This is a genomic window from Rhodococcus jostii NBRC 16295 (assembly GCF_001894825.1).
Taxonomy (GTDB): Bacteria; Actinomycetota; Actinomycetes; order Mycobacteriales; family Mycobacteriaceae; genus Rhodococcus_F; species Rhodococcus_F jostii.
Genome location: NZ_BCWY01000074.1, coordinates 1 through 45,740, shown reverse-complemented (window position 1 = coordinate 45,740; position 45,740 = coordinate 1). Strand labels below are relative to the sequence as shown.

Annotated in this window: 43 protein-coding genes and 3 pseudogenes; 11 read left to right on the top strand and 35 right to left on the bottom strand. The window is 68.9% G+C overall.

What is annotated here, in order from left to right; genetic code table 11:
- The 16 genes from RJ1_RS33715 to RJ1_RS33640 all read right to left on the bottom strand — a co-directional run.
- A partial coding sequence (locus tag RJ1_RS33715; RefSeq protein WP_501193856.1) for a primosomal protein N' family DNA-binding protein occupies positions 1-1,025 on the bottom strand: 1,025 nt, incomplete at its 3' end.
- Between the two features lie 46 nt (positions 1,026-1,071).
- Complete coding sequence (gene metK / locus RJ1_RS33710; RefSeq protein ID WP_073366796.1) at positions 1,072-2,286, bottom strand: methionine adenosyltransferase; 1,215 nt, start codon at positions 2,284-2,286, stop codon at positions 1,072-1,074.
- Between the two features lie 134 nt (positions 2,287-2,420).
- Complete coding sequence (gene coaBC, locus RJ1_RS33705) at positions 2,421-3,725, bottom strand: bifunctional phosphopantothenoylcysteine decarboxylase/phosphopantothenate--cysteine ligase CoaBC (protein ID WP_073366795.1); 1,305 nt, start codon at positions 3,723-3,725, stop codon at positions 2,421-2,423.
- Between the two features lie 14 nt (positions 3,726-3,739).
- Positions 3,740-4,045 (bottom strand): DNA-directed RNA polymerase subunit omega, encoded by a 306-nt coding sequence (rpoZ, locus tag RJ1_RS33700; RefSeq protein WP_005241734.1) that lies wholly within the window; start codon positions 4,043-4,045, stop codon positions 3,740-3,742.
- A gap of 41 nt (positions 4,046-4,086) precedes the next feature.
- Positions 4,087-4,710 carry a guanylate kinase gene (gmk, locus tag RJ1_RS33695; protein WP_073366794.1) on the bottom strand — a complete coding sequence of 208 codons (624 nt, stop codon included), beginning with the start codon at positions 4,708-4,710 and terminating at the stop codon, positions 4,087-4,089.
- Between the two features lie 8 nt (positions 4,711-4,718).
- Positions 4,719-5,039, bottom strand: coding sequence for an integration host factor, actinobacterial type (mihF, locus tag RJ1_RS33690; RefSeq protein WP_005262298.1), 321 nt, complete (start codon positions 5,037-5,039; stop codon positions 4,719-4,721).
- Between the two features lie 126 nt (positions 5,040-5,165).
- The gene (gene pyrF, locus RJ1_RS33685) at positions 5,166-6,005 is read right to left on the bottom strand and encodes an orotidine-5'-phosphate decarboxylase (RefSeq protein WP_174695053.1); all 840 of its coding nucleotides are present in this window, start codon (positions 6,003-6,005) and stop codon (positions 5,166-5,168) included.
- On the bottom strand, positions 6,002-9,328 hold the full coding sequence (gene carB, locus RJ1_RS33680; RefSeq protein WP_073366793.1) for a carbamoyl-phosphate synthase large subunit: 3,327 nt from the start codon (positions 9,326-9,328) through the stop codon (positions 6,002-6,004). Before carB ends, pyrF begins: the two co-directional genes overlap by 4 nt.
- Entirely contained in the window at positions 9,328-10,488 is a 1,161-nt protein-coding gene (gene carA / locus RJ1_RS33675) for a glutamine-hydrolyzing carbamoyl-phosphate synthase small subunit (RefSeq protein WP_073366792.1), read from the bottom strand. Before carA ends, carB begins: the two co-directional genes overlap by 1 nt.
- Positions 10,485-11,051: a PH-like domain-containing protein gene (locus tag RJ1_RS33670; RefSeq protein WP_073366791.1), complete on the bottom strand. Its 567-nt coding sequence runs from the start codon at positions 11,049-11,051 to the stop codon at positions 10,485-10,487. The genes carA and RJ1_RS33670 overlap by 4 nt, the downstream gene beginning before the upstream one ends.
- Positions 11,048-12,391: a dihydroorotase gene (locus RJ1_RS33665; protein WP_073366790.1), complete on the bottom strand. Its 1,344-nt coding sequence runs from the start codon at positions 12,389-12,391 to the stop codon at positions 11,048-11,050. The genes RJ1_RS33670 and RJ1_RS33665 overlap by 4 nt, the downstream gene beginning before the upstream one ends.
- Complete coding sequence (locus tag RJ1_RS33660; protein ID WP_073366789.1) at positions 12,388-13,332, bottom strand: aspartate carbamoyltransferase catalytic subunit; 945 nt, start codon at positions 13,330-13,332, stop codon at positions 12,388-12,390. Before RJ1_RS33660 ends, RJ1_RS33665 begins: the two co-directional genes overlap by 4 nt.
- Entirely contained in the window at positions 13,333-13,962 is a 630-nt protein-coding gene (gene pyrR / locus RJ1_RS33655; protein WP_073366788.1) for a bifunctional pyr operon transcriptional regulator/uracil phosphoribosyltransferase PyrR, read from the bottom strand.
- A 140-nt stretch (positions 13,963-14,102) separates the two neighbouring features.
- Positions 14,103-14,612: a transcription antitermination factor NusB gene (gene nusB / locus RJ1_RS33650; RefSeq protein WP_073366787.1), complete on the bottom strand. Its 510-nt coding sequence runs from the start codon at positions 14,610-14,612 to the stop codon at positions 14,103-14,105.
- A complete protein-coding gene (gene efp, locus RJ1_RS33645) occupies positions 14,613-15,176 on the bottom strand; it encodes an elongation factor P (protein WP_005241702.1) in 564 nt (187 codons plus the stop codon).
- Positions 15,177-15,210: 34 nt separating this feature from the next.
- Positions 15,211-16,314, bottom strand: coding sequence for an aminopeptidase P family protein (locus tag RJ1_RS33640; RefSeq protein ID WP_073366786.1), 1,104 nt, complete (start codon positions 16,312-16,314; stop codon positions 15,211-15,213).
- A gap of 135 nt (positions 16,315-16,449) precedes the next feature.
- On the opposite strand from RJ1_RS33640, the gene RJ1_RS33635 reads away from it, so the two are divergent.
- The gene (locus RJ1_RS33635; RefSeq protein ID WP_073366785.1) at positions 16,450-17,187 is read left to right on the top strand and encodes a B-4DMT family transporter; all 738 of its coding nucleotides are present in this window, start codon (positions 16,450-16,452) and stop codon (positions 17,185-17,187) included.
- An 87-nt stretch (positions 17,188-17,274) separates the two neighbouring features.
- Here RJ1_RS33635 and aroB read toward each other — a convergent pair whose 3' ends face one another.
- The 14 genes from aroB to aspS form a co-directional block, all read right to left on the bottom strand.
- Entirely contained in the window at positions 17,275-18,390 is a 1,116-nt protein-coding gene (gene aroB, locus RJ1_RS33630; RefSeq protein WP_073366799.1) for a 3-dehydroquinate synthase, read from the bottom strand.
- Positions 18,391-18,455: 65 nt separating this feature from the next.
- Positions 18,456-18,962: a shikimate kinase gene (locus RJ1_RS33625; protein WP_073366800.1), complete on the bottom strand. Its 507-nt coding sequence runs from the start codon at positions 18,960-18,962 to the stop codon at positions 18,456-18,458.
- A gap of 38 nt (positions 18,963-19,000) precedes the next feature.
- Positions 19,001-20,188, bottom strand: a complete 1,188-nt coding sequence (aroC, locus tag RJ1_RS33620; RefSeq protein WP_073366784.1) for a chorismate synthase — start codon at positions 20,186-20,188, stop codon at positions 19,001-19,003.
- A gap of 75 nt (positions 20,189-20,263) precedes the next feature.
- Positions 20,264-20,869 (bottom strand): prepilin peptidase, encoded by a 606-nt coding sequence (locus RJ1_RS33615; RefSeq protein ID WP_073366798.1) that lies wholly within the window; start codon positions 20,867-20,869, stop codon positions 20,264-20,266.
- 91 nt (positions 20,870-20,960) lie between these two features.
- Entirely contained in the window at positions 20,961-21,773 is an 813-nt protein-coding gene (locus RJ1_RS33610; protein WP_174695052.1) for a shikimate dehydrogenase, read from the bottom strand.
- A gap of 4 nt (positions 21,774-21,777) precedes the next feature.
- Entirely contained in the window at positions 21,778-23,478 is a 1,701-nt protein-coding gene (locus tag RJ1_RS33605) for an endolytic transglycosylase MltG (RefSeq protein ID WP_073366782.1), read from the bottom strand.
- Positions 23,475-24,011 carry a Holliday junction resolvase RuvX gene (gene ruvX, locus RJ1_RS33600; RefSeq protein WP_073366781.1) on the bottom strand — a complete coding sequence of 179 codons (537 nt, stop codon included), beginning with the start codon at positions 24,009-24,011 and terminating at the stop codon, positions 23,475-23,477. The genes RJ1_RS33605 and ruvX overlap by 4 nt, the downstream gene beginning before the upstream one ends.
- A 2-nt stretch (positions 24,012-24,013) precedes the next feature.
- A complete protein-coding gene (gene alaS, locus RJ1_RS33595) occupies positions 24,014-26,686 on the bottom strand; it encodes an alanine--tRNA ligase (RefSeq protein ID WP_073366780.1) in 2,673 nt (890 codons plus the stop codon).
- Positions 26,687-26,764: 78 nt separating this feature from the next.
- Positions 26,765-28,198, bottom strand: a complete 1,434-nt coding sequence (locus tag RJ1_RS33590) for a replication-associated recombination protein A (protein ID WP_073366779.1) — start codon at positions 28,196-28,198, stop codon at positions 26,765-26,767.
- 54 nt (positions 28,199-28,252) lie between these two features.
- Entirely contained in the window at positions 28,253-29,428 is a 1,176-nt protein-coding gene (locus RJ1_RS33585; protein WP_073366778.1) for a phosphotransferase family protein, read from the bottom strand.
- Positions 29,429-29,493: 65 nt separating this feature from the next.
- Positions 29,494-30,444 carry a transglutaminase family protein gene (locus RJ1_RS33580; RefSeq protein WP_073366777.1) on the bottom strand — a complete coding sequence of 317 codons (951 nt, stop codon included), beginning with the start codon at positions 30,442-30,444 and terminating at the stop codon, positions 29,494-29,496.
- Complete coding sequence (locus tag RJ1_RS33575) at positions 30,441-33,023, bottom strand: circularly permuted type 2 ATP-grasp protein (RefSeq protein ID WP_073366776.1); 2,583 nt, start codon at positions 33,021-33,023, stop codon at positions 30,441-30,443. The genes RJ1_RS33580 and RJ1_RS33575 overlap by 4 nt, the downstream gene beginning before the upstream one ends.
- The gene (locus tag RJ1_RS33570; RefSeq protein ID WP_073366775.1) at positions 33,020-33,991 is read right to left on the bottom strand and encodes a DUF389 domain-containing protein; all 972 of its coding nucleotides are present in this window, start codon (positions 33,989-33,991) and stop codon (positions 33,020-33,022) included. The genes RJ1_RS33575 and RJ1_RS33570 overlap by 4 nt, the downstream gene beginning before the upstream one ends.
- A gap of 71 nt (positions 33,992-34,062) precedes the next feature.
- Complete coding sequence (gene aspS, locus RJ1_RS33565; protein WP_073366774.1) at positions 34,063-35,871, bottom strand: aspartate--tRNA ligase; 1,809 nt, start codon at positions 35,869-35,871, stop codon at positions 34,063-34,065.
- Positions 35,872-36,014: 143 nt separating this feature from the next.
- Between aspS and ypfJ the strand changes: the two genes are divergently transcribed.
- The 3 genes from ypfJ to RJ1_RS33550 all read left to right on the top strand — a co-directional run bounded on the left by ypfJ (position 36,015) and on the right by RJ1_RS33550 (position 38,360).
- Positions 36,015-36,941: a KPN_02809 family neutral zinc metallopeptidase gene (ypfJ, locus tag RJ1_RS33560; protein WP_073366773.1), complete on the top strand. Its 927-nt coding sequence runs from the start codon at positions 36,015-36,017 to the stop codon at positions 36,939-36,941.
- Positions 36,942-37,005: 64 nt separating this feature from the next.
- Positions 37,006-37,632 carry an ArsR/SmtB family transcription factor gene (locus RJ1_RS33555; RefSeq protein WP_073366772.1) on the top strand — a complete coding sequence of 209 codons (627 nt, stop codon included), beginning with the start codon at positions 37,006-37,008 and terminating at the stop codon, positions 37,630-37,632.
- Between the two features lie 2 nt (positions 37,633-37,634).
- Positions 37,635-38,360: an SRPBCC family protein gene (locus RJ1_RS33550; protein WP_073366771.1), complete on the top strand. Its 726-nt coding sequence runs from the start codon at positions 37,635-37,637 to the stop codon at positions 38,358-38,360.
- Between the two features lie 5 nt (positions 38,361-38,365).
- Here RJ1_RS33550 and RJ1_RS33545 read toward each other — a convergent pair whose 3' ends face one another.
- Positions 38,366-38,833: a hypothetical protein gene (locus RJ1_RS33545; RefSeq protein WP_073366770.1), complete on the bottom strand. Its 468-nt coding sequence runs from the start codon at positions 38,831-38,833 to the stop codon at positions 38,366-38,368.
- A gap of 124 nt (positions 38,834-38,957) precedes the next feature.
- Between RJ1_RS33545 and RJ1_RS33540 the strand changes: the two genes are divergently transcribed.
- Positions 38,958-39,380 (top strand): PPOX class F420-dependent oxidoreductase, encoded by a 423-nt coding sequence (locus RJ1_RS33540; RefSeq protein ID WP_073366797.1) that lies wholly within the window; start codon positions 38,958-38,960, stop codon positions 39,378-39,380.
- Here the strand turns inward: RJ1_RS33540 and RJ1_RS33535 are convergent.
- Entirely contained in the window at positions 39,367-40,410 is a 1,044-nt protein-coding gene (locus RJ1_RS33535) for an Rv2578c family radical SAM protein (RefSeq protein ID WP_073366769.1), read from the bottom strand. The two genes, RJ1_RS33540 and RJ1_RS33535, sit on opposite strands and share 14 nt — an antisense overlap.
- A 108-nt stretch (positions 40,411-40,518) precedes the next feature.
- Between RJ1_RS33535 and RJ1_RS33530 the strand changes: the two genes are divergently transcribed.
- Positions 40,519-40,917 (top strand): RidA family protein, encoded by a 399-nt coding sequence (locus RJ1_RS33530; protein ID WP_073366768.1) that lies wholly within the window; start codon positions 40,519-40,521, stop codon positions 40,915-40,917.
- Positions 40,918-41,128: 211 nt separating this feature from the next.
- Here the strand turns inward: RJ1_RS33530 and RJ1_RS33525 are convergent, their stop codons facing one another.
- Entirely contained in the window at positions 41,129-41,596 is a 468-nt protein-coding gene (locus RJ1_RS33525; RefSeq protein WP_073366767.1) for an SRPBCC family protein, read from the bottom strand.
- Between the two features lie 134 nt (positions 41,597-41,730).
- Between RJ1_RS33525 and RJ1_RS46295 the strand changes: the two genes are divergently transcribed.
- The gene (locus tag RJ1_RS46295) at positions 41,731-41,940 is read left to right on the top strand and encodes a hypothetical protein (protein ID WP_240320043.1); all 210 of its coding nucleotides are present in this window, start codon (positions 41,731-41,733) and stop codon (positions 41,938-41,940) included.
- Here the strand turns inward: RJ1_RS46295 and RJ1_RS33520 are convergent.
- Positions 41,915-42,040: pseudogene (locus tag RJ1_RS33520) on the bottom strand (Fic family protein); the annotation flags it as partial. The gene RJ1_RS46295 and the pseudogene RJ1_RS33520 overlap by 26 nt on opposite strands.
- Positions 42,041-42,207: 167 nt before the next feature.
- Here RJ1_RS33520 and RJ1_RS33515 point away from each other — a divergent pair.
- Positions 42,208-43,716 carry a protein adenylyltransferase SelO gene (locus tag RJ1_RS33515; RefSeq protein ID WP_073366766.1) on the top strand — a complete coding sequence of 503 codons (1,509 nt, stop codon included), beginning with the start codon at positions 42,208-42,210 and terminating at the stop codon, positions 43,714-43,716.
- Positions 43,717-43,912: 196 nt separating this feature from the next.
- Here RJ1_RS33515 and RJ1_RS46960 read toward each other — a convergent pair whose 3' ends face one another.
- Complete coding sequence (locus RJ1_RS46960) at positions 43,913-44,077, bottom strand: hypothetical protein (RefSeq protein WP_162850311.1); 165 nt, start codon at positions 44,075-44,077, stop codon at positions 43,913-43,915.
- A 640-nt stretch (positions 44,078-44,717) separates the two neighbouring features.
- Between RJ1_RS46960 and RJ1_RS48145 the strand changes: the two genes are divergently transcribed.
- The 3 genes and pseudogenes from RJ1_RS48145 to RJ1_RS47345 form a co-directional block, all read left to right on the top strand.
- A complete protein-coding gene (locus tag RJ1_RS48145) occupies positions 44,718-44,948 on the top strand; it encodes a hypothetical protein (RefSeq protein ID WP_255284926.1) in 231 nt (76 codons plus the stop codon).
- A 66-nt stretch (positions 44,949-45,014) separates the two neighbouring features.
- A pseudogene (locus RJ1_RS46955) lies at positions 45,015-45,251 on the top strand (TA system antitoxin ParD family protein); the annotation flags it as partial.
- Positions 45,243-45,732, top strand: a pseudogene (locus RJ1_RS47345) (ATPase); the annotation flags it as partial. The pseudogenes RJ1_RS46955 and RJ1_RS47345, both read left to right, overlap by 9 nt.
- Between the last annotated feature and the right edge of the window lie 8 nt (positions 45,733-45,740).

The following is a 45,740-nucleotide window of genomic DNA, read 5'->3' as shown; positions in this document are numbered from 1 at the left end:
AGCGCGTGGTCGCTGTCCGCGAGTGCGGTGATCTTCGGGGCGGCGGAGCGCACCGCGTCCCGGGAGGCCACGAGGTCGTGCGCCCACCCGGAGTCGACGAGGGCCTGCGCCTCGGCGGTGCGGGCGTGTCCGGCCAGCACCACCGCGCACCCGCTGGCGTACGCGCGGAGCAGCGCCACCTCGCGGGCGTGCGGGTACGGCGCGCGGGGCTCGGAATGGTTGTCGTCCCCGTCGTCCCAGACCACGATCAGCCCGGTCCGCGGAGTCGGCGCGAACACCGAACTCCGGGTGCCGACGACGACCCTGGCCGTCCCCCGCAACGCGGCCAGCCACCGCCGGTAGCGCAGAGCGGGACCGAGACCGGCAGCCAGACCGACGACGGCATCCTTGCCGAGCAGCGCCTCCACCGCCGCGACCACACGGTCGAGATCACGCTGATCGGGGACGACGATGACGGTGCTCGCCCCGGTGGTGGCGACGAGTCCGGACAGTTCCGCCAGACGCGCCGGCCAGTCGTCGCCGGGGAGCGCCTGCCAGACCGCGCGCGGCGCACGCTGCTCCGACAGGGCGGTGAGAAAGGCGCCGCCGTGGACGTACCGGTCCCACGCGTCGGTCTCGATCGCCGAACCCGACACCGCGGGGGGTTCGGACGCGGCCTCGGACTCCGCCCTCGCGTGCCGGGGCGGGATCGCGAGCCGCAACACGTCGGCGCGGGTTCCTGCGTACCGGCCCGCGACAAGGTCGACCACCCGGGTGATCTCCTCGGTCAGCACCCGCTCGGGCGAGATCACCCGTTCGAGCCAGCCGAACCGGCCCTGATGCTCGCTCGTCGCGTTGCGGGCGACGACGAAGCCGTCGACAAGGCGACCCGCGAACCGGATGCGGACCCGGACCCCGGGATGCGCCTGATCTTCGAGTTCCTTGGGAACGAGGTAGTCGAATTCGCGGTCGAGGTGGGCGAGCGGAAGCAGCGGCAGCACCCGGGCGACCGGATCTTTTTCTGCCGCAACCTTTTCCGCGCTCACGCGCCGCCCCCGGCCAGGGCGGCGCCCGCCGCGCCGTGACGACCGATCAGAGGCCTGCGGCTGCCCGCAGCTTCTCCGCCCGGTCGATGCTCTCCCAGGGGAGTGCGATGTCGGTACGACCGAAGTGACCGTAGGCCGCGGTCTGCGCGTAGATCGGGCGCAGCAGGTCGAGGTCACGGATGATGGCGCCCGGGCGCAGGTCGAACGTTTCGGTGATTGCCTGCTGGATGCGGGCCGGATCCGTCTTCTCGGTACCGAAGGTCTCGACGAACAGACCCACCGGGGCCGCCTTGCCGATCGCGTACGCCACTTGCACCTCGATCCGGTCCGCCAGACCCGCCGCGACCGCGTTCTTGGCCACCCAGCGCATGGCGTAGGCCGCCGACCGGTCGACCTTCGAGGGGTCCTTGCCGGAGAACGCGCCGCCACCGTGGCGGGCCATGCCGCCGTAGGTGTCGACGATGATCTTGCGGCCCGTCAGGCCGGCGTCACCCATCGGGCCGCCGAGCACGAACTTGCCGGTCGGGTTGACGAGCAGCCGGATGTCCGAGACGTCGAGTTCCGGCATGTCGATCTCGGCGAGAACCGAACCGAGAACCTTCTCCCGCAGATCCGGGGTGAGCAGGTTGTCGAGGTCGATGTCGGCGGCGTGCTGCGTCGAGATGACCACGGTGTCGAGGCGGACCGCCTTGTCACCGTCGTACTCGATGGTGACCTGAGTCTTGCCGTCCGGGCGCAGGTACGGCAGGACCCCCGACTTGCGGACCTCGGTGAGTCGACGCGACAGGCGGTGCGCCAACGCGATCGGCAGGGGCATCAGTTCCGGGGTGTCGATGGTCGCGAACCCGAACATCAGGCCCTGGTCGCCGGCGCCCTGACGGTCGATCTCGTCGTCGCTCAGCTCGCCGGTGCGGACCTCGTGCGAGTGGTCGACACCCTGGGCGATCTCCGGGGACTGCGCCCCGATCGCCACGTTGACGCCGCAGGAGTTGCCGTCGAAGCCCTTGGCCGACGAGTCGTAGCCGATCTCGAGGACGGTGTCGCGCACGATCTTGGGGATGTCGGCGTACGCGGTGGTCGTCACCTCGCCGGCGACGTGGACCTGTCCGGTGGTCACCATTGTCTCGACGGCGACGCGGGCGCGCGGGTCGTCGGTGAGGAGCGCGTCGAGGATGGAGTCGCTGATCGCATCACAAATCTTGTCCGGGTGCCCCTCGGTCACAGACTCACTGGTGAATAGCCGACTACCGGACTGGCTCACAGAATTCCCTCTCGACAGTTGTCCCTGAACAGCACTTGAAAACAGCTTAGCTGCGTAATACCGCGAACGACCCTAGCGCCACCCCGGCGGGAGTGACACCCTTCGAATCACCGAAACTCTGCTGGAATAGTGCCTCAGAGAGTCCGGAACAGCTGGTCGACGGCGTCGAGCACGCGGCTCGCCATCAACGCCTTCGATCCGTGCTCGAGCGCGGACTCGGAGCCGTCGGATCCGAGCAGCCATCCGTCGTTGTGGTCGACCTCGAACGCCTTGCCCTCCCCCACCGCGTTGACGACGAGAAGGTCGCAGCCCTTGCGGGCGAGCTTGGCCCGCGCGTACGTGAGGACATCACCGTCGGCGTCTCCGGTCTCGGCCGCGAACCCGACGATCACGGTCGACGACGGGATCTGCCCGTCTCTCCGCGACTGGACCAGGCCCGCGAGGATGTCCTCGTTCTTGGTGAGTGCGATCGAGTCGGGCTCGCCCGCACCCTTCTTGATCTTGCTCGCCACCGTCGTCGACGGCCGGAAGTCGGCCACCGCCGCAGCCATGACCACCGCGTCGAATCCTGGCGCGTGCTTGGCGACCGCGACCCGCATGTCCTCCGCCGTGCGGACGTGCACCATGTCGACCGCGGCCGGGTCGGCGAGTCCGGCGGTGTAGCCGGAGACGAGGGTGACCTCGGCCCCGCGCTGCACGGCGAGCCGGGCGATCGCGTACCCCTGCTTGCCCGAACTGCGGTTCCCGAGGAACCGCACCGGGTCGAGTGGTTCCCGGGTGCCGCCCGCGGACACGAGGATCCGCCGGCCTTCCAGGTCACGGGGCAGCGCGTCCGGACGCTCGAGCAGCAGCGACGCCAGTCCGACGATCTCGTCGGGTTCGGGCAGCCGGCCTGCGCCGGTGTCCTTGCCGGTGAGGCGCCCGGAGGCGGGTTCGATGACGGTCACACCGCGTGCCCGCAGTGTGGCGACGTTGGAGACGGTGGCTGGGTGCTCCCACATCTCCGTGTGCATCGCGGGCGCGAACACCACGGGACATCGCGCGGTGAGCAGGGTCGCGGTGAGGAGGTCGTCCGCGCGCCCCGCCACGGCCCGCGCCATGAGGTCGGCGGTGGCGGGCGCGATGACCACGAGATCCGCTTCCTGCCCGAGGCGGACGTGCGGAACCTGCGGGACGTCGGCGAACACCCCGGTGTGCACCGGGTTGCCCGACAGCGCCTCGAAGGTCGCCTTGCCGACGAACTCGAGCGCGGACTCCGTCGGGATGACCCGGACGTGGTGCCCGGCCTCCGTGAAGGCGCGGACGACGGCGCAGCTCTTGTACGCGGCGATGCCGCCGCCCACTCCGACGACGATCCGCTTGCGCGCAGCCCCGGAAAGAGCCGATTCGGGTGAATCCGTCACGTGCCCGGACCCCGGGCCCGCTGCCAGCTCAGGCACCGCAGATCCTCCGCTCACTCGCCTTCGGTGTGCTCGAGAAGATCGGAGTGGATCTCACGCAGCGCGATCGACAGCGGCTTCTCCTGCAGGCCCGGCTCCACGAGGGGGCCGACGTACTCGAGGATCCCGTCACCGAGCTGGTTGTAGTAATCGTTGATCTGACGCGCACGCTTGGCCGCGTAGATCACCAGCGCATACTTCGACGACGTGCGAGCGAGAAGCTCGTCGATCGGAGGATTGGTGATGCCGAGCGGGGTGTCGTAAGCCGGCAGGGCGCCGTGGCTGGGTGTTGCGGACGCTACTGCGGGGGTGCTGCTCACTCGGTATCTCCTGAAATAGTTCTGGCTAGTTGATGTGAGAACTAGTGGGTCGACTCGGACTGTTCCGGTCGTCCAACCAACAAGGATACCAACTCGTCGCACGATCGGCTGACATCCTCGTTCACGATGACCTCGTCGAACTCGTCCTGCGCCTCCAGCTCGACCCGCGCGGTGGCGAGACGACGCTCCACGACCTCGGCGGATTCGGTGCCCCGGCCGGTCAATCTCTCGACCAGCACGTCCCAGCTCGGGGGCGCCATGAAGACGAGAAGCGCCTCCGGCATCGCGGCCCGGACGGCCCGCGCACCGGCGAGATCGACCTCGACCAGCACGGGTTTGCCCTGCTCGATCGCCTGGCGGACGGGTGCGGCCGGGGTCCCCGACAGCTGTAGCCCGCCGTGGATCTCGGCCCATTCGAGCAGCTCACCGGAATCGATCATCCGCTGGAACTCGTCGCGAGAGGTGAACCGGTAGTCCTTGCCGTCCACCTCGCCCGGGCGTGGGTCGCGCGTCGTCGCGGACACGCTGAAGACGAGCTCCGGCATCCGTTCACGCAGGAGTCGCACCACGGTGGACTTACCGACGGCCGAGGGGCCGGCCAGTACTACCAGCCGACCCCTCCGCACTGCGGTCTTGCGCTCTGACACTTGTGCGTCAGCTACCACTGTCGTGCTCAGGCCTCGAAGTCGAACCTGGCGAGCAGGGCCTTCCGCTGCCGATCGCCGAGGCCACGGAGGCGACGGGTCGGAGCGATCTCCAGCTCGGTCATGATCTCCTGCGCCTTGACCTTGCCCACCTTGGGCAGCGCCTCGAGCAGTGCCGACACCTTCATCTTGCCCAGGATCTCGTCGTCCTCGGCGTCCTTGAGAACCTGCTTGAGGTCGGTGCCACCACGCTTCAGGCGCTCCTTGAGCTCAGCCCTGGCCTTGCGGGCAGCAGCTGCCTTCTCCAAAGCAGCAGCGCGCTGCTCATCAGTCAACTGGGGAAGGGCCACGGTTCCTCCGTCTCGTCGTTGGCAAATAGTCCAAACCACTGGATAACCAGCAGCGATAGCGACCGTACTCACGCCCGGCGCCGATTGCGAACCCACCCCCAGAGGTCAGAGCCGGATTCGGGTGGGCTATGAGAGTGCGGACTCGATCTCGTCACGCACCTTCACGGCCGCCTCACGCAGGGCCGTCACCGACGGTCCCGCCCCGAGAACACCACGAGAACTGTTCGGTAACAACAGTTTTCGAGAATCGGGAAAAATGTCGGCGAGATCACCGGGAGTCGCGCCCTGGGCGCCGAGACCGGGCGCGAGAATTGCTCCGGAAAATTTCGACAAATCCAGGCCGTGTCCGCGTGTCGCACCCACCACCAGGCCCACCAGGCCGGGGTTGGCGTCGTTGCGCCGGACCGCCGCATCCACCACGGATTGGGCCACCGACACTCCCCCGGACGTCCGCGCCGCCTGCAGATCGCCGCCCTCCGGATTGGAAGTCCGGGCGAGCACGAAGAGCCCGCGGCCCTGCTCCGCCGCCAGCGACAGGGCCGGATCGAGGGCGCCGAATCCCAGATACGGCGACACGGTCAGCGCGTCGGACGACAGAGCCGAGCTCTCACCCAGCCAGGACTGCGCGTACGCCGCCATCGTCGACCCGATGTCCCCGCGCTTGGCATCGGCGACGACGAGCGTCCCTGCCTCTCTGAGGACCGTGATGGTGCGTTCGAGCACCGCGTACCCGGCGGAGCCGTACGCCTCGAAGAACGCCACCTGAGGCTTCACGACGGCCACCTCACCGACGAAGGCCTCCACACAGATCTCCGCGAACGCCTCGAGCCCCTCGGCGGAGACCGGCAACCCCCACGCCTCGAGCAACCCGGGGTGCGGGTCGATCCCGACGCACAACCGCCCACGGTGCTCGACCGCCGAGGTCAGCCGATCCACCCAGGAGTGGTGGTGATGGTGCCCGCTCACGACCGCAGCCTCGCGTGCAGCGCCTGGAGCGACTGGACGCCGATGTCGCCGCGGATCGCGGCCTCGATGCCCTGCACCGCGGCGGATGCCCCCTGCACGGTCGTGACGCACGGGATATTCGTGGCGACGGCGGCACTGCGGATCTCGTAGCCGTCGACGCGCGGACCGGAGTTGCCGTACGGGGTGTTGATCACCATGTCGACCTCGCCGTCCCGGATCGTCTCGACGATGGTGCGCTCGCCCTCCTCCAACTTCTCGCCGGAGTGCTTGTGCACCTCCTCGCAGGTGATGCCGTTGCGGCGCAGCACAGCCGCGGTGCCCTCGGTGGCCAGGATCCGGAAACCGAGGTCGGCGAGCCGCTTGACCGGGAAGATCAGCGACCGCTTGTCCTTGTTGGCGACCGAGACGAACACCGAACCCGACGTGGGCAGCGAGCCGTACGCGGCCGTCTGACTCTTCGCGAACGCGGTACCGAAGTCGGCGTCGATGCCCATGACCTCGCCGGTCGACTTCATCTCCGGGCTCAGCAGGGTGTCCACCCCGGTGCCGTCGGCGCGCCGGAAGCGGTTGAACGGCAGCACGGCCTCCTTGACGGCGACGGGCGCCTCCGCCGGAGTCTCGCCGCCGTCGCCCGTGGCCGGGAGCACCCCGCTCTTCCGGAGATCGGCGATGGACTCGCCGAGCATGACGCGGGCACACGCCTTCGCGAGCTGCACGGCCGTCGCCTTCGACACGAACGGCACGGTGCGGCTGGCGCGGGGGTTGGCCTCGAGGACGTACAGGATGTCGTCCTTGAGCGCGTACTGGACGTTGAGCAGGCCCTTCACGCCGATGCCCTTGGCCAGCGCCTCGGTGGAGCGGCGGACGTTCTCGAGGTCGGCGCGGCCGAGGGTGATCGGCGGCAGCGCACACGCCGAGTCGCCCGAGTGGATGCCGGCCTCCTCGATGTGTTCCATCACACCGCCGAGGTAGACCTCGGTGCCGTCGCAGAGTGCGTCGACGTCGATCTCGATGGCGTCCTCCAGGAACCGGTCGACCAGGACCGGCCGGTCGTCGGAGATCTCGGTGGCGCGGGAGATGTAGCTCTCCAGCGACGCCTCGTCGTACACGATCTCCATCCCGCGGCCACCGAGGACGTACGACGGCCGGACCAGCACCGGGTATCCGATGCCGGCCGCGATGTCGCGGGCCCCGGCGAAGGTGGTGGCTGTGCCGAACTTGGGCGCGGGCAGACCGGCCTCGACCAGCACCTTCCCGAATTCGCCGCGATCCTCGGCGAGGTCGATGGCCTCCGGGCTGGTGCCCACGATCGGCACGCCCGCGGCCTTGAGCCGCTTCGCCAGACCCAGCGGGGTCTGACCGCCGAGCTGCACGATCACCCCGGCGACGGTGCCCGAGATCGATTCCGCGCGGTACACCTCGAGCACGTCCTCGAACGTGAGCGGCTCGAAGTACAGGCGGTCCGCGGTGTCGTAGTCGGTGGAGACGGTCTCCGGGTTGCAGTTGACCATCACGGTCTCGTACCCGGCCTCCGACAGCGTCAGCGCGGCGTGGACGCAGGAGTAGTCGAACTCGATGCCCTGACCGATGCGGTTCGGTCCGGAACCGAGGATCAGGACCTTCGGGCGCTCGGTCTGCGGGGCGACCTCGGACTCGGCCTCGGGGTCGAGTTCGTACGTCGAGTAGTGGTACGGCGTCTTCGCCTCGAACTCGGCGGCACACGTGTCGACGGTCTTGTAGACGGGGTGGACGTTCCACTGCTCGCGCAGCGCCCGGACCGCGTCCTCGCCACCGATCTCGGGGCGCAGGGCCGCGATCTGCCGGTCCGACAGGCCGTGGTGCTTGGCGCGGCGCAGCACCCGCTCGGTCACCTCGGGCGCCTGCCGCAGCTCCTCGCCGAGCTCGTGGATCTGCAGGATCTGGTCGAGGAACCACGGGTCGATCTTCGTGGCGTCGAACAGCTGCTCGACGGTGGCGCCGAGGGCGAACGCCTTCTCGATGCCGTACACCCGGCCGTCGCGGGGAACACTGAGTTCCGCCAGCAGGCTGTCGAGATCGGTCGCCTCCACCTCGGGGCCCGTCCAGTAGCCGGCGCGCTTGGTCTCGAGCGACCGCAGCACCTTGCCGAACGCCTCGGTGAAGTTGCGGCCGATCGACATGGCCTCACCGACCGACTTCATCGTGGTGGTGAGGGTGTCGTCGGCACCGGGGAACTTCTCGAACGCGAAACGGGGCGCCTTGACTACGACGTAGTCAAGGGTCGGCTCGAAGCACGCCGGCGTTTCCTTGGTGATGTCGTTGACGATCTCGTCCAGGGTGTAGCCGATGGCGAGCTTCGCCGCGATCTTCGCGATCGGGAACCCGGTGGCCTTCGACGCGAGCGCACTGGACCGCGACACGCGCGGGTTCATCTCGATGACGACGAGGCGACCGTCGGCGGGGTCCATCGCGAACTGGATGTTGCAGCCGCCGGTGTCGACGCCGACCTCGCGGAGGATGTCGATCGAGAGGTCGCGCATCGCCTGGTACTCACGGTCGGTGAGCGTCATGGCGGGGGCGACGGTCACCGAGTCGCCGGTGTGCACGCCGACCGGGTCGACGTTCTCGATCGAGCACACGATCACGACGTTGTCGCGACCGTCGCGCATCAGCTCGAGCTCGTATTCCTTCCACCCGAGGATCGACTCCTCGATCAGGACGTTGGCGGTGGGCGACGCCGCGAGACCGCCGCCGGCGATCCGGGCGAGGTCCTCGTCGTTGTACGCCATGCCGGAGCCGAGGCCGCCCATCGTGAACGACGGGCGCACCACGACGGGGAAGCCGAGTTCGGCGACCGTGTCGCGGACCTCGTCCATCGTGTAGCAGACGCGGGAGCGCGCGGACTCGCCGCCGACCTTGGCGACGATGTCCTTGAACTTCTGCCGGTCCTCGCCGCGCTGGATGGCGTCGAAGTCGGCGCCGATCAGCTCGACGTCGTACTTCTCGAGGATGCCCTGCTCGTGCAGTGCCACCGCGGTGTTGAGGGCCGTCTGACCGCCGAGCGTCGCGAGGACGGCGTCGATGGGGTGACCCTTCTCGGCCTCGAGGGCGATGACCTTCTCGACGAACTCGGCCGTGATGGGCTCGACGTACGTGGCGTCCGCAAACTCGGGGTCGGTCATGATCGTGGCCGGGTTGGAGTTGACGAGGCTGACCCGCAGGCCCTCCTCGCGCAGCACCCGGCAGGCCTGGGTTCCGGAGTAGTCGAACTCGCAGGCCTGGCCGATGACGATCGGCCCGGAGCCGATCACCAGGATGTGGGAGAGATCTGAACGGCGTGGCATTACTTCTTGACTCCCTCGAGCAGGCTGGTGAAGCGGTCGAACAGGTAGGCGGCGTCGTGCGGGCCCGCCGCGGCCTCGGGGTGGTACTGCACCGAGAAGGCGGATCCGTCGAGCAGTCGGACCCCTTCCACGGCACCGTCGTTGGCGCACGTGTGGCTGATTACGGCCTTGCCGAACGGGGTGTCGAACTCCTGCCCGGCCTCACCCTCGAGCGCGAAGCCGTGGTTCTGCGCGGTGATCGCGATGCGGCCCGTCTCGTGTTCGATGACCGGGATGTTGATGCCCCGGTGACCGAATTTCATCTTGTAGGTGCCCAGTCCGAGAGCGCGTCCGAGGATCTGGTTGCCGAAGCAGATGCCGAACAGGGGCAGGCCCTGGCCGATGACTTCCTTCGTGAGGTGCACGGCACCGTCGGCGGTCGCCGGGTCGCCGGGACCGTTGGAGAGGAAGACGCCGTCGGCCTTCAGGTCGAGGATCTGCTCGAGCGTGGCGTTCGACGGGAGGACGTGCACCCGGATGCCGCGGTCGGCGAACATGCGCGGGGTGTTGGTCTTGATGCCGAGGTCGATCGCCGCGACCGTGAACCGGGCGTCTCCGCCGGTGGGTTCGACGACGTAACCGCTGGTGGTGCTGACCTCGCCGGCGAGGTCGGCGCCGAGCATCGACGGCTGACTCTTCACGCGGTCGAGCAGCACGTCGGTGTCGGCGAGCGCGTCACCGGAGAACACCCCGGCGCGCATGGACCCGCGGGTGCGCAGGTGGCGGACCAGGGCCCGGGTGTCGATGCCGGCGATCCCGACCACGCCCTGCTTCACGAGTTCGTCCTGCAGGGAGCCGGTGGCGCGCCAGCTGGAGGTGCGGCGCGCGGGGTCGCGGACGACGTATCCGGCCACCCAGATCTTGGCCTCGGCGCTGCTGCCGGTAGGTCCGACGGACTCGTCGTCCTCGTCGTTCCAGCCCGTGTTGCCGATCTGCGGCGCGGTGGCCACCACGATCTGGCGGTGGTAGCTGGGGTCGGTGAGCGTCTCCTGGTAGCCGGTCATACCGGTGCTGAAGACTGCCTCACCGAGCGTCTGCCCGACGGCACCGAACGTGGTGCCCCGGAATACCCGTCCGTCCTCGAGGACCAGTACTGCCGAGTCGGTGTCGTAGCCGCTCATGCGTTCTCTCCGTTCTGCTCGACCTCACCAGAGCTCGCCGCATTCGCTGAATCTTCACTGTCTTTGTTGCCGGCCGGCTCCCCCGCGCTCACCCAGGCGGGGTACACGGACTTGTCGTCGCTGCGGAAACCGGTGTCGATCTCGGTGCCGGTCGGCAGTTCCCACCGGATCACGAGGACACCGTCCTTGCTCATGACCTTGCCCGCGAGACCGCGCTCGGTGCGCACCGCACGGATCGCGTCCTGCGGAATCCAGATCGCCGACGCCCCGTCGCGTTCGAGCAGGATGCCGGACGCGTAGCGGGAGATCTCGCCCGTCGCCCGGAAACCGAGGTCGTCGACCGCAATTCGGTCCTGCCAGCTCGGGGCGAGGGTGCTGCCCACGTACAGTCCGGTGGCCGGGGCGATCGTCTGCTCACCGAGGTGCGCGGGGACGGCGGGAAGTTGCCCGACCCGGTCGGTCTGACGGCGGGCGCGACCGCGCCAGCCGATGTACATGAGGAAGATGGCCAGCGCCCAGAACGCGACGAGGCCGACTATCCACAGGATTCTCTCCACTGTCATCCCCTGCCGTTCCGCGCCGGGACGCGGGCCTGGCCGTCGCTCGCGGTGATCCGCCCGCGCAGGATCGTCGTGGTCACCCGCGCCGGGAGGGTCATCGACTCGTACGGCGTGTTGTGGGCGACGCTGGCGAGGTCGGGACCGTGGACCGTCCATTCGGCGTCCGGGTCGATCAGCACGAGGTTGGCGGGTTCGCCCACCTCGAGCGGGCGACCCTGATCGTCGAGTCCGACGATCTCCGCGGGACGCTCACTCATCACGCGGGCCACACCGCGCCAGTCGAGCAGGCCGGTGCGGACCATCGTCTGCGCGACGATCGACAGCGCGGTCTCTAGGCCGAGCATTCCGGGGCGGGCCGCCGCGAACTCGCAGCACTTGTCCTGCTCGGCGTGCGGCGCGTGATCCGTCGCGACGCAGTCGATGATCCCCTCGGCCAGTCCGGCGCGGAGCGCGGCGACATCGCTCGCCTCCCGCAGGGGCGGATTCACCTTGTTGACGGCGTCGTACGTCTCGAGCCGCGAGTCGTCGAGCAGCAGGTGGTGCGGGGTCACCTCGGCGGTGATCGAAATGCCTTGTCCGCGAGCCCACTTCATCAGCTCGACGGTGCCGGCGGTGGAGGCGTGACAGATGTGCACACGCGCCCCGGCGTCTCGGGCGAGCAGCGCGTCGCGGGCGACGATCGACTCCTCGGCGGCGCGCGGCCAGCCCGCGAGCCCGAGCCGGGCGGCGGTGGGACCTTCGTGCGCGACGGCACCGACGGTCAGTCGCGGCTCCTCCGCGTGCTGCGCGATGAGCACCCCGAGCGAGCTCGAGTACTCGAGGGCCCGGCGCATGATGAGCGGGTCGTAGACGCAGTGGCCGTCGTCCGAGAACATCCGGACCCGGCCGATCCCCGACGCCATCGTGGCCATCTCCGCGAGTTGCTTGCCCTCGAGCCCGACGGTGACGGCACCGACGGGGTGCACGTCGACGAGGCCGACCTCCTGCCCGCGCCGCCACACGTGATCGGTGACGACCACCGAGTCGGCGACGGGGCTGGTGTTGGCCATCGCGAACACCGCGGTGTACCCGCCGAGCGCGGCCGCCGCCGAACCGGAATCGATGGTCTCGGTGTCTTCGCGGCCGGGTTCCCGCAGGTGGGTGTGCAGGTCGACGAAACCGGGGAGCAGGATCTGCCCCGCCGCGTCGATGACCTCGGCGTCCGGCCCGCTGTCCTTCCCGGCGTCCGCGCCGATCGCGACGATGACGCCGTCACCGAGCAGCACGTCGGTGGGCTCGCCCTCGCCGTACAGCAGCACGTTCTTGATGAGCACTGTCTCTCCTGTCACTGCACTGTCACTCATCCCGCAACTTCCTCCGCTCCGACCAGCAGCCGGAACAGGACAGCCATCCGCATGTGCACTCCGTTGGTGACCTGTTGCAGCACGGCGGTTCTCGTCGAATCGGCCACCGCCGAGGCGATTTCCATGCCGCGCAGCATCGGGCCGGGGTGCAGCACCACCGCGTGGTCGGGAAGCAACGCGAGCCGCTTCTCCGACAGGCCGTAATTGATCGAGTACTCCCGCTGGGACGGGAAGAATCCGCCGTTCATCCGTTCCGCCTGCACACGCAGCATGAGGACGGCGTCGAGTCCGGGAAGTTCCGCGTCCAGCGAGTGCGCCACAGAGACCGGCCAGGACGAGACCCCCACCGGGAGCAGCGTGGGCGGCGCGACGAGAACGACCTCGGCGCCGAGCATCGACAGCAGCAGGGCATTCGAGCGCGCCACCCGGCTGTGCAGGATGTCGCCGACGATGGCGATCCGCTTGCCCTCGATGTCGCCGAGACGCTGACGCAGCGTGAGCGCGTCGAGCAGCGCCTGGGTGGGGTGCTCGTGGGTGCCGTCGCCGGCGTTGATGACGGCCGGTCCGCCGTCGTCCTGATGTCCGGTCCAACTCGCGATCTGGTGGGCGGCACCCGACGCGGGGTGGCGCACGATCAGCGCGTCGGCGCCGGCGGCGCGCAATGTCATCGCGGTGTCGCGGAGCGATTCCCCCTTGGACACCGACGAACTCGACGCGCTGACGTTGATCACGTCCGCGCTCATCCACTTCCCGGCGACCTCGAACGACACGCGGGTCCGGGTCGAGTTCTCGAAGAACACGGTCATGACCGTCCGGCCGCGCAGCGTCGGGAGCTTCCGCACCTCACGTCCGAGGAGGGCTTGTTCGAAGCGTTCGGCCTCGTCGAGAAGTTCGACAGCCGATTCCCGTGTCAGGTCTGCGATCGACAACAGGTGCTTCACTTAGCTCTTCCCCCCGGAGATCATGACCGCGTCGCGGCCGTCGTGTTCGCTCAGGAGCACCTTCACGTCCTCGGTGCGGGCGGTGGGCACGTTCTTGCCCACGTAGTCGGCCCGCAGCGGCAGTTCGCGGTGCCCGCGGTCGACGAGGACGGCCAGCTGAACGGCGCGCGGACGCCCCAGATCGCGGAGGGCGTCGAGTGCCGAGCGGACGGTGCGGCCGGAGAACAGCACGTCGTCGACGAGGACCACCAGCGTGTTGTCGACACCGCCGTCCGGCACCGAGGTGCGTTCGAGGGGACGGTGCGGTTTGGTGCGCAGATCGTCGCGGTACAGGGTGATGTCGAGGGAGCCGACCGGCGGACGCACCCCGGAGAATTCTTCGATCTTCCCGGCGAGGCGCGCTGCGAGCGTCGTGCCCCGGGTGGGGATTCCGATGAGGACGACACGCGGCGCTTCGCCGTCGGCGGCGTCGATCGCGGTCTTCTCGATGATCTGGTGCGCGATACGCGCAATGGTCCGTCCCACATCGGCTGCGGACAGCAGCTCCCGTGCGGGCTCGGCGGACGGGGACGACTCTGGTGTTGATTCCGCCGGTTCCCCGGGGGGGCGAGACCCTTCGGGCACGCGCATACAACGACCTCCTTCTCCGCCTCACTGGACGGATCGTTAAAGGATGCCTGACGCGGACAGCTTATCAGCGCGTCGACGACGCCAGGCCCGGACCCCTGACCTGCGGGCCCGCAGTCGCGGGCCCGCAGCGGGACACGAACTTACGGGCGGGCGTCGTTCGACTCGTCGGCGGCGGTCTCGGCGCGCCGTGACGTCGCGGCCGCAGCCGAGCGCACCTGCGGGGCCACCAGCACGACCTGACCGAGAATGCCGTTGACGAATCCCGGCGACTCGTCGGTGGAGAGCTGCTTGGCCAGCTCCACCGCCTCGTCCACCGCCACGACCGGAGGCACGTCGGTGGCGTGGAACAGCTCCCACACGGCGATGCGCAGGATGGCGCGGTCGACGGCGGGAAGCCGCTCGAGCGTCCAGTCCTGCAGGTGGGAGGAGATCACCTCGTCGAGGCGGTCCAGGTTCTCCGCGACCCCGGTCACCACGGTGACGGTGTACGGAGCGACCGGTGCCACGGAATCGTCCTTACCGGCCAATTCCGCGCGTTCGGTCGCGAGATCGACCGGATCGAGATCTCGAGCCTCGGCCTCGAAGAGGAAATCCACGGCGCGCTTGCGGGCCTTGTGCCGTGCGCCGAGTTTCTTATGCGTACCGGACACTCAGGAATTCACACGCCCGAGGTAGTTGCCGTCGCGGGAGTCGACCTTCAGCTTGTCACCGGTGTTGATGAACAGCGGAACGTTGATCTCGGCGCCGGTCTCGAGGGTCGCGGGCTTGGTGCCGCCGGTGGAGCGGTCGCCCTGCAGACCGGGGTCGGTGTGCTGGACCACCAGTTCGACGGTGACGGGCAGTTCCACGAACAGCGGAACGTCCTCGTGGGTCGCGACCTGCACGGCCATGTTCTCGAGCATGAAGCGGGCGCCGTCGCCGACGGTGGCCTCGCTGATCGAGATCTGGTCGTAGGTGTCGCCGTCCATGAAGATGTAGTCGGTGCCGTCGTGGTACAGGTACGTCATGTCGCGACGGTCGACCGTGGCGGTGTCCACCTTGACGCCGGCGTTGAATGTCTTGTCGACAACCTTGCCCGAGAGCACGTTCTTCAACTTGGTGCGCACGAACGCGGGACCCTTGCCGGGCTTCACGTGCTGGAACTCGGTAATCGTCCACAGCTGGCCTTCGATCTGCAGGACCAGGCCGTTCTTGAAATCACTAGTGGAAGCCACTTGCTTCGCGTCTCCTCGATAAGGTCGAAACCGTCTATACGACAGTCAGGTCTTTGGTGGTGAGTGTGAGCAGCTCCGGTCCCTGCTCACGAACCACGAGCGTGTCCTCGATCCGCACGCCTCCGCGCCCGGAGAAGTACACGCCCGGCTCGACGGTCACCGCCGCACCGTCCAGAAGTGTACCGGTGCCGAGCTTGCCGATTCCCGGAGCTTCGTGGATCTCCAGGCCGACGCCGTGTCCGAGCCCGTGCAGGAACAGTTCCCCGTAGCCCGCGTCCTCGATCACCCGGCGCGCGGCGCCGTCCACCGCGGACACTTCGGCACCGGGGCGCAGGGCGTCCCGGCCGGCCTCCTGCGACCGCGCGACCAGCTCGTATACGTCGCGTTGCCAGTCGGCGGCCCGCTCCAGGACATACGTTCTGGTCATGTCCGAGTGGTAACCACCCACCTCGGCGCCGAAGTCCAGCTTCACGAAGTCACCGCTGCTCAGCACCGCCTCGGTCGGGCGGTGATGCGGGATCGCCGAGTGGGTGCCCGCCGCCACGATGGTCTCGAACGAGATGCCGTCGGCTCCGTGCGCGAGCATCAGCGCCTCCAGTTCCCGGCCCACCTCCTTCTCGGTACGTCCGGGCCGGAGACCGCCACGCTCGATCAGCTCGGCGAGCGCCGCATCGGCCGCCGCGCACGCCGCACGCAGCAACTCGACCTCGTGGTCGTCCTTCACCATCCGCAGTTCCTCGACGAGCCCCGGAACGGGATCCAGGCGCGCGTCCGGCGCGAGCAGCGACCAGGCGGCGAACTCGTCGACGGTGACGACGTGACTTTCGAACGCCAGCGAAGACGGGCTCCCACGCCCGATCGTCTCGATCAGATGCGCGGCGCTGGCGCGGTCGATCTCGGCCCGCAGATCGGGAACCTGTTCCCCGACCTGCGTGAGGTAACGGCCGTCGGTGCAGATGACCGTGCGCTCCTCGGCGCCCTCGGCGTCGGCGGCGTGCACGAGCAGCGCGGCATTGGACCCGGTGAACCCGGTGAGGTACCGGATGTTCACCAGATTCGTCACCAGCAGTGCGTCGAGATCCCGGGCGGCGAGGGCCGCGCGCAACGCCGCGCGCCGCGAACCATGATCAGCAGGCATGCCGTCAAACGTACCGGCAAATCGCCACCCGGAGGGCACGGATCGACGGCCCCCGTCGACGGCGAGAACAGGTTCCAGAGAACGACCCTGTGGGTTAGACCACACGCCGTAAATCCGGCTGGTTACGCTGTGCCCATGAATGCGTGGGTGGTACGCGGCCTCGGCATGGCCCTGATACATGTTTTCGTTCGTGTGATCCTCGGTGTGTCGATCACACAGTGGCCCCTCCAGGGTTCCGCTCTGAGATGGCTCGCACTGCTGATCGTCGTGTTCGTGGCACTGGTCTGGGCGGGCATCGACGGCATCCGGGACCGTCGCCGGAACCCGGATCCGGAGGACGGCGCCGACCTGACGATGTTGTGGCTGAAGGCGGGCCTGCTCGGGGGAATCGTCGCGGGTGTCGGGAGCTGGCTCGCCAACCTCGTCCCGGACCTCAACGTCACGCAGAACTCGTTCTTCTTCGAGATCACGTCGGGGGCCGCCTTCACGGTCCTGCTCATCTTCGTTCCGGCCATGCTCGCCGTGTTCCTCGGCCGGTTCTTCGTCGGCCGCGATTCCAAGAAATCCGTGAAGGATCGCAGCGAACGGCAGCCGGCGGCGCACGGGGCGGGAGCGGCCGCCGGAGCCGCAGCGGGGGGAACCGCGGCCGCAGCGGTCGCCGACGATGAGGGCTACGGCCAGAACTACCCCGGCCAGGCCTACGAGCAGACCGGCTACGCCGGGTCCGACGCCGACACGGCCGTGTTCGAACCCGTGCACAACTACCGCGAGGACACGTCGGATCTCGATCACGCGGAGGGCGGGGACCCCGGCTGGCAGGATCCGGTCGACCTCGGCAAGCGCACGTCGGACGATCAGCGCCGCGGCGAGTAGCTCCCCGGTTTCACCACACCGACAGACGACGCGGCGGTGTGAGCGCATTCGCTCACACCGCCGCGTCCGTGCGTTCCGGTCGCTACCTCACAGCAGGATGGCCCCGCCGCCGCTGCCCGGCTTCTCCTCGCGGGCGACGGCGGAGTACGCGGCCACCAGCAGAGACGGGTCCGGGCCCTCGAGCCGTCCGGGCTTGGCGAGTCCGTCGAGCACGACGAACCGCAGAACACCGGCCCGGTTCTTCTTGTCGGTCTGCATGCCCTCGACCAGTTGGCCGAATGCGTCCGCGTCGTACGTGGTGGGCAGGCCCACCAGTTCCAGGATGGTGCGGTGCCGGTCCGCCGTCTCGTCGTCGAGTCGTCCCGCCAGGCGCCCCAGTTCGGCCGCGAACACGAGACCGACGGACACCGCCGCGCCGTGACGCCAGCGGTACCGCTCGCGCCGTTCGATGGCGTGCCCCAGGGTGTGCCCGTAGTTGAGGATCTCGCGGAGGTCGGACTCACGCAGATCCGCGGCGACGACCTTGGCCTTGACCTCCACCGACCGCCGGATCAGTTCGGGCAGAACCGTTCCCGTCGGATCCAGGGCCGCCTCGGGGTCGGCTTCGATGAGGTCGAGGATGACCGGGTCGGCGATGAAACCGGTCTTCACGACCTCCGCCATCCCGGCGACGATCTCGTTGCGGGGCACCGTCTCCAGCGTCGCCAGATCGATCAGCACGGCCGACGGCTCGTGGAACGACCCCACCAGGTTCTTGCCGGCCTCGGTGTTGATGCCCGTCTTGCCGCCGACCGCGGCGTCGACCATCGCGAGCAGCGTCGTGGGCACGTGGATCACGCGCACACCGCGCATCCACGTCGCCGCAACGAACCCGGCGAGGTCGGTGGCAGCGCCGCCGCCCAGGCTGACGACGGCGTCGCTGCGGGTCAGTCCGATCCGGCCCAGAACCTCCCAGCAGAACCCGGCCACCGCGAGGTCCTTCCCGTCCTCCGCGTCCGGGATCTCGATGCGGTGCGCATCGATGCCCTTCTCGGCGAGCGCCGCACGCACCGCCTCCGCCGTCTCGGCGAGCGGCGGCTGGTGGAAGATCGCCACCGTCCGCGTGCCGGTGAGTTCGTCCACCAGCTCGCCGAGCAATCCGCGCCCGATGATGACCGGGTAGGGGTTGGCCGTCTGCACCTGTACGCGTACCGGTTCGGTCACTGTCTGCTGCTCCGCTCCGTCTTGTCCGAGATTCTCGGATGTCTCTGTTACGCCGGGGCCGCCGATCATTCGGCGAGTTTCGCCACCAGCTGCTGCACCACCCGGGCGGGGCTCCGCCCGTCCGTGCGTATCCGGATGGACGCCACCTGCCGGTACAGCGGTCGGCGCTTGCGCATCAACTCGGTGTACTTCTGGCGGGGGTCGCCACCGGCGAGGAGCGGGCGCGCGGTGTTGGTCCCCGTGCGCTTGAGCCCCTCGGCGACGCTGATCTCGAGGTAGATCACCGTCTGGCCCTTCAACAACTCGCGGGTGCGCTCGGACAGGATGGATCCACCGCCCAGCGAGACGATGCCCTCGTGGCTCTCGATGGCCTTACGGACGATCTCTTCCTCCAGCGCCCGGAAGGCCGGTTCGCCCTCCTGGACGAAGATCTCGGCGATCGTGCGCCCCGCCTCTTCCTCGACCGCCACATCGGTGTCGAACAACGGAAGGTCCAGCGCCTGCGCGAGGCGCCGCCCGATCGTGGACTTACCCGCTCCCGGCGGCCCGACGAGCACGGCTTTCGGTGCCATCACCGGTCACCGCCCCGCTGCGCGGGCAGACGGGCTGGTCATCGCGCGAGCCGGGCGGCGACGCCGGACGCGTAGCGCTCGTAGTTGGCGGCGGTCTCCGCAACCGAATCGCCCCCGAACTTCTCCAGCGCCGCCTGGGCGACGACCAACGCCACCATCGCCTCGGCCACCACACCGGCGGCGGGCACGGCGCACACGTCGGAACGCTGGTGGATGGCCACGGCTTCCTCACCGGTCGACATGTCGACGGTGGCCAGCGCGCGCGGGACCGTCGAGATCGGCTTCATCGCGGCGCGAACGCGGAGCGCCTCACCGTTGGTCATGCCGCCCTCGAGGCCACCGGCGCGGTTGGTCGAGCGCAGAATTCCGTCCGGTCCCGGACGCATCTCGTCGTGCGCCTGGCTGCCACGCCGGCGCGCGGTCTCGAAACCGTCGCCGACCTCGACACCCTTGATCGCCTGGATTCCCATCAGGGCGGACGCGAGACGCGCGTCGAGGCGGTCGGCGCCGCTGATGAACGAGCCGAGACCGACGGGGAGGCCGTGGATGACCACCTCCACCACACCACCGAGGGTGTCGCCGTCCCGCTTCGCGGCCTCGATCTCGGCGATCATCGATTCCTCGGCGGCCTTGTCGAAGGCACGGACCGGGCTGGCGTCGATCGCGGCCAGGTCGGACGCGGTGGGCTCGGGTCCGACATACGGATCGGAGGCGCCGATGGAGATCACGTGCGACACGACCTCGACGCCGAACACCTGGCGGAGGAAACCCCGGGCGAACGTCGCGGCCGCGACACGGGCCGCGGTCTCGCGCGCACTCGCGCGTTCGAGCACCGGGCGGGCGTCGTCGAATCCGTACTTCAGCATGCCCGAGTAGTCGGCGTGTCCGGGGCGCGGGCGGGTGAGCGGCGCGTTCCGCGCCTGATCGGCGAGCAGGTCGGCGTCCACAGGGTCGGCGGACATGATGGTTTCCCACTTGGGCCACTCGGTGTTGCCGACCTCGACGGCGATCGGACCGCCCAGCGTGCGCCCGTGGCGCACACCACCGACGATGGTGACCTTGTCGGCCTCGAACTTCATCCGCGCACCGCGTCCGTAGCCGAGGCGACGACGCGCGAGTTGGGTCGAGATGTCCTCGGACGTCACTTCGACGCCCGCGACCATCCCCTCGAGCATCGCGACGAGGGCGGGACCATGGGATTCTCCGGCAGTTATCCAGCGCAGCACGCCCAATATCCTTCCATGTCGCCGCACTCGGTAGTGACGGTGGTCCTCCCAACCGGGTGGAGCGCGGGCACTCGTTCACGTGAGGTGCGCGGCGAACAGTGCGACCAGTGTCGCGGCGCACATCGACGGTCCGTGCGGGAGTGCCGGCGGCGCCCGCCGGACGACGAGGACGACGCAGCCCGCCAGCGCGGTCAGCACCGGCGCGAGCCCGGCCGCGCACACCCACGCCTCTCCCCCGGCCAGGCCGGTTGCCGCGCCGACTCCGAGCGCGAGTTTCACGTCACCCGCGCCGATCGAACCGGGCGCACCGAGGAACAGCGCGAGATACGCCGATGCCAGCAGGAGCCCGCCGAGCACGGCGGCGCCCGCGGAACCGGTCGCGGCGCCGAAACCGGCGATCACGAGGAACCCCGGCAGTGTGAGTAGATTCGGCAACTTCCGCACGCGCAGGTCGGTGGCGGCCAGGGAAACGCACCACCACCAGAACGCGGTCGCGCACGGCAGCAGCAACCACGGTGCGGTGTCCGCGACCCCACCGCGGACCGTGCCGGCCACGCCGAAAGCGCACACGGCCTCACACCAGCCCGGCCGGACCTTTCCCCCGTACCGACCGGCTGTCCGGCGCGCACCCCATCCCGCACCCGCACCCGCCACCACGCTCGTCGCGATCAGCCACCACATGACGACCAGCGTGCGCGAACCGGCCAGCACGTCGGGTGAGGTGACCTGGCGGAACGATGAGCCTGTGGACGGCGGCTCGGCCTGTGGACAACTAGCCCAGAGCGGCCGCCATCGCCTCCCGCGGCGCGGGGCGACCGGTAAACTGCTCCACTTGCCCGAACGCCTGATGCAGGAGCATCGAGAGGCCACCGACGACCGTGCCACCGGCAGCCTCGACGGCCACTGCCAGCGGCGTCGGCCACGGGTCGTAGATCGCGTCGAGCACGAACGGCGCCCGCCCGAGAACGTCCGCGTAGTCGCTGATCGCGGCGGACGGGACCGTGCTGACGAGCGCGGCGGACGCGGCGCAGCGGGCACCGAGTTCCGGACTGTCGAATCCGAGCAACCGGACGTCGAGACCCACCGACTCCGCGCAGTCCAGCGCGCCCGCGGCGCGACCCGCATCACGGGCCACCACGGTCACGGATTTCACGCCCATGTCGGCGAGCGCCACGAGCGCGGGCCGGGCCGTTCCCCCGGCCCCGACGACGACCGCGTCGGCGCCGGCGATGGTTCCGACACCGCCCGCGGTGAGCGCTCCGCTGACGCCGTCCACGTCGGTGCAGTCGGCACGCCACCCGCCCTCGATCCGGACGAGTGTGTTCGCCGAGCCGATCGCGACGGCCCGCTCGGTGCGCTCGTTCGCGAACGCGAGTGCCGCGATCTTGCCCGGCATCGTGACGGACAGCCCGACCCATTCCGGGCCGAGCCCGGACACCAGGCCGGGAAGCCGTTCGCCGTCGCACTCGATGCGGTCGTACGTCCACCCGGTCAGACCCAGCGCCCGGTACGCCGCGAGGTGCAGTTGCGGCGACCGCGAATGCGCGATCGGGCTGCCCAGCACCGCAGCCTTGCGTGCGGTCATCAACTCATCGTCCACTGTTGAGAATCCCATTGTTCAGAGCCTGATCGATGTTGGCCAGGTGTTCGTCGTAGCTCTTGGTGAACAGCGTCGTCCCCTTGGAATCGACTGTCACGAAGTAGATCCAATCACCCGGCGCCGGCTGTTCGACCGCCTGGAGCGCGCCGATGCTCGGCGACGAGATCGGGGTGGCCGGCAGACCGGGGCTGGCGTACGTGTTCCAGGGGGTCACCTGAGCGCGGTCGGCGTCGGTGGTGGCCAGTTCGGTGGTGTCGAGCGCGTAGTTGACCGTGGAGTCGAACTGCAGCGCCTGGTTGACGGCGAGCCGGTTGAGGATGACGCGAGCGACCTTCGAGAAGTCGTCCGGCATCGCCTCACGTTCCACCAGCGACGCCGCGATCAGCATCTTGTACGGCGGGAGACCGACCTGGTTGCCCGCGGTGAGGATTCCGGTCTTCTCGTAGCTCGCGGAACTCTCGGTGACCAGTCTTTGCAGAATCGCGACGGGACCGGCGGTCGGATCGAAATCCCAACTGCCCGCGGCGATCAGCCCTTCGAGCTGGCGATCCCGGTCCGGAACGCCCGCGACCGGGTCCTTCGCCCAGTCGGGCACACCGAGCGCGGACAGGTCGCCCGCGCCGGCGGCGTTGAGGTCGTCGTAACTGATGCACTTCTCCGAACCGGCGTCACCCAGGCAACTGGCCTCGGAGATCAGCGTGTAGATCCCCTTCTTCTTGGCGCCGGTCTGCACGTCGGTCGTGTCGTGGAGTTGCCGTCCCTCGGAGATGATCATCTGCCCGACCCGCGAAGTGGGGTCGACCAGTTCCTGGACCGCGTCCTCCGCCGGGATCTGGGTGGACAGACTGTAGAAGCCGGGCTGCACCGAGTTCATCGCGTTGCTCTGGACCGCGGCGTTGAAGAAGGCCGATCCGCTGGCGACGACGTCCCGGTCGGCCAGCGTGGACGCGATCTGCTCCGCGGTGTCGCCCGGATGGACCTGCACGACCACTTCGGGGCCGCCGGGGCCCGCGTAGTCCGCGGGGGCGTCGGTGCCGAAGAACATCTTGCCTCCGACGAACACCATGCCGACCAGCACGATCAGCACCGACGCGGCAGCGAGGACTCCGAACACCTTGCCGCGGCGAGCGCGTCCGCGGGCCTGTTTGCGGCGCCGCGCCTGGGTGCGGGCCTGGGTGCGCGTAGGCGGGATCTCCTCGGGGATCGCCGAGATTATCTGCGTCTCTGCTTCCGCGAACGCGACGCCGTGTTCGGGTTCGGGTTCGGGGTCGAAAGTCTGCTCGTACCCCTCGTCGGGGTAGGTGTGGGCCTCGTACGGCTCGTCGACATAGGCGTGATCGTCGTCGACGGGCTCGCGGTAGCCGCGGGCGTCGCCGTACGAGCGGGGACCGTAGCCGTCCTCGTACACGGGTTCGGGGTCGTATGGCTGCTCGTGAACCGGCTGCTCGTGAACCGGCCGCTCGTACACCGGCCGCTCGTACACCGGCTCCGCGTGGGCGATGTCGGGCTCGTCGACGTCACGGTCGTCGTGGATCACCGCGTGCCGGCCGGTGGTGACGACGTCGTCGTCGGGAGGCGGCGCGTAGTCGACCTGGTCGTCGTCCTCGTCGAGGTAGCGGTGCCGCCGCGGTTGTCGGGGGACGTAGTGGAAGTCGGGTCGTTCGCCTACCGGGCGCCGATGATTGCTCACTGGCCTGCCTCCGGTAGTTGCACGTCCCCACCTGAATCCCCTGCGTTCACCGACCTGCTCCGCTCGTCCAACCATCCCTGCAAGATCGCCACCGCCGCAGCCTGGTCGATCACCGGACGCTGGCCTCTCGCACTGACACCGCTCTCGCGAAGCGCCCGCGCGGCAGTCACGGTCGTCAGACGTTCGTCTGCCATCCGCACCGGGATCGGGTCGACCTTCCTTCGCAATCGCTTCGCGAACACAGTAGCGATCGAGGCGGCCTTCCCCCGTTCACCCCGCAAGGTCTGCGGCAGACCGACGATAACCTCCACCGCCTCGTATTCCTCGACAATGTCGGCAATGCGCCGGATATCCGGCGCGTCGGGCCCTCGTTCCTTGGACCGCGGCACCGTCTCCACGGGGGTGGCGAGGATCCCGTCGGGGTCGCTCGACGCGACCCCGATCCGGACACTGCCCACATCGATGCCGATGCGCCGACCGCGCCCAGGGTCGTCGACTCCCGGTCGATCCGGACCCTGTTCCGCGCGATCCACCGCTACTGGCTCCCCACCTTGTCCGCGACTTGTCCGCGGACAGCGTCGAGAGCGGCCGCGATTCCGTTGGTGTCCGATCCGGAACCCTGTGCCATGTCGGCCTTTCCGCCTCCGCGGCCGCCGATCTTCGGTCCGAATTCCTTGACGAGGTCGCCGGCCGACAGTCCCAGTTCCTGGGCTGACTTGCTCACCGCGACGACGAACGGAACCTTGCCGTCGACGTCACCGAGCAGCACCACCACCGCGGGCTGGGTGCCGAACCGGCCGCGGATGTCCGTGACGAGCCCGCGCAGGTCGTTGCCCCCGACCCCCGCCGGGGCGGAGTCCGCGACCAGCAGCACCGGCCCGAGCCGCTGCGCCTTGTCGACATATGTGCCCGCCGAGGCGAGAACCGCCTGCGCGCGGGTCTGCTCGAGTTCCTTCTCCGCCACCCGAAGTCGCTCCACCAGCGCCTCGACGCGGGCGGGCACCTCCTCCGAGGGCACCTTCAGCGACGACGACAGACCGGCGAGGAGCGCGCGTTCCTTGGCCAGGTAGCGGTACGAGTCGAGCCCGACGTAGGCCTCGACGCGGCGCACACCCGAACCGACCGACTGCTCGCCGAGCAGAGTGACGTTGCCGATCTGCGCGGAGCTGCCGACGTGAGTTCCACCACACAGCTCCATCGAGAACGGTCCGCCGATCTCGACGACCCGCACCTCGTCGCCGTAGTTCTCGCCGAACAACGCCATGGCGCCCATCGACTTCGCCTTGTCGAGGTCGGTGACGAACGTGTTCACCGAGTAGTCGGCGGCGACGGCCTGGTTGGCGACGACCTCGATGTCCTGCTTCTGCGCTTCCGTCAGCGCGCCCTGCCAGGAGAAGTCGAAACGCAGGTATCCCGGCTTGTTCAACGAGCCGGCCTGAACCGCGTTGGGACCCAGCACCTGTCGCAGCGCGGCATGCACCATGTGCGTGCCGGAGTGGCCCTGGGTGGCGCCCTTGCGCCACTCGGCGTCGACCTGCGCGAGCACGACATCGCCCTCGGTGATCTGGCCTTCCTGCACGGTCACCTTGTGGACCCACAGTTTCTTGGCGATCTTCTGGACGTCGTTGACCTTCACCCGCAGCCCCGGACCGGTGAGGGTGCCGAGGTCTGCGATCTGGCCGCCGGCCTCCGCGTACAGGGGGCTGCGGTCGAGGATCACCTCGACGTCCTGACCCGCTGTCGCGACGGGGACCCGTTGCCCCTGGGAGATCAGCGCGAGAACGTGCGCCTCGGAGACCAGTTCGTGGAATCCGGTGAACTCGGTGGGTCCGCGGTCGAGGAGTTCCTTGTAGACGGTGAGGTCGGCGTGGGCGTGCTTGCGCGCCTGCGCGTCGTCCTTCGCCCGCTGCCGCTGCTCCGCCATCAGCGTGCGGAAACCGTCCTCGTCGACGCTCAGTCCCGCTTCGGCCGCCATCTCCAGGGTGAGGTCGATGGGGAAGCCGTATGTGTCGTGGAGCGCGAACGCCTGGTCGCCGCCGATCGTCGACTTGCCGGACGCCTTCACCGATTCGGCGGCGCCTTCGAAGAGCTTGGACCCGGACGTCAGGGTCTTCAGGAACGCGGTCTCCTCGCCGACGGCGACCGTTTCGATGCGGCTGAAGTCGGTGTCGAGGACCGGGTACGACGGAGCCATCGTGTCGCGGACGACGGTGATGAACTCACGCATGCTGGGCTTGTCCGCACCGAGGAGCTTCGCGGACCGGACGATGCGCCGCAGCAGGCGGCGCAGCACGTAGCCGCGTCCGTCGTTGCCGGGGTTCACACCGTCCGCGATGAGCATCGCGGCGGTGCGCGCGTGGTCGGCGATCACCCGGAAGCGCACGTCGTCGTCGTGGACGGCGCCGTACTTGCGGCCCGACAGTTCCTCGGCCTTCGCGATGACCGGCCGCACGAGGTCGGTCTCGTACACGTTGTCGACGCCCTGGAGCAGGAACGCGACGCGCTCGACTCCCATGCCGGTGTCGATGTTCTGCTTGGGCAGCGGACCGAGGATCTCGAAGTTGTCCTTGCTGATGCCGAGCCCGCGCTCGTTCTGCATGAACACGAGGTTCCAGATCTCGATGTACCGGTCCTCGTCGGCCTCCGGGCCGCCCTCCTGGCCGTACTCGGGACCGCGGTCGTAGTAGATCTCCGAGCACGGGCCACACGGGCCGGGGATGCCCATGGACCAGTAGTTGTCGGCCATGCCGCGACGCTGGATCCGCGTCTCGGGAACGCCGACCTCGTCACGCCAGATGTCGCGGGCCTCGTCGTCGTCGAGGTAGACGGTGACCCAGATCCGCTCCGGGTCGAATCCGTAACCGCCGTCGTCGACGCTCGACGTCAGCAGCGCCCACGCATGCTTGATCGCGTCGCGCTTGAAGTAGTCGCCGAAGGAGAAGTTTCCGGCCATCTGGAAGAACGTGTTGTGCCGTGTGGTGATGCCCACATTCTCGATGTCGAGGGTGCGCACACACTTCTGGACGCTGGTGGCCCTCGGGTACGGCGGGGTCTGCTGGCCGAGGAAGTACGGCACGAACTGGACCATTCCGGCGTTGACGAACAGCAGGTTGGGATCGTCGAGAATCAGCGAGGCGCTGGGTACCTCGGTGTGGCCTGCCTTGACGAAATGGTCGAGGAAGCGCCGGCGAATCTCGTGGGTCTGCACGTCAGTGATCCTTATTGTCTGTCTCGAGGGCAACTACGGTCGCCGGGTGGCTGGGCACACCCGGCACTTCGGCAACATTCAGCTTAACCGGCCACCCTGACGGTTCGTGCCGCGGACGATGGCGCGCAGCTTGTCCACCCGCCCCGCGATGTCACGCTCACCGCCGTGGGTGGTGGGCTGGTAGTAGTCGACACCGACCAGCTCGTCCGGCGGATACTGCTGCGCCAGCACGCCGTCGGGGTGGTCGTGGGGATAGCGGTAGCCGACGGCGTTGCCGAGCTTCGCCGCTCCCGCATAGTGGCCGTCGCGCAGATGGGGCGGGACGAGTCCGGCGTTTCCGGCCGCGACGTCCGCCATCGCCGCGCCGAGAGCGGCGATGACGGCCCCCGACTTCGGCGCGGTGGCGAGGTGGATCGTGGCCTGGGCGAGCGCGAGGCGGGCCTCCGGCATGCCGATCAGCTGGACCGCCTGTGCGGCGGCCGTCGCGGTCTGCAACGCGGTGGGGTCGGCCATCCCGATGTCCTCGCTGGCGTGGACCACCAGCCGCCGCGCGATGAATCGCGGGTCCTCACCCGCGGTGAGCATCCGCGCCAGGTAGTGCACGGCCGCGTCGACGTCGGAACCGCGGATCGACTTGATGAAGGCGCTGATCACGTCGTAGTGCTGATCGCCGTCGCGGTCGTAGCGGACGGCCGCCTTGTCGACGCTCGCCTCGACCGTCGCGAGGTCCAGCAGGACGGGACGGTCGGCGTCATCGGCCTGGTCGAGTGCCGCCCCCGCCGCCGCCTCGAGCGCGGTCAGCGCCCGCCGGGCGTCGCCGGCTGCGAGCCGCACCAGGTGGTCCATCGCGTCGCCCGCGATCTCGATCTCCCCGGCGAGACCCCGCTCGTCGGTACGGGCACGGTCGAGGAGGTTCTCGATGTCGTCCGCCGTGAGTGACTGCAGTTGCAGGACGAGCGAGCGGGACAGCAGCGGGGACACCACGGAGAACGAGGGGTTCTCGGTGGTGGCGGCCACGAGCAGCACGATCCGGTTCTCCACCGCGGCGAGCAACGCGTCCTGCTGAGTCTTCGAGAAGCGGTGCACCTCGTCGATGAACAGCACCGTCTGCTCGCCGGCGAGAAGGCGGCGTCGGGCCATTTCGATGACGCCGCGCACCTCCTTCACCCCGGCGGACAGGGCGGACAGTGCCTCGAAGCGGCGGCCGGTGGCGCCGGAGATCAGCGACGCGAGCGTCGTCTTCCCGGTGCCGGGCGGACCGTACAGCAGCACGGACGCCGCCCCGGACCCCTCCACGAGGCGCCGCAGCGGCGCCCCGGGCCCGAGCAGATGCTGCTGCCCGACCACCTCGCCGAGGGTGCGGGGACGCATCCGCACGGCCAGGGGTGCGTGCGGATTGACCGACATGGGGGAAGGGATGGAGGGCGGTGCCGCTGCCTCGTCCGGCCGCGCCGTCTCGAACAGTCCTGCGGACTCGTCCTCGCCGACATCCGAACCGAAAAGATCGCTCACAAGTTCGACGCTACTGGAACCGGACCGTCCGACCCAGTCCGGCCGGACCGCGGGTCAGCCGACGGACAGTCCCCGGATCTTGTCGGCGATGGTCCGGGCGTGGTGGGCGACCACCGTGTTCCCTGCGTGATCCGCCGAACGGGCCAGTCGGTCCCACCGCTGAATCAGCGCCTCGGAGCGCGGCACGGACAGGTGATGCTCTCGGACCGCGGCGATGCGGGTGTGGTTCTCGGGCAGGAACAGGTAGGTGCTGAGCCACACCCAGATCAGCTGCGCCTCCACCATGCGGGCGGCGAGGACGTTGTCGTCGGCGAGGGCGGGCCACATACCGACGACCTCGGCCCGCCAGGCCTCGATCATTGCCTGCGTCCGGTCGTCGGACAGGTCGATGCTGCACAGGCAGCCCGGGAACGAGACCAGCGCATACGCGATGTCGAGCATGGCGTCGCGGAAACCGCCCCACTCGTAGTCGAGGAACCGCACGCCCTCGTCGTTGACGATGATGTTGTCCGGGCACAGGTCGGAGGGGCTGAACGCCCGGAACCGGCCGCTCTCGAACAGTTTGGCGGCGCGCGCGACCTGCTCGGTGAGCTCGGGTGAGACGTCGATGCCGAGGATCTCGGCGAGCAGACGCGGCACGGCGGGCACCGCCCGCTCCACCTGTTCGGCGACGGTGTCGTCGCAGTGCGCGACCTCGGCGCGGCGCAACAGCGCGGTGAAGTCTTCTTCGCGGCCCACGGTGGCCGCGTGCATGCGACCGAGCGCCTGGGCCATGGCCATGAGCGTGTTGGTGACCGTCTCGGCGTCGGAGTGCTCGAGCAGCGCGCTGATCGGGGTCGCGTCACCGAGGTCGCTGAGGACGAGGAGGCGGGCTTCGAGGTCGGACGCGAGCAGTTCGGCGCCGGGACGGCTGTCCGTCGCCAACGCGGTCGCGAACTGGTAGGACACAGCCTCGCGAAGGAAGGCGCTGCCGCTGTCCCCGGACAGGTCGTCGGGATCGACGGCCCGCGCTCCGGACACCCCGGACTCCTCACGGAGCTGCTTGATCACCAAGGTCCGCGGAAGGGAGAACGGATTCTCCGCCACGCGCACGCGGAGCACGATGGTGCGGCCACTGCCGCCGAGATCCACGGGATCCACCAGTGTCACGGGTGCGCCTGTGCGACGGGTCAGCAGCTTCTCGGCTGCGGCAACTACCTCTGAAACGGGGTCTGCCAGTGTTGCAGTCATCGCGGACCAACTTACCTGCTAGTGACACGGATCATCGAGTCCTCCTAGGGAAGCCCCGATGAATTTCAGCATTTCGGCTGATCCGGTGCGAGCACTTCCATCGGCGCGACGTCAACCGACACCGCAATGGTGCTGTTTCGTGCCTCTGTGTATATGACACCGCGCAGTGGAGGGACGTCCGCGTAGTCGCGGCCCCACGCGACCACGGTGTAACGCTCGTCGACCAGCTGGTCGTTGGTGGGGTCGAAGGCCAGCCACCGGTCCCCCGGCATCCACACGGCCGCCCACGCGTGGGTCGCGTCGACGCCGATCATCCGTTCCTTGCCGGGCGGCGGCTGCGTCGCCAGATAACCGGACACGTACCGGGCGGCGAGCCCCCTGGACCGCAGGCAGGCGATGGCGAGCCGCGCGAAGTCCTGGCACACGCCCGACCGCTTCTCGAGGACTTCCGCGACCCGGGTCGACACGGACGTCGACCCCGACTTGTACCGGAAGTCGCGGTGGATGCGGGTGGTGAGATCGACCACCGCGTCGACGAGGGGCCGTTCCGGCGGGAAACTCGGGGCCGCGTACTCGCGGACGGCGTCGCCGATCTCGGGGGGTTCGAGGTCCAGCACGAACTCCTGCGCCATCGCCCCCTCGGTTCCCACGGGGCGGGACAGCTCCCACGGCGAGTTCGCCGGCGCAGCGCCGAGCCTGCTCTTGTCCGGGCCGTACACCTCGACCTCGGATTCGGCAGCGACGACCAGTTCCTCGTGCGGTGTGCTCACCTGGAAGTACAGATTCCGGTTGCCGTACGCGTCGGAACCGGTGGAGCGGTCGGCGGGTGCCGGCGAGATGTCGACGACGGAACTCACGCACCGCTGTTCGTCGGTGTCGCGCGGCAGGAGATATCCGCGGCCGTACGACGAGGACACAGCCGCCGAGTACGTGTAGGTGGTGCGGTGGGTGATCGTGAATCGGCGCAGCACCGGACGCTCCGCTGCCTCGCCCGCCGGGGGCGGCACGTCCGTCATGCGGACACTCCGCCCTGCGAGGTGCTCCATGTGGTCCCGCTGCCCCACAGCGGCTGGGTGCCGCCGGGAAGGGACAGCTGCCCCTTCAGCATCACGTCGGACAACTCGCACAACAGGGCGCGCATGGTGGTCGTCAGCTCCCCCAGCTCCTTCCGGGACCCGGTGGCATCGACCGATTCGAGTTGAGCGGGGTCGACGCGCCTCACCGTATTGACCATGTCCTCGACGAGCCGCTCCGCCCGGGACGCACCCGAGGCATCCGGAAGCGCGGCGAGATTCGCACGCAGCGCCTCGAGCTGGAATGCCAGCGACCGAGGGTTCTTCACGTCGAACAGCAGCAACTCGGCGACGGCCGCCGGGCGGATGCTCCGATTGCGGCGACGGTAGACCACCGAACTCTCAGTGGCGACGAGGAGCGATTCGATCACGGCGCGTTCGGTCGCGGGATCCGTCCTCCGGCTCAGCGTCGACTCCACCAGCGCGATGAGGGTGGACGCCCGCTCGATCCGTTTGCCGATGTCCATGACGTGCCAGCCGGTGTCGCGGACGAGGGATTCCGCAGCGACACCCGACAGGGCGAGCATCCCACCGAGCACCGCGGACTGCGCCTCGAACAGCACCGACCCGTCGTCGACCGGGTCGGCGGCGACCTGGCCGAGTGTGCGTTCGACCGAACTGAGGACGGCCCAGATGTCGTTGGACAGTTGCCCGCGGACCGCCCGCGCGGCCTGCTCGACACCACGGACCGCGTGCGCGAGCGACCCGTCCCGGTCCGTGTCGACCGTCAGCGAACGGAACTCGGACCGCACCCGCAGTTGGTCGGCGACCGGGTCCGAGCCAGACTCGCGGCCCCGATCGAACCCGTCCGCGGGACAGTTGTCGGCGTCGGCGACCCGCAGGACCGTGTCGAGGAGGATCGGCAGGCTGCCGCCCCCGGCCAGCCACGGTCGCAGGCGATAGTCGCGGTACTTCTCCCCCACGGCGATCATCAGTCGTGCCGCGCCCTCGGCGCGTTCGGCGAACCGGCCCATCCAGAACAGTTCGGTCAGCGCGCGCGGCGACGTCATCAGGTCGGACGTCGTCGCCGCGTACGTGGGCAGCGCGTCCCCGTCCCGCTCCGCGCCGTCCCGCGGTTCGGTGGACGCGGTGCGCTGGGCCAGCCGGATCCAGACGTCCTTCGCCCCGGCGTGCCGCCGGTCCCCACGTTCGGCGCCCGGAACCAGGGACGTGCCGAGACCACCGGCCATCGGGGTGAACCCCACCCGCTGCGCGACGCTGAACAGCCGCATCCCGACCGGTGCGAGGACGATGTCGCCGGACCCGTCGGCGGCGGGCGCATACGACGGGTCCGGCACGATCTGCCCCACCCAGCGGTCGGGTTCGGCGCGCACCCGGTCCAGCACGGCCTCCCGGTCCGCGTCGCCGAGTTCCGCGGGCACGATCGGTGACCCACCGCGCACCTCCCGCAGCACCATCGTCGACGCGTGCGCCAGGATGTGGGACAGCTCGGACCGGTCGCCACCCCAGAAACTCGGCACCGACGGAAGGTGGAGGTCCTCGTCGAGGAGCCGTCGGCACAGGTCCGGAAGCAGCCGGGTGAGGGCGGGGTTCTCGAGGATCCCGCTGCCGAGCGTGTTGACGACGGTCACCGCACCCCGTCGCAGCACCTCGACGAGTCCGACCACACCGGATCGTGAGTCGGGGCGCAGGTCGAGTGGATCTGCGAGGTCGGCGTCGACACGTCGGACGATCACGTCGACGCGTTCCAGGTTGCCCAGCGAACGCATCCACACGTGGCCGTCGCGGACCACCAGGTCGGCGCTCTCGACGAGCGGGAAACCGAGGACCGTCGCGAGGTACGCCTGGTCGAACGCCGCCTCGGATCGGGTGCGGGGGCTGAGCACGACGACCAGGGGGTCCTCGGTGCCCGCGGGGGCGGCGTCGATCGCCGCGAGCCGCATCGACTGGGCGAACGACGACAGCGGGCGCGGACCCACCGTCTCGTAGATGCCGGGCATCGCCCGCGCGATGACGCGGCGGTCCGCCATCGCGTAACCGGCGCCGGCCGGTGACTGCGTGTGATCGCGCAGTGCGTGGAACGTTCCGTCGGCGCCGCGGCCGACGTCGAGTCCGTGCAGGAACAGTTGATGCCGCCCCGGCACCGTGATGCCGTGCGCCGCACGGACGTAACCCGGGTGCCCGAACACCGTGCGAGCCGGAACGGCGCCGCTCCGGACGAGCGTCATCGGACCGTACAGATCCGCGAGCACCGCGTCGAGGAGCCGTGAGCGCTGGACGAAGCCCGCCTCGAGTTGTTCCCACTCCCCGGCCGCGACCACCAGCGGGACCGCGTCGATCTCCCAGCGCGGCGGCGCGGTCGGGGCGTCCGACCCGTCGAGCGGGTTGTAGGTGATCCCGTGGTTGTCGACGAGGAGCCGGATGCGGGACTGCAGGCGGCGGACGGCGTCCGACCCGCCGTCGGCGAAGTCCTCGGCCAGTTCGGCCCACGGTTCCCGGACCGCGCCGTCCCGGCCGAAGAGTTCGTCGTATCCCGCGCCGTCGTGCGGCGGGACGCTCATCGGATTCTCCGCGGCGACAGGGAGCGCTCTTTTCGCGCCTGCTCGAGCAGGCGCCGCGGATCGCTGCCCCTGCGCAGCCGGAGCGCCAGCACGAGGACGCCGGCGACCACGATGCCGGTCATGTTCACCCCGAGTTGCAGCGCCGCCAGCGCCGCGACCCGCCATTCGCCGACGGTGACCGCGACGACGGCGAATCCGGCCGCAGGGACGGTGGTGACGGAAATGAACACCCCGACGAGGGCCGCCGACTTCGCGGACACGAGTGCGAGCATTCCGGCCCCGCCGGCGAGGAGCGCGACGACCAGGGAGAGCGGGCCGACCCTGTAGATGAAATCGACCTGGTCGAGGGCCTCGATGCTCTCGAACTCCATCCAGCCGATCCGCTCCATCAGCAGCGTCGCGATCAGCGTGGCCGCCATCGCGAAGGGGAAACCACAGAGCAATGCGATCAGTGACCGCCGGGCCAGACCGAGCTTGCGCCGCATCAGGGCGACGGCGAGCGCGGCGAGGGGACCGAACTCGGGTCCCACCACCATGGCCCCGACGACGGTGATCGGCGAGTCGGTCACCACACCCACCGAGGCGAGCAGGCAGGCGATGGTGAGGAACGCGAGGAACGTGCCGTTGAGCGTCGACTCCTCACGCGTCCGGCTGACCAGTTCCTCCCAGACGACGCTGTCCGCCGGGTCGCCCGGAGCCGCCTTCTCCGCTTCCCGGGCGGCCTTCGACAGCACCGTCTCGACGGGCTCCACCGTGATCGCTCCGGTGCGCTCGATTCCGAGGGCCTCGAGCGCGTCGATCACGTCGTTCGCCGACTCCCGGGCGACGTCGGCCTGGATCGCGTCGCCGGCCGGGTCGATCGCGGCTTCGCGGAGCACCACCACGTGGGTGGCGCCGGGTTCCGCAGCGAGCACACCGAGGACGTCCTCGGTGCGCTCGGCCGGACAGATCACTCTCAGGTGCAACATCGTGTCCCCCGGCTGTTCCGCGTCGTCCGCTCTTCGGGTACCTCCGGCACAGCGTGCCGAAGGGCCCCCGCCTACCTGGCCGCGGGTGCGTCCGACTTGGCCGCCGCGGCCTCGCCCTTCGGCTCCGGCTTGGCGTCGACACCGGATTCCTTGCGCTGCTGCGCGGTGATCGGAGCCGGCGCACTGGTCAGGGGATCGACGCCGCCACCCGACTTCGGGAACGCGATGACCTCGCGGATCGAATCGACACCGGCCAGCAGCGCGGTGATGCGGTCCCAGCCGAACGCGATTCCGCCGTGCGGCGGGGCACCGAAGGCGAAGGCGTCGAGGAGGAACCCGAACTTCTCCTCGGCTTCTTCGTGGGAGATGCCCATCACCTTGAACACTCGTTCCTGAATGTCCTTGCGGTGGATACGAATGCTGCCGCCGCCGATTTCGTTGCCGTTGCAGACGATGTCGTAGGCGTACGCGAGAGCGGACCCCGGGTCGGTGTCGAAGGTATCGATCGACTCCGGCTTCGGCGACGTGAACGCGTGGTGCACCGCCGTCCAGGCGCTGTACCCGAGTGCGACGTCGCCGCTCGCGGTGGCGTCCGCGGTCGGCTCGAACAGCGGCGCGTCGACGACCCACACGAACGCCCACGCGTCCGGGTCGATGAGGTTCTGCTTGCGGGCGATCTCGCCGCGCGCGGCGCCGAGCAGGGCCCGCGACGACTTGGTGGCACCGGCCGCGAAGAAGATGCAGTCGCCCGGCTTCGCGTCGACGTGCGCGGCGAGTCCCTCACGTTCGGTGTCGGTGAGGTTCTTGGCCACCGGTCCGCCGAGGGTGCCGTCCTCGCCGACGAGTACGTAGGCCAGGCCCTTGGATCCGCGCTGCTTCGCCCATTCCTGCCAGGCGTCGAGCTGCTTGCGCGGCTGGCTCGCACCACCGGGCATGACCACCGCGCCGACGTATTCCTGCTGGAAGACGCGGAACGTGGTGTCCTTGAAGAACTCGGCGCATTCGACCAGTTCGACACCGAACCGCAGGTCCGGCTTGTCGGAGCCGTAGCGGCGCATCGCCTCGGCGTACGTCATCCGCGCGATCGGCGTCTTGATCTCGTGCCCGACGAGCTTCCACAGCGAAGCCAGCACCTCCTCGGCGAGGAGGATCACGTCGTCCTGGTTCACGAAGCTCATCTCGATGTCGAGCTGGGTGAACTCGGGCTGGCGGTCCGCGCGGAAGTCCTCGTCGCGGTAGCAGCGCGCGATCTGGTAGTAGCGCTCGATGCCGCCGACCATGAGGAGCTGCTTGAACAGCTGCGGGCTCTGCGGCAGCGCGTAGAAGCTGCCCGGCTGCAGGCGCGCGGGCACCAGGAAGTCGCGGGCGCCTTCGGGCGTCGACCGTGTCAACGTGGGGGTCTCGACCTCGACGAACTCGTGGTGCGCGAGCACGGCGCGGGCCGCGGCGTTGACCTTCGACCGCAACCGGATGGCGTGACCGGGGCCCTCGCGGCGCAGGTCCAGGTAGCGGTACTTCAGGCGCGCTTCCTCACCGGCCTGGTCGTCCAGCTGGAACGGCAGCGGAGCGCTCTCGTTGAGGACCTCGAGCTCGGTGACGTTGACCTCGATGGCGCCGGTCGGGATCTCGAAGTTCTGGTTGCCCTCGGGACGGACCTCGACGACACCGGTGACTTTGACGCAGTACTCGGCGCGCAGGCGGTGGGCCTGCTCGGCGGCGGCGCCCTCCCGGAACACCACCTGGGACACGCCCGAGGCGTCACGTAGATCGATGAAGATCACCCCGCCGTGATCACGACGCCTGGCAACCCAACCGGTGAGGGTTACGGTCTGCTGGGCCTGCTCGGCTCGCAATGAACCGGCGAGATGTGTGCGCAGCACGGGATTCCTTTCGAAACATGGGGCAAGCTACTTCGTTGGCTGAGATCCTACGGAGACACCGTGCGTGAGCGGAAACGCATACCCGCTTCACGTGCGAGGCTCGATCGGCACGCACCGGAAAAGTGAAGAGAAAGCGACGACACATGACCTTCAACGAGGGCGCCCGCATGGACTCCGGCAGGGTGTCCGTCGGAGGCGGAGGCGGCGGGGGTGGCCTGGGCGGCAAGTTTGCCATGGGCGGCGGCGCGGGCGGTCTGATCGTGCTGGTTCTCGCACTGCTCCTCGGGGGTGATCCGGGTTCGTTGCTCGGCGGCCTGAGCGGCACCACGGATTCCTCCGCGCAGAGTTCCGCCGGCCTCGAGAATTGCCAGACCGGCGCCGACGCCAACCGCGACGTGAACTGTCGCGTGGTGTTCACGGCGGGCAGCCTCGACTCAGTGTGGGGACAGGAGCTCGCCGCCCAGACCGGCACCGCGTACGTCCCGCCGGAGGTCGTCCTGTTCTCCGGCTCGGTGAACACCGGCTGCGGCAACGCCACCAGCGACGTCGGCCCGTTCTACTGCCCGGCGGACTCGACGGCGTACTTCGACACGAGCTTCTTCCAGCTCCTCGTCGACCGTTTCGGGTCGAGCGGCGGGCCGCTCGCGCAGGAGTACGTCGTGGCGCACGAGTTCGGTCATCACATCCAGAACCAGCTCGGCAACATCGGGCGGGCGCAGGCCGATCCGCGGGGCGCCGATTCCGCGGCGGTGCGGACCGAACTGCAGGCCGATTGCTACGCGGGTGTGTGGGCCCACTACGCCGACACCCTCCCCGGCCCCGACGGCGGGCCGCCGTTCCTGAACACCCTCACCGACAGCGATATCAAGGACGCCCTCTCTGCCGCGTCGTCGGTCGGTGACGACCGGATCCAGGCGTCCGCGGGCGCGCGCGTGAATCCGGAGGGCTGGACGCACGGCTCTTCGGAGCAGCGGCAGAAGTGGTTCGCCACCGGCTACCGGACCGGTCAGGTCCAGGCCTGCGACACCTACTCCGCGCGCGATCTGAACAACCCTCCCGCGCTCCGCTGAGGCAGGCAGCACCGACAATTATTTTTGTCTTGACAGAACTTATTGTCGGTGCGAGTGTAGACCCATGCTGGACGTAGCAGTGATCGATCAAGCGGCCGCCGCCGAGATCTCCCTGGACCCGGTCCGGGCCAGGTTGCTGGCGGCGCTCGCCGAACCCGGCTCGGCGAGTTCGATCGCCACCCAGGTGGGATTGACACGCCAGAAGGCCAACTACCACCTGCGGGCGCTCGAGGAGCACGGGCTCGTCGAACTCGTCGAGGAACGCAGGAAGGGAAACGTCACCGAGCGGGTGTTCCAGGCCACCGCCGCGTCGTACGTCATCTCCCCCGCCGCGTTCGCCGCCCTCGCACCCGACCCCGACCGCGCACCGGACCAACTGTCGGCCCGCTGGCTGGTGGCACTGGCGGCCCGGCTGGTACGCGAGGTCGGTGAGCTGATCGCCGGAGCCACCGCGGCCCGTCAGCCCCTGGCGACGTTCGCGATCGACAGCGAGATCCGGTTCGCGTCGGCCGCCGACCGGTCGGCCTTCGCCGACGAACTCGGTGAGTCCGTGAAGAACCTGGTGGCCCGGTACCACGACGAGAACGCCGCGACCGGGCGCGGGCACCGCCTCGTCGTCGCACTGCACCCCAGCCTGAAAACACCGTCCCAGCAAGCGAAGTCACCCGACGCCCGTCACGAGGAGAGGTAGCCATGTCCAAGAATTTTGAGATCCGCCGCGAAGTCGTCCTCGACGCCACCCCGGAAGACGTGTTCGCCGCCGTCACCAGCGGCACCGGCGGGTGGATGTTCCCCACCGAACTCGATCCCGGAGTCGGCAGCGAGGGACCGGACGACCCGACCGTCGTCGCGTGGGAGCCGCCGCGGAAGTTCGCGGTTCGTCAGGAAGGCCCCGACGGCTGGTTCAACGCGCTCGAATACCTCATCGAGGCCCGCGACGGCGGCACCGCAGCCCTGCGTTACGTGCACAGCGGCATCTTCACCGACGACTGGGACGCCCAGTACGACGGCGCCGACAAGCACACCACGTTCTACCTCCACAGCCTCGGCCAGTACGTCCGGTACTTCCCCGGTCGCGCGGCCACCTACATCGCGGCGGACGGTCCGGCGGCCTCCTCCGATCCCGAGGCGATGTCCACACTCCGCACCGCGCTCGGCCTGTCCGGCACCTCGACCCCCGGCGACACCGTGTCGGTCGACGTGCCCGGGTTCGGAATCCTCGACGGCGTCGTCGACTACCTGACACCGTACTTCCTCGGCATCCGGACCGCCGACGCGCTGTTCCGCTTCTACGGCCGCAACGCGTTCGGCGGAACGGTCGACGCCGCGCACCACCTCTTCGCCGACGACGCCGACGCCGCCGACCAGGAGAAGTCGCAGGACGCGTGGAAGTCGTGGCTGGACAACGTCTTCGCCTGAACCCGTCACCCCCGGTTCAGGACGCCGTGAACTCGCCCCCCACCCGGAATGTGCGGGGTGCTCGCGGTGATCTCGACGCTGACCCGCCCCGCCCCCGGATCGAAGTACACGGCTGTCGGCGCGCCCGGCCCGTCCCATCCGCTCAGCGCCCATTGCGTCGTTCCGGAGGCGCCGGTGTCGAGATTGCGCCAGTGCAGCGTTCCGTCGACCATGCAGACCCGGGAGGTGCCCGCGAAATGCGTTGTCAACAGCACGTAGTTCGGGCCGTATGGCTCCGGGTAGTCGGACGACGCCTGTGCGTCGATCCGGCCTCCACAGATGCTGACATCGCCGGGGTACAGGCCGTGCCCGATCGTGAAGGTGGGTGTCAGCGCCGCCGCATCTGCGGCGGCAGCGGCCGGTGCCCCGATGAGTGCCGCAGCGGCAATCGAACCCACGACCGCCGAACGGACAACCAGACTTCTCACAGGCATGGTGCTCCTCGCTCGTGTGCGTCGAATCCCTCCCCGTTTGTCTCCGGGAATGCGGGCAGTGTTACTCGTCCGCATGGCTAGTGTCGACACAGAGACGTCGCCCGCCATCGAACAGGAGATTTTCGTGTCGTTCACCGATGAAGAGATCGCCTACCTGCGGTCGCAGCCGCTCGCGCGCGTCGCCACGGTCGACTCAGACGGGCAACCGGATGTGGTTCCGCTGGCGTTCGAGTTCGACGGAACGCACTTCTGGGTGGGCGGCACCGGCCCGTCCGTCGCCGGTACCCGCAAGTTCCGGAACATCCGGGCCGGGAACGACAAGGTGTCGCTGGTCGTCGACGACCTGGTCTCGTTCGAACCGTTCATCGCGCGGTCCATCCGCGTCGACGGTACGGCCGAGCAACCGGTGGAACGGGACGGAATGGTCGGACCCGGGATCTACGTGCGCATCACCCCGACCGTCTCGTGGAGTTGGAACATGGCGGGAGAACCGGCCGGCGCAGAGTGGTACGAGCCCAGACGGACCGTTCACCTCAGAACAGGGTGAGGGCCGGTCCGGGACGACCGGCGCCGACGAGTTCACGACGATCGGACTCGGCAGCCTCGGCCTGACCTGCTTCGCGATGCTTCGCCCCGCCGCCGAGGCCGTACTGGTCGACGAGGGGATCGACACGCTTCTTCAGCCACGACTTGTATTCGGGCGGAACGTAGGCCGCCCGCCCGTACAACTGCCGGTACTGCCGGACGAGCGCGGGATGCTCGGCGGCCAGCCAATTCATGAACCAGCCCTTGGTGCTGCCGCGCAGGTGCATGGGGAAGACGGTCACCCCCGAGGCGCCGGCGTCGGCGATCGACTCGAGCAGGCCGTCGAGATGCCGCACCGAATCGGTCAGGAAGGGAATGACCGGGGCCACCATCACATTGCAGGGCAGACCCGCGTCGGTGATCGCCCGGATCAGATCGAGGCGCGCCTTCGGCGTGGGTGTGCCCGGCTCGATCGACTTCTGCAGGTCGGGATCGTGGATCGCCAGCGACACTCCGATGCTCACCGGCACCTGCTGGGCGGCGAGCGTCAACAGGGGTAGGTCGCGTCGCAGCAGCGTGCCCTTGGTCAGGATCGAGAACGGTGTCGCGGACTCGGCCAGCGCGCGGATGATTCCGGGCATGAGACGGTACCGGCCCTCTGCCCGTTGATACGGATCGGTGTTGGTTCCGAGCGCCACGTGCTCGCGCTTCCACGACTTCCGCCCCAACTCCTTGCGCAGCACCGCCGCCACATTCGTCTTCACGACGATCTGACTGTCGAAATCCCGGCCCGCATCGAGGTCGAGGTATTCGTGCGTGGGTCGCGCGAAACAGTAGCGACACGAATGCGAGCATCCACGAAAAGCATTGACGGTGAACTGGAAAGGCAGCTGCGACTCCTCGGGCATCTTGTTCAGCGCGCTCTTGCAGAGCACCTCGTGGAAGGTGATGCCATCGAACTCGGGCGTCTGCACGCTGCGCACGAGGCCGGCACGTTCCAGCCCCGGCAACGCGCCGTCGTCGGCATCGACCGCTTGCCCATCCCACCTCATGACTACATGCGAACATTTGTTCTAACCCGTGTCAAGGCTTCGCCCCATTCGGGCTCGCGAGAGTCGAGCACGACCGCGCTAATGAGCGCCGGATCGGGGCTTGCGACAATGACCCTCATGTCGAACAGAAACAACGTCTCGTCCGGTTCCGAGTGGGAAGCCAAGATCGGCTATTCCCGCGCCGTGCGGATCGGACAACTCGTGTCCGTGTCGGGCACCACTGCGTCGGGTCCCGACGGACCCGTCGGTGGAGACGACCTCGGTGAACAGACCCGAGAGGCACTGCGCCGAATCGAAGCGGCACTCATCGAGGCCGGCGCGAGCACCGCTGATGTGATCCGCACCCGCATGTACCTCACCGACATGAGCCGGTGGGAAGAAGCCGGCATCGCGCACGGCGAGGTCTTCGGCGAAATCCGTCCCGCCACCACGATCCTCGAGGTCAGCGCGTTGATCGCCCCCGGCCTGCTCATCGAGATCGAGGCCGACGCCGTTATCGGCGACTGACCGACTCGGGGAGGCGGCACCTCATCCACGAGCACCCTGTCCGCCTCCCCGCACACCTGATGCCATCCAACGGTACGCATCTCGAATGTCTCCACCAGTCCCCCACCACTAGTTGATCCGCGCGCATCTGGTGGGATGCTCCCGATGACGGGTAGGGTGTTCGACCGCTTCCTCGACGAAGTGCCCGGGCCCGGGTCACCGCCGACCCGAGTCAGCCCGCCCCTTCGACGTACGACGCCAGGTTGGCCAGCGAGGAGGCGATCCCAGCCTCGTGAACCGCTTGGTCGATGCCGGGTGGCACGTCCGTGGCGGTGACGGTCACCTCGGTCCCGTCACCGGCGGCAGCAAGGTGCCAGGTCATCGTCATAGTGCCCGCGTACGACGGGTCGTCGGCCTCGAACACCGCCCGCTGCACCACGCGCTCCGGTGGCACCAGCTCGGCGAATCCGACATCGACGACATCCGTCGCATCCGAAGTCTTGCCGGGACTGTCGACAGGGTCGAGGTAGGTGAGGACCATCCGGAACCCGCCACCAGGCCGGGGATCCCACCGCTCGACCCGCCCGCGCATGCCGTCCGGCGGCAACCAGGCCTCGAGGGACTCTCGGTCGAGGAGGGCGCCGTAGACAGTCGCCGGTGGTGCCGCGATCACCCGGCTGGCGCGGTCGATCCTGTCCATCGCCCGATTCTAGCCAGTGCCGCGCCGGGCCCACTCAGTGCCGATGCGGTTGGTCGAGTTCTCGGCACCGGCGGCGGGCTTCATCAGCCAACCACGGTTAGACGCGGGCGATTTCGACGAGCACTCGTTTCTTGATGACCGCCTGGCAAGTCTGTGCTCGGGTTACCGTCCCGTTGGCGTCGGTGATGCTCGCCGACACCCGCCGCTACTTCGACCACCTGACCCGCTACCAACCGGGGGATACGTACGGATTCGTCGAGTACGTCGCCCGCTCCGTGATCGTCTCCAGCGAGGCGGTGCAGGACTCTGCCCACGTACTCCGATGCGTCCGTTACCGTCGGTGAACGGGTCGATCGACTCGAACTGGGCGTGCGCGATCGCGGCCTGCGCGAGGATCGGCAGGTCGGTGCGGTTCGCGAACCCCAGCAGATCCGGCATCAGCTCGTTCCGAGTGGCCGCGCTCCGGCCAGCTTCACCCGCTACGGCGGCCGTCAATGCTCCGTCCGCGACAACGCATACGTTTGATGCCGGTGCGGCCCTACCCTGTCTGGGGCATAGCCCGAACGCCCTGCGTGGCACAAACCCAGTCACGGGGTGGTTACCCTCGCATTATGGCTGCAATCCCGGATTCCACCGTGGGCACGAACACAGCAGTGTCCGGCCTCGAAAGCACCTTCGCCGACGAGCTGGGCGCCCTGACGGTGCCGTGGCAGGGCGCCCATGCGCCGAACCCCACGTTGCTCGTGCTGAACGAGCAGCTCGCGGCGTCGCTGCGGTTGAACGTAGACGCGCTGCGACGCGAGGACGGGGTCGGCGTCCTGTCCGGGTCGACGGCGCCGGCGGGGGCCACGCCGGTGGCGATGGCATACGCGGGCCATCAGTTCGGTGGGTACGCACCGCTACTCGGGGATGGTCGGGCGTTGCTGCTGGGCGAACTGGTGAACAGTGATGGTCAGCGAGTGGACCTGCACCTCAAGGGCTCGGGGCGGACGCCGTTCTCTCGCGGCGGCGACGGGTTCGCGGTGGTCGGACCGATGCTGCGCGAATACCTGGTCAGCGAGGCCATGTATGCCCTCGGCATCCCCACGACGCGCGCGCTGTCGGTGGTCGCGACGGGCCAGTCCGTTCGCCGCTACGGCACCGAACCCGGTGCCGTGCTCGCACGGGTCGCAGCCAGTCACCTGCGCGTGGGCACCTTCGAATACGCGGTGCGGCAGGGCGAGGTGCTGCAGCCGCTCGCCGACTACGCGATCGCACGCCACTACCCGAAGCTGACCGAACTGCCGACGACGGGTGACAGCAATCGCTACCTGACGTTCTTCGAGGCCGTGGTCGAGGCGCAGGCGTCACTGGTGGCGCACTGGATGCGCATCGGTTTCGTGCACGGAGTGATGAACACCGACAACACGACCATTTCGGGTCAGACTATCGACTACGGTCCGTGCGCCTTCCTCGACGCGTTCGACCCCGCCGCAGTGTTCAGTTCGATCGACCACAGCGGCCGCTACGCGTTCGGCAACCAGCCCGCTGTCCTGAAGTGGAATCTGGCGCGCTTCGCGGAAACGCTACTGACGCTGATCGATTCCACGCCGGATGACGCGATCACCGCGGTGTCGGCAGTCCTCGACACCTTCGATGAGCGTTACGCCGGTCACTACGCGGCCGGTATGGCGGCAAAGCTCGGTGTGGCCGGCGAGCCCCTCGATCGAGCGCTGGTCGACGACCTGCTGACGCTGATGGAGGAACACGGTGCCGACTGGACAGGCACCTTCCGCGCTCTCGCGGACGAACTACGTGGAAATTCGATGCCTCTCGACGGCCTCGTACCGCGCGAGCGCATCGGTCCATGGTTGGAACGGTGGCGCGGGGTTCTGACGAAACAGGGGCGTGGGGCAGCGGAGACCGCGGACGTGATGGACTGCGTCAACCCGCTGTACATCCCGCGCAACCATCAGCTCGATGCTGCTTTGCGCGCCGCGACGGACGGGGAGCTCGCTCCGTTCGAGAAGCTACTCGAGGTCGTCACGCATCCGTTCGCGCCCCGCGACGAGTGGGCCGACTACATCACACCCGCCCCGGCGTCATTCAATAAGACCTTCCAAACCTTCTGCGGCACTTGATTACCAAGCGGACTCGCTGACAGATGGCAACGTTCGCGTCGGGTGAACTCGAGGCGGCTGTCGCTCACCCTGGAGAAGGCTGTCCAGATGCCCCAGAGGAGGACACCTACGTGCACCGGAACGCAGCGGCCCGGTCGTCGCCGCACGAAATGCGACTTGCTCTCCGCCCTTACCGCTGGACTTCATGCTGCCGTGGTCACGCTCGCGGCAGGTTCCGGTTCGCGCGCGAGCTGGTGCTGATCGTCTCGGCGAGATCAGCAACGGTGGTCGCGGGTGTCGCAGTGGTCGCCTCGACGGCGGCGTGGGCGTGGGCGTGGGCCAGACGATCGACGAGGTGAGGATTCCTCGAGCTGGCGACCATTCCACGAGACGTGCCGTCGCGCCGCGCGTCGACGTCTCCTTCTCCCGAACCTATCGCCGGTCGAATGCCTCGCCGACCTACCAAGCGGCATCGGCGTCCCCATCCCGCACGCCCGCATTCCCCGGAAACCTTGGCGCCAACGCCGCCGTCTCTCGCCAGCGATAACGCCTCAGCGGATCCCCACGTCCCTCACACCGTTCGACCTCGCAGCCGAGCACTCACCGCAACGAAAGCAACGATGTGAGAATCCGGTGCAAACGTAGCAAGGAGTGCTCATGTCGACCCACCGCACGATCTCTCCCACGCGACACCAGAAGCTCTCCGGCTACCGCATTCGCCGAGACACCGTGAAGGGCCGCTACCTGCGTGTCGGCGACCGCCCTCAGAGCACACCGTCACCGGACGACGGCACGGTTTGTCGGATCTGTCGACCACCGACTTGATCGACGTTGTTGTCTCCGAGTTCACCGGGCGCCCCGAGATGCACCCTGGTTCGCAATCAGGTGACCGCTCTGCTGGCGATGGCACCGACGCTGACCGACCGCACCCACGCCGCCCGGATCGGCGCCGACCTCGCGACGACGCCATCGCACAGGCCGAAATCGAGCAAGCCGCCCGCCGGCACATCCTCGACCGTCCGATGCTCACCGCCGGCCAGGTCGCCGCCGTCCTGCACCGACCAGCAGCCGATCGCAATGCCGCCTCCCGCCTGCGCACCGCAGGCAAGGTCGTCGCCCCTTCGGTCGGCAACAGCTACAGGTACCCGGCATTCCCGTTCCACGAGGCCACCGCCTCGGTCCGCGAGGCCGTCGCCGCCGTCAACATGGCCCTCGGCGCCGTCGCCGACCCATGGGGTATCGCGCCGCGGTGACTGACCCCCTCGACCCGCCTGCCACGAGGGAGCAGACCCCGGCCGACCCCACCCGGGAGTGAAGCGATGCACAACACCGGAGACAAGGTCACCCGCCTGACAGCCGACCTGGTGGCCAGCGCCATCGCCGAGGGACAACGACAGCACCGCACCGGACGCCAGCAACTCGAACTCTGGGCCCGGGTGGGACGTGCAGTCTCGAGCCGGCAGACCGCGGCCCGGCACCGAGCAGAGGACGCCCTCGCCGGCCGGTTGCCGATCGGCGAACTCGGAACCGAAGAAGGCACCGTGTTCAACGCCGACGAGATCGCCACACAACAATGGCCCGCGAATCCGGCTCTACACGCCTACGAGGCGGCAGACATCGCCGCGAAAACCCGAGCACACCTGCACCCTGGGGAAGTCGTTCATCGCCGAGACGGTGTTCTCCCACCCGTCGAAGCTGGAGCCGATCGACGAAGCACGCACACACGAGTACACCGTCGTCATGCACGTGGTAGTGATTCCCGAGGAGCTAGCGGCCCAACGTGTACGCTACCGGGTCCGAGCCGGCGGGCACGAAGTGCCCGAAGACAAGATCCGCCAGCGATACCAAAGACTGTGGGGCCCCGTCGCTCAGGCGTTCCCACGTTGCGATTATGCGACCGTGTACGACAACAGCTCGAGCACCGGCCCGCGCATCGTCGCCCAGCTCACCGATGGACACCTCGTCGGCGAAGCCACCTGGACCGCGTGGACACCCGCAGAACTGACGTCGCACACCAGCCGGGGCGAGCAACAATAGGCGCAGTA

Coding starts and splice junctions, on each gene's coding strand:
- RJ1_RS33545 (WP_073366770.1), bottom strand. CDS start 38,833: ATGCCTGTGAGAAGTCTGGTTGTCCGTTCGGCGGTCGTGGGTTCGATT.
- RJ1_RS33535 (WP_073366769.1), bottom strand. CDS start 40,410: ATGAGGTGGGATGGGCAAGCGGTCGATGCCGACGACGGCGCGTTGCCG.
- RJ1_RS33640 (WP_073366786.1), bottom strand. CDS start 16,314: ATGCCTGCTGATCATGGTTCGCGGCGCGCGGCGTTGCGCGCGGCCCTC.
- RJ1_RS33610 (WP_174695052.1), bottom strand. CDS start 21,773: ATGACCGCACGCAAGGCTGCGGTGCTGGGCAGCCCGATCGCGCATTCG.
- RJ1_RS48145 (WP_255284926.1), top strand. CDS start 44,718: ATGCTCACCGCCGGCCAGGTCGCCGCCGTCCTGCACCGACCAGCAGCC.
- pyrR (WP_073366788.1), bottom strand. CDS start 13,962: ATGCGCGTGCCCGAAGGGTCTCGCCCCCCCGGGGAACCGGCGGAATCA.
- RJ1_RS33625 (WP_073366800.1), bottom strand. CDS start 18,962: ATGGCACCGAAAGCCGTGCTCGTCGGGCCGCCGGGAGCGGGTAAGTCC.
- ypfJ (WP_073366773.1), top strand. CDS start 36,015: ATGACCTTCAACGAGGGCGCCCGCATGGACTCCGGCAGGGTGTCCGTC.
- carB (WP_073366793.1), bottom strand. CDS start 9,328: ATGCCACGCCGTTCAGATCTCTCCCACATCCTGGTGATCGGCTCCGGG.
- carA (WP_073366792.1), bottom strand. CDS start 10,488: ATGAGCGGCTACGACACCGACTCGGCAGTACTGGTCCTCGAGGACGGA.
- RJ1_RS33515 (WP_073366766.1), top strand. CDS start 42,208: ATGGCTGCAATCCCGGATTCCACCGTGGGCACGAACACAGCAGTGTCC.
- RJ1_RS33570 (WP_073366775.1), bottom strand. CDS start 33,991: ATGTTGCACCTGAGAGTGATCTGTCCGGCCGAGCGCACCGAGGACGTC.
- RJ1_RS33635 (WP_073366785.1), top strand. CDS start 16,450: ATGAATGCGTGGGTGGTACGCGGCCTCGGCATGGCCCTGATACATGTT.
- RJ1_RS33575 (WP_073366776.1), bottom strand. CDS start 33,023: ATGAGCGTCCCGCCGCACGACGGCGCGGGATACGACGAACTCTTCGGC.
- RJ1_RS33670 (WP_073366791.1), bottom strand. CDS start 11,051: ATGACAGTGGAGAGAATCCTGTGGATAGTCGGCCTCGTCGCGTTCTGG.
- RJ1_RS33555 (WP_073366772.1), top strand. CDS start 37,006: ATGCTGGACGTAGCAGTGATCGATCAAGCGGCCGCCGCCGAGATCTCC.
- RJ1_RS33525 (WP_073366767.1), bottom strand. CDS start 41,596: ATGGACAGGATCGACCGCGCCAGCCGGGTGATCGCGGCACCACCGGCG.
- RJ1_RS33550 (WP_073366771.1), top strand. CDS start 37,635: ATGTCCAAGAATTTTGAGATCCGCCGCGAAGTCGTCCTCGACGCCACC.
- RJ1_RS33665 (WP_073366790.1), bottom strand. CDS start 12,391: ATGAGTGACAGTGCAGTGACAGGAGAGACAGTGCTCATCAAGAACGTG.
- RJ1_RS33580 (WP_073366777.1), bottom strand. CDS start 30,444: ATGACGGACGTGCCGCCCCCGGCGGGCGAGGCAGCGGAGCGTCCGGTG.
- RJ1_RS46295 (WP_240320043.1), top strand. CDS start 41,731: ATGACCGCCTGGCAAGTCTGTGCTCGGGTTACCGTCCCGTTGGCGTCG.
- RJ1_RS33615 (WP_073366798.1), bottom strand. CDS start 20,869: ATGTGGTGGCTGATCGCGACGAGCGTGGTGGCGGGTGCGGGTGCGGGA.
- RJ1_RS33530 (WP_073366768.1), top strand. CDS start 40,519: ATGACCCTCATGTCGAACAGAAACAACGTCTCGTCCGGTTCCGAGTGG.
- RJ1_RS46960 (WP_162850311.1), bottom strand. CDS start 44,077: ATGGTCGCCAGCTCGAGGAATCCTCACCTCGTCGATCGTCTGGCCCAC.
- RJ1_RS33585 (WP_073366778.1), bottom strand. CDS start 29,428: ATGACTGCAACACTGGCAGACCCCGTTTCAGAGGTAGTTGCCGCAGCC.